The sequence below is a fragment of the uncultured Williamsia sp. genome, from assembly GCF_947494875.1.
Taxonomy (GTDB): Bacteria; Actinomycetota; Actinomycetes; order Mycobacteriales; family Mycobacteriaceae; genus Williamsia_A.
This window is the reverse complement of sequence record NZ_CANLWM010000001.1, coordinates 1029256-1086926: the sequence shown is the minus strand read 5'-3', so window position 1 is coordinate 1086926 and position 57671 is coordinate 1029256. Positions and strand designations below refer to the sequence as shown.

The window sequence follows — 57671 nt, the reverse complement described above, 5'->3', positions numbered from 1 at the left end:
CGATGCACCGTCGCCTGGGCGTCGCCGTCGTCGCAACAGCACTCGTCGTCGGCCTCGGGGCGTGCTCCGCGCCCGACGAGAACACGCAGGGCGGATCGAGCTCCGTCGCCGCCGAGCCCGGCGCGTTCCCGGTGACCATCGACCACGCCTACGGTTCGACGACCATCAACGCCGCGCCCTCCCGGATCGCCACGCTCGGTCCCGGTGACAGCGACATTCTGTTGAAGCTCGGCATCGTGCCGACGACGATGGCGCCGTTCTACGACCCGACGAACCGCTCGGTGATCACACCGTGGAACGCGGACCTGCTGAAGGGCCGGAGCCCCGAGGTGCTGACGAACGCCACCTCCGACCTGGCCGGCGAGGTGACGAAGGTGCTCGCCTCGAACCCCCAGCTGATCGTCGCGGTGAACAACGCCGTGACGCGACCGGTCTACGACAACCTCGCCAAGGTCGCCGGGACCATCGTGCGCGAGAAGCAGTACGCCGACTGGCAGGTGCCGTGGCAGGCCGCGACCGCCGAGGTGGGCAAGGCCGTCGGGAAGCCCACCGAGACCGCGCGGATCATCGCCGAGACCGAGAAGCAGTTCACCGACGCCAAGGCCGCGAACCCGCAGCTCGTGGGCCGCAGCAGCGCCGTGGTGATCGGTTCCGACGCGGGCGGCGTCTACATCTACGGTCCGGGCGACGGTCGCGGGCAGATGCTCACCAACCTCGGCATGACGTTCCCGTCGTCGCTGCAGTCGACGATCACCGACGGCTTCTACGGCTCGATCTCCGACGAGAACCTGAACCTGCTGAACGGGCTCGACAAGCTGGTGGTCGTCGACTATGCCGGGGCCACCGACAAGCTGAAGGCCAACCCGGCGTTTCAGAATCTCGACATCGTCAAGCGCGGCGACGTCGTCTACGTGGACCAGGGCCTCGGGAGCGCGATGTCGGTGCCGACCGTCCTGACCATCCCCTACGTCCTGCAGCGACTGGTACCGCAGCTCGCCCGCTGACCCCGGGTCACACCGCTCACAGGAATTGGCACTTGTCCACGCGGGACGCCTACCGTGGAAGGTCGATCGTGTCGACGCCTCTCCCGGCCGAGAAGAAGGTGCATCAGTCATGAGTACGCAGGACCGCCCGTTGCGGGTCGCCATCGTGGGCGCCGGACCGGCCGGCATCTACGCCGCCGACGCGCTGATGAAGTCGGACACCGCGTCCGAGCGTGGGGTGAGCATCGACCTCTACGAGCGCATGCCTGCGCCGTTCGGCCTGATCCGCTACGGCGTCGCGCCCGACCACCCGCGCATCAAGGGCATCATCACCGCCCTGCACAAGGTCCTCGACAAGCCGCAGGTCCGCCTGCTCGGCAACGTCGACTACGGCACGGACATCACCCTCGACGACCTGCGCACGCTCTACGACGCGGTCGTCTTCTCCACCGGCGCCACCGACGACCGGCTGATGGACCTGCCCGGCATCGACCTCGACGGCTCCTACGGCGCCGCGCAGTTCGTCGCCTGGTACGACGGCCACCCCGACTTCCCGCGCACCTGGCCGCTCGAGGCCGAGAAGGTCGCCGTGATCGGCGTCGGCAACGTCGCCCTCGACGTCGCGCGCGTTCTCGCGAAGACCGGTGACGAGTTGTTGCCGACCGAGATCCCGCCGAACGTCTACGAGGGCCTCAAGGCGAACAAGGCCGTCGAGGTCCACGTCTTCGGTCGCCGCGGACCGGCACAGGCGAAGTTCACGCCTCTCGAGCTCAAGGAGCTCGACCACTCGCCGAACATCGAGGTCATCGTCGACCCGGAGGACATCGACTACGACGAGGGCTCGGCCGTCGCCCGTCGCGGGTCCAAGATCACCGACCAGGTCGCGACGATCATCGAGAACTACGCGATCCGCGAGGTCGGCGACCGCCCGCACAAGCTGTTCCTGCACTTCTTCGAGTCGCCCGTCGAGATCCTCGGCGACGACGGCAAGGTCGTCGGCCTGCGCACCGAGCGCACCCAGCTCGACGGCACCGGCAACGTGAAGCCGACCGGCAAGGTCACCGACTGGGAGGTCGGGGCGGTTTACCGCGCCGTCGGGTACCTGTCGGACAACCTGCCCGCGATCCCCTTCGACGACCAGGCCGGCGTCATCCCGAACGAGGCCGGACGGATCTTCGACGAGGGCGAGCACCTCACCGGCCTGTACACCACCGGCTGGGTGAAGCGCGGGCCGATCGGGCTCATCGGCCACACCAAGGGCGACGCCAACGAGACCGTCGAGTGCATCCTGAACGACATGAAGGACGGGCTCCTCAACGAGCCCGCCTCGCCTGGTGAGGACGACGTGATCGCGCTGCTGGAGAGCCGCGACATCCCCTTCACCACCTGGGACGGCTGGTACCGGCTCGACGAGCACGAGCGCAAGCTCGGCGAGGCCGAGGGCCGTGAGCGGGTGAAGGTCGTCGAGCGCGAGGACATGCTCGCCGCCGCCGAGCCCGACAAGATCCAGCGCTGACCTGACGCGTCACCGCCGAACCACGTCGAGTGGGCGGCTGGAGACGTCGAGTGGGCGGCCGCGCGCACACTCGATGCCCGCAACCGCCCACTCGACGGGGTCAGCGGATCAGAGACGATCCAGCGTGAAGTAGTAGCCGTAGTTGTCCAGCAGGTCCTCGCGGTTGTCGGAGATCGCGTAGCCGCTGATCGACGACGGGAAGCAGCCCGGCTGTGTGGTCCGGATCTGCAACGTCTTGCCCGGGCCGAGGCTGGACGCGAAGCGCTTCTGGCCCTGGATCTCCTGCAGCGTCACGTTGCGCATCGTGAAGGTGTCGCTCGTGTTCGTCACGGTCATCTGTCGGACCAGCGTCGGGATGAAATTGGTCTTGTCGCAGAAGACCACGCCCGTGACGCGCAGGTTCGGGGGCGTGGCGGCGTTGGCCGGTGCGGCGGCTGCGAAACCGGCGGTGGTGGCGACGGCTGCGGCCGCCAGCGTCCCGGCGGCGGCGCGACGGAGTACCTGTGCACGACTCGACATCTCGAACTCACTTCCTCGTGATCGATCGGTGGGGGCGGTGTCGGGGGTCACACCGCACTGACCACTTCATCGCATTTGCGAGTACTTCGTTACCGGATGTCATCGAATCGTGAAGTAAGGGTATCCTTCCCTATCGATGCTCTCGACCACCGAATCGACGCACGCGACCACCGCTGCGCCCGACGTCGACCGCCCGACGCGAGTCCCCGGTCGGCGGCTTCTCGGCCTGGTCGGCGGGGTCGGACTGCTCGCCGTGGCCGCGACCGCCTCGATCGCGATCGGGTCCCGCGCCCTGGGGCTCGGCGAGGTCTGGGACGCGCTGTGGTCGGCGCAGGGCACGGCCGACACGGTCGGCATCGTGCGCGATCTTCGCGTCCCGCGGACGCTCCTCGGTCTGCTGGTCGGACTCGCGATGGGTGCCGCCGGGGCCCTGACCCAGGCGCACACCCGCAACCCGCTCGCCGATCCCGGACTGCTCGGCGTCAACGCCGGCGCAGCCTGCGCGGTGGTCGTCGGCGTGTACACCCTCGGCATCACGACACCCATGCAGTACATGGGATTCGGGCTGCTGGGTGCCGTCCTGGCGGCAGCCGCGGTGTTCGGCGCATCCGCCGCGACGAAGGGCGCGTCCCCGATCACGCTGGTGCTCGCGGGCACCGGTCTCTCGGCGCTGCTGCTGGCGATCACGTCGGGCATCGTGCTCGTCGACACCGCGTCGCTCGACGCCTGGCGCTTCTGGAACGTCGGCTCGATCGTGGGTCGCGGAACCGACGTGATCTGGGCGGCACTGCCGTTCGTCGTCGCCGGCCTCCTCCTCGCGATCGGCAGCGGCTTCTTCCTCAACGTCCTCGGTCTCGGCGACGACATGAGCCGGGCACTCGGGTCCCGGGTGGTCACCGTGCGGATCGTCGGGATCCTCGCGATCACCCTGCTGTCCGGCGCGGCGACCGCCGCGTGCGGCCCGATCGTGTTCCTCGGCCTCGTCGCACCACATCTCGCCCGCGCCGTCGTCGGCGCCGACTACCGCTGGGTGGTGCCGTACTCCGCGCTCATCGGCGCTGTGCTGCTGCTCGGGTCCGACGTGATCGGCCGCGTGATCGCCCGTCCCGGGGAGGTCCAGGTGGGCATCGTCCTCGCCGTCGTCGGTGCGCCGATGCTCATCCATCTGGTCCGCGCGCGACGCCTGGTGTCCGTGTGACCGCCACCGTCGCCGTCGCCGCCCCGACGACCACGCCCCCTCTCCCGCGCCGACGCCACGTCGTGCGCATCGGGCCGGTCGCGCTGCTCGTCCGGCCGCGACTGCTCGTCGCGTCGGTGGTGTCGCTCGCACTCGCACTGGTGCTGCTCGTCGTCGGGCTCGGTGTCGGCGACTTCCCGCTCGGCCCGCTCGACGTCCTGCGCATCCTGTTCGGAGGCGGCACCCGCGTCGAGAACGTCGTCGTCCTCGACGTGGGGCTCCCCCGCGCACTGCTCGCGGTCCTGGTGGGCGCCGGGCTCGGACTCGCGGGCGCTCTCACGCAGACCGTCGCGCGGAACCCCTTGGCCACCCCCGACATCCTCGGCATCACCGCGGGTGCCAGCGCCGCGGCGGTCTCGGCGATCGCCCTCGGATCCGGTGCGGGCGCGTGGCTCTCGGACATCGGGTTGCCGCTCGCCGCGCTGCTCGGTGGTGTCGTCGGCGCGGTGCTGATGTACGCGCTCGCCTGGCGTGGGGGCATCGAACCGTTTCGTCTGGTGCTCGTCGGCGTCGCACTCACCTGGGTGTTCCAGGCAGTGGTGTCCTACGGGCTCACACGCGCCCAGATCAACGACGTCGCCCGGGCGCAACGATGGCTCGTCGGGTCGGTGTCCGCGGCGACGTGGTCGTCGGTGATCACCCTCGCCGTGGTCCTCGCGCTGGGGATCCTCGTCGTCGCGTCCATCGGTCGCGGCCTGTCGATGCTGGCCCTCGGCGACGACCTGTCGCGCGGCCTCGGGGTGCGGGCGGGACGGGTCGGCGTCGTCGCACTGGCTGTGGCGGTGGTGGTCTCGGCCGTCACGGTCGCCGCGGCCGGACCGGTCGCGTTCGTCGCACTGCTCGCGCCGCAGATCGCCCTGCGGTTGGCGCGCACCCCGCAGCCCCCACCCGTGCTGTCCGGGTTGCTGGGCGCGGTGCTCGTCTCCGGGGCGGACCTGATGTGCCGCAGCGTGTTGCCCGGCGGGCTGGCCGTGGGTGTGGTCACCGCCGCCGTGGGTGGACCGTTCCTCGTCTACCTGATGATCGCCGTGTCCCGGAAGGCATCCGCATGAGTCGTCTCACCGCGCAGGGACTGACCGTCGGCTACGACGACCGCGTCGTCATCGACGGACTCACCCTCGACATCCCCGACCACGTCGTCACGACGATCGTCGGCCCGAACGGCTGCGGCAAATCGACACTGCTGCGGTCGATCTCGCGTCTGCTGACACCACGGTCCGGGGTGGTGCGGCTCGACGGTGGCGACATCGCCGACCGTCGGCCCCGCGACCTCGCTCAGGTCCTGGGCCTGCTGCCCCAGGACCCGATCGCCCCGTCGGGGTTGACGGTCGCCGAGCTCGTCGAGCGCGGTCGCCACCCGCACCAGCGCTGGTACCGACAGTCCTCCCCCGACGACGACGCCGCCGTCGCCGAGGCGATGGCGTTGACCGGGGTCTCGGACCTCGCCGACCGTCCGGTCGAGTCGCTCTCGGGCGGGCAACGTCGTCGCGTGTGGATCGCGCTGGTGCTCGCGCAGCAGACCGAGATCCTGCTCCTCGACGAGCCCACCACGTTCCTCGACCTCGCCCACGCAGTCGACGTCCTCGACCTGGTGCGCACGCTGAGCGCCGAGCACGGCAAGACGGTCGTCACCGTCCTGCACGACCTGAATCTCGCTGTGCGCTACAGCGATCACATCGTCGTCATGTGCGACGGCGCCGTGCTCGCACAAGGCGCACCGGCCGACGTCATCACCCCGGAGCTGCTCGAGAAGGCTTTCGGCCTGCGGTCCATGGTCATCCGCGACCCCGTCACCGACGGTCCACTGGTGGTCCCGCTCGGCCGCTGAGCCGGCCCGCCTCGCGCGACCCGAACCAGCTCCCGCGACCGTCGCAACGGTCGCGGAGACCAGAGGTGGTCGCGGGAGGGCGAGGAACGGTCGCGGGACGGCGATCAGAGCGCGACGGCGCCGATCGTCCAGGATCCGGCCGCGAACAGCGACGCGGTGAGTTCGATCCCGATCGCCACGAGGGCGGCGCGAGCTGCGGCGAGCGCACCTCGACCGGCGGCGCGGGGATCACGACGAGTGGCCCACTCCGATGCCGCGGCGCCGAGGAGGAACCCGATCGGCAACCCCACGACCGGCACGACGAAGAACCCGACGATCCCGACGAGGCCACCGACGACGATGGTGCGGTCGGCGACACCGGATCGTCGCATGCTGCGACCCGCCAGCACGTACTTCAGGCCCATCGCACCGATGACCAGCACCGCGGCGACAGCAGCGACGGCCCACGCGGCGCCGCCGGTCACGATGGCCCACACCACGATCGCACCCAGGACCAGCGTCGGTCCGGGCAGCAGCGGCACCACGGTGCCCACGAGTCCGATCGCGATGACCAGGGCGACGAGGAGGTCGCCCCACAGCGGCATCTACTTCTCCACGGTCACGCCGCGACCGGTGTCCGTGCGCTCGGTCTCGGCGCGCTCGGCGTCGGCGCGCGTCGACTCGGCGACGGGGTCGGTGTCGGCGTCCGGCCGAGCTGCGTCGGTCGCGGCCTCGTCGTCGTCCCGGGCGGCGGCCGCGGTGTCGAACACCGCGGTGTGCGGCGGATCCGCCTCCGGGGCAGAGCCGTCGGCGATGGCGTCGTCCGCGGGCACGGCCGACCGACCGTCACCCGCGGGCTCGGGACGCACGCTGCGATCGCGGAACCGATCGGTGCTCGGGCCGGTCGACTCCACCGCAGGCGCCGGTTCGGGTGCCGCGGGCCGATCGCCCGGCACCGCCGGGGCGGTGCTCACCGGGCGGACCGCCGCAGCGCCGTCCCGCGCACGCCGACGTGCCTCCACGACGTCGTCGGCCGTCGCGACGACCACTCCCATGCGACGGCGCACGTAGCTCTCCGGCTTGCCGAACAGGCGGATGTCGGTCTCTGGGACCGCCAGAGCCGCAGCGACGTTCTCGAAGGCGATCGCCTTCTCGTCGCGGCCGCCGTAGATCACGGCCGACGCCCCGGGACTGGCGAGCGTCACGTCCACGGGCAGGCCGAGGATCGCCCGCGCGTGCATCTCGAACTCGGACAACCGCTGCGTCGCCAACGTCACCAGACCGGTGTCGTGCGGGCGGGGACTGACCTCGCTGAAGTAGACGTCGTCGCCCTTGACGAACATCTCGACACCGAACACGCCGCGACCACCGAGCCCCCCGTCACCGAGGGCGGTGACGATGCGTGCCGCGATCGACATGGCCGCGCCGTGGGCCACCGGGCTCATCGCCTGCGGCTGCCAGCTCTCGACGTAGTCACCCCGCTCCTGCCGATGCCCGATCGGAGCGCAGAAGTGCGTGGTGAGCCGGCCCGTCGCGGGGTCGACGGCCCGCACGGTGAGCAACGTGATCTCGTAGTCGAAGTCGACGAAACCCTCGACGATGACCCGCCCGCCCACGACGCGCGCCCCGGATGCGGCCGTCTCCCAGGCGGAACGGATGTCCTCCGGGCCACGCAGCATCGACTGTCCCTTGCCCGACGACGACATGGTCGGCTTGACCAGGCACGGGAACCCGATTCGACGCGTGGCCTCGGTGAGCTGCTCGATGGAGTCGGCGAACGCATAGGCCGACGTCGGCAGCCCCAACTGCTCGTCGGCGAGACGTCGGATGCCCTCCCGGTTCATCGTCAGGGCGGTGGCGCGGGCGGTGGGGATCACCTCGGTGATGCCGCGACGCTCGGCCTCCTCCAGCGCGCTGGTCGCGATCGCCTCGATCTCGGGGACCACGTAGTGCGGCTTCTGGTCGAGGATGAGCGCGAGCAGCGCGTCGGGATCGGTCATGTCCATCACGAAGCCGTGGTGGGCGACCTGATGACCGGGTGCGTTGTGGTAGCGGTCCACGGCGATCACCTCGACGCCGAGGCGCTGGAAGGCGATCACCACCTCCTTGCCCAGCTCTCCCGCTCCCAGGAGCATCACGCGCGTCGCCGACGGCGACAGCGGCGTACCGATCCGCGCCGGCCCGGCGACGGTCCGGCCCGTCGTGATCGGCGGCGGCCCCGGACGACCGGCAGGACGGGGCGGCACGGGACGTGCGCCACGGGGCGGCGGACCGGGCGGGACGGGCGCACCGGGCGGGACGGGTCCACGCGGCGGCACCGGTCGCCCGACGGGCGGGGGCGGCACCGGCCTTCCGGGCCCGTCAGGTCGTCCGACCTCCGGTCGCGGCGGGACCGGGCGTGCCGCGTCGGCCGGTCGGTCCTCGGGTCGCGTCATGGGTTCCTCATCCGATCTGGGCGTCGACGTAACACCAACGCCAGGACTCGCCCGGCTCGGCGGAGCGCATCACCGGGTGGTGCGTCGACATGTGGTGGGCGGTGGCGTGGCGCCGCGGACTCGAGTCACAACAACCGATGTACCCGCAACTCAGGCACTGCCGGAGGTGGGCCCAGTGTTGCTCGCCGTCCTCCGCACAGCCCTGGCAGAGCCGCTCGGACTCGACGTCAGCGTCCGAGACGGCCGCTTCCCGCAGGTGGACGCACTGACCGTCGTCCACCGGATCGGCGGCGACGTCACGGTCGCCGATCAGCCGGTGGCGGACGGATCTCCCGATTGATCGCACCCGCGCATTGTCCCGCATCCGCCGTCGGCGCGGCGAACCACGGCGCCGACCGGCAGGAACACCATTTGTTGCGGCATACATGAGCCGAGTTGCCCAACAGGATCACGCACGCCGTACGCTGGTCTGGATCAGAACAGGTCGATCCCAGCAGAGGGCGATTTGTCCGACCATCCCGATTGTGCCCTGGAGATGCGATGACCGAGACCACTGCCCCCCGCCTCGACGACCAGCTGTGCTTCGCCCTGTACTCGGCGTCGTCCACGCTCGTCCGCGCCTACCGCCCGATGCTCGAGAAGATCGGCCTCACCTACCCGCAGTTCCTCGTCATGATGGTGCTGTGGGAGGACGACGACATCTCCGTCGGCACTCTCGCCGACCGTCTCGACCTCCCGGCCAACGGCCTCGCCCCCGTCCTCGACCGGTTGGTGAAGGCCGGTCTGGTCGAGCGGCAGCGCGACCCGTCCGATCGTCGTGTGCATCGCATGCGTCTGACGGAGGCCGGTCGAGAACTGCAGGACGAGGGCGGCCGGATCGCCGGCGAGGTGCGCTGCCGGACGCGTCTCCCGGAAGGCGACCTGATGAAGCTCCGCGGCGCGCTGATGGAACTCGTCGCCGCGATGCACGACGATTCGTCGGACCAGCAACCCGCGATGAACGGGTCCGTCACCGCATAGCCGTCGGCGCGCTGTCGGCTCGGCGGGGCGGCGATATCCTCGTCCCGCCGCCCACCTCGAGCCGAGAGGTCACCGTTGGACGCCTCCCTCATCGCCGTCGCCGTCATCGCTCTCGGCGTCGCGGCGTTGGCGCGACGGTGGGAACTGCCGTCACCGCTGATCCTGGTGGTCGTCGGACTGGGCGTCGGGTTCATCCCGCACCTCCCGACCGTCGCACTCGACCCGGATGTCGTGTTGTTCGTCATCCTTCCCCCGCTGCTGTACTCCGCGGCGCAGGACAGTTCGTATGTGGCACTGCGCCGCAACGCCCGGGCGATCGGGCTGTTGGCGATCGCGCTGCCGCTGGTCAGCGCGGTGGTCGTCGGTTTCGTGGCGTATTGGTCGCTGCCGCAGCTCCCGCTCGCCGCGGCGTTGGTGCTCGGCGCGGTCGTCGCCCCGCCGGATGCGGTGTCCGCGACGGCGATCGGACGGCGGCTGGGGCTGCCCCGCAAGATCACGACGCTGCTCGGCGGGGAGAGCCTGCTCAACGATGCGACCGCCCTGACGGCGTACCGTCTCGCGCTCGGCGCGGCCGTCGGTGCCACGACGACCGCCTGGGGCGGCATCGCCCTGTTCGCGCTCGCGGCGGTCGGCGGTGTGGTCGTCGGCCTCGTCTTCGGTGTCGTGGTCTCCCGGATCCGGCTGTGGCTCACCGATCCGCCGATGGAGACCGCGGTGGGGATCGTCATCCCGTTCGCCACCTACTTCGTCGCCGAGGAACTCCACGCGTCCGGTGTCATCGCTGTCGTCGTCGTCGGCCTCTACCTCGGTCAGCGTTCGGCGCGCGACGGGTACGCCACCCGACTGCAGGACACCGCGGTGTGGCGTTCGATCGACGTCGTCCTCGAGTCGTTCGTGTTCCTGCTTATCGGGCTTCAGCTGCCCGAGGTGGTGCGCGGGCTGCGCGGTCACTCCCTCGGCGCCATCGTGTGGAGCGCGGTCGCGGTGTTGGCCACCGTCATCGTGGTGCGGATCGCGTGGATGTATCCGGCGACCTATCTGCCCAGGCTGCTGTCACGCACGGTGCGTGGGCGGGAGACCGCCCCGAGCGCGTCGGCGGTGTTCATCGTCGGGTGGTCCGGGATGCGCGGCGTGGTGAGCCTGGCGGCGGCGTTCGGTATCCCGCTGACCACCGACGCCGGCGACGCGTTCCCCGCCCGTGACGAGATCATCTTCCTCACCTTCGTCGTGGTGGTGGGAACGCTGCTGCTGCAGGGACTCTCGCTGCCCTGGCTGATCCGGCGTCTCGGGGTGAGCGGCGACGAACGGCGGTCGGATCTGCTGGCGCTGGCCGCGGCGCAGGATCGCGCCGGTCGCGCGGCCGGGAAACGTCTCGACGAACTCGCCGCCGAACTCCCCTCCACCGAGGCCAACGAGGACCAGGTGCACGTGCTGCGTCGCTGGCTGAAGTCGCGCAAGAACCTCGCGTGGGAGGAGCTCGGGCGCGGCGAGGAGGAGATCGGCGAGAGCCCGTCGATGGTGTTCAGCCGTCTGCGCACCGAGTTGCTGCAGACCCAGCGCGAGGTGTTCATCGCCGAACGCGACGCCGGTCGCATCGACGACGAGGTCCTGCGCCGGGTGTTGCGGCAGCTCGACCTGGCCGAGGGGTTGTCCGACCGCGGCACACGCGGGTCCTGACCGGCGACTAGCGCGCGGCGTAGACCACCGTCTCGGCTGTCCGCCCGCGCAGGGTGACCGTCTCCTGCTCGTCCCAGTGCTGCGCCTCGTCGTGCGCGGCGTCCACGGCGGCGCCGCTGGCCAGCGGGTGCACGGGGTCGCGTTTGGCCAACTCGCTCAGACGCGCCGACTCGTTCACGGCGTCGCCGATGACGGTGTACTCGAACCGCTGGATGGCTCCGACGTTGCCGGCGACGACGGTCCCGTACCCGACGCCGATGCCGGCCGAGAGCTCCGGCACCTCGTCGGCCAGTCGGGCCGAGATCGCGCGTGCCGCGGCGAGCGCCGCACCGGCGGAGTCGTCGAGGTCGATGGGGGCGCCGAACACCGCGAGCACCGCGTCGCCCTCGAACTTGTTGACCAGGCCCTTGCGTTCCTCGACCTCGGTGACGATGACGGCGAAGAAGCGGTTGAGGATTCGGACGACCTCGGCCGGTTCGCGTTCGGAGGCGAGCGTCGTCGACCCGATGACGTCGACGAAGACCACCGCGACGGTGCGTTCGGTGCCGCCGAGCTCGGGGTCGCTGGACAGCGCGGCCTCGGCCACGTCACGGCCGACGTGCCGACCGAACAGGTCCTGCAGTCGCTCCCGCTCGCGCAGGCCCTCGACCATCGAGTTGAACCCGGCCTGCAGCTCACCGAGTTCGGTGTCGTCGAAGATGACCACGGACACGTCGGTGTCGCCCTTGCTCACCTTCGTCATACCCGACGCGACGTTGCGAACCGGCGCGACGACGTGGGTGGTGTTCAGCACGGTCAGCAGGAACCCGGTGAAGAGCGCGGTCGCGACGAGGACGGTGATGCCGACGAAGACGTCGGTCTTGGTGGTCTGGTCGCGGAACAACCCGAAGCCGGCGACGAGGAACATGCCGACGATCGGGATGCCGGACCCCACCGACCACGAGATGAACGCCCTCGTGCGCAGCGCTCCTCGGCGTCGCCGGGCGGAGCGGGGAGCCGCGGCGATGATCTGTGCGGCGATCGGTCGCAGCGAGAACTCGCTGAGCAGATAAGAGATGGCGCAGACGACCGTGCCGGCCAGACCGACGACGAAGAAGATCTTCGGGATGAGGTTGGGATCGAGGACGCCGTAGCAGATCGTGAACATGATGACCGCGACGATCCAGAACGACGCCTGCAGCGCGGTCAGCTTCCACGGGATCCAGCGAGCCTTGCGGGCCTCCTTGCGGGTCGGCTCCTGGTCGCGGATCGCCCACCGCAGCTGCCGGACGATGATCAGCGTCCCGAGCAGGGCGCCGAGTACGAGTGCCGCGCCGACGTACACCGGCAGCGCGATGAAGTTGACCCACCAGAACTTGGCGAAGAAGACGCTCGGCTCGGGGATGCCGACGCTCGCGAGGACGACGGCCATGATGGCGCCGATCGCGTTCGACAGCACGATCGACAGGGTCAGCAGGAGCTGGATGCGGATCCGCTGCCTCCGGCGTCCCTCGTTCACCGATCCCAAGAGGATCGAGCCGTAGTCGTAGTCGCGACGGATCAGCCGCACACGTCACCCACTCCGACTCGTCGCCCGGTCGGTCCCGGGCATGTGTGAGAAACCTACCCGGTCAGAGGATCATTCTCCGGGGATATCCGTCCGGTGCAGCCTCGTCCCCGTCGCGTCGAACAGCGACACCGACATCCGGGATCCGAGGGCGTCGATCTCGACCTCACCGAAGTGTTGGAACTCCGGCGTCGCGGGTCCGACGTTCGGGGTGGTCGGTGCGTGGACGAAGACCTGCTCGATGCCGAAGGTGCGGTCGAGCTCGCCGGCGGGGAACGCACCGGCGTGCAGCGGACCGGAGACGAACTCCCAGAAGGGCCGGAAGTCGCGCACCGCCGCGCGATCGGGGTGGTAGTGGTTGGCGGCGGTGTAGTGCACGTCGGCGGTCAGCCACACCACGTTCCGGACCGACCGGGTGCTGCGCAGGATCCACGCGAGCTCGGTCTCACGACCCAGCGGGGCGCCGTCGTCACCCTGCGCCACCGCCTCCATCGCCGACGTGTCGCCGTAGGTGGTGTCGGGCACGACGATCCCGAGCGGCAGGTCGTTCGCGACGATCTTCCACCGCGCCCGCGAGCGGTTCAGACCGTCGACGAGCCACCGCGCCTGACGGTCGCCGAGGATGTGCCCACCGGACGGGACGCGGGAGTCGGAGTTCGAGTCCTTGTAGCTGCGCATGTCGAGCACGAAGATGTCGAGCAGCGGCCCGTAGGACACCTTCCGGTAGACGCGCCCGTCGACGGCGTCGACCGGTGACACCGGCTGCCACTCGTGGAACGCCTGCAGGGCACGAGCGGACAACACGTCGGCCCGCTTCTCCTGCGTGTACGCGGGATTCGCGGCAATCTCGCCGGGGAACCAGTTGTTGAACGTCTCGTGGTCGTCCCACTGCACGAGCTGCGTGGTCGTCGACGCGAAGCGCCGGTAGTTGTCGTCGGTGAGGTTGTAGGCATGGTTCCCGCGGAACTGGTCCAGAGTCTGTGCGACATCGGATTTCGCAGGGGTGACGCGGTTGCGCCACACCTGTCCGCCGCCGAGGTCGACGGTCTCCTTCATCGGGTTGTCAGCGTAGATCGTGTCACCGGAGTGCAGGAACAGGTCGCTCTGTCGGTCGGCCACGGCCGCGAATCCCCGCATGCCCCCGCGGGACTCGTCGATCCCCCACCCCTGGCCGGCGACGTCACCGGACCATGTCAGGCGGATCGGCGCAGGGAGCACCGGGGCGGTGCGGAAGGTGCCCGTCAGGGGCTGCGACCGGGTCCCGCGGTCGGACTCGAGGGTGAACCGGTAGTGGATGGTCGAGCCGGGCGGCATGCCGGTCACCCGGACTCGGCCGGTGCCGTCGGTGGCCGGGGTGAGCACCGGGCCGATGAACCGCCGCGAGAGGGCCAGGTTCTCCAGCAAGGACGCCTCGACGATCATCCGGGCAGGCGTGTCCGAGCGCGCCCACACCAGCGCACCGTCGGCCCGCGGGTCGCCGGCCGCGATCCCATGGGTCAGCGTCGGGCGGGCACGCAGCAGCCCGGGCGCGGCCGTGGCGCGGGAGGCGAGCAGGCCGGACGCCGGCACCAGGAGACCGGCCGCGGCGGACGAGGCGAGGAAGCGACGACGGGTGAGAGCCATCCCGGCATCGTCGCGCCCGCGGGCGAACGGGAGGTGACGACGAGGCGAACCGCCGCCCTCAGCGCCTCTCGGGGCCCAGCGCCGCCCCGATCGCCGCGAGCGCAGCCAGAGCCGCGGACAACCCACGTCGCGTGTCGGGGTCGCGGAGTCGCTTGGCCAGACCGATCGGGCCCTCCGGACGTCCGGTAGCCGCGGCGGTCGCGTCCGAGCGCGCCTGTCGGATGCCACCGGCCAGTCGTTCCGCGGCATCGGGGTCCAGGTCGGCGAGCCCGCCGGCGACGGCGAGACCGGCGCGCAGTGTGTCGGCGTCGATCGCGTCGAGCAGGGTGTGCAGCAACGTCGGGTAGGCCCGCGCACCGCCGGCGAGGGCCCGGAGCAGTCCGCTCTCGTGCAGTGCGTCGACGAGGTCGTCCAGTTCGTCGCGGGCACCGGTGTCCGGTGGGGTGGGCGGTGTGTAGGCGAGTGAGCGTGCCATGGTCGGGCCTCTCGTCGGGGTGGTTCAGGCTCGGGCGTCGCCCGGTTCGGGTTCCGGGGGCGTCACGTAGTCGGGGCGGTCCCACTTGCGCTGGACCTCCACGCCGGCCTGCGGCGTCGGATGTCCGTAGCGGTGGTGGCCGCGGGGCAGGGGCGGACCGCTCGGATCCGCCCGGAGGTCCCGAGCCCCCTTCCGGCCGCGGTCGGCGCCGCGTCGGGCACCGCCGCGCACCTCCTGAGGACCGTCGGCCCGCTCGAGATACACCGCGATCTCCTTGTAGGCCGGGGTGTGCGAGTCCGGGTCGACCTCGTTCGACGTGAGCGAGTTGATCTCCGCGGCCTGCATCGGCACCCACAGCTGCTCGTCGGCGATCTCCTCCGACAGGAGGACCCGTGCGGTGAGTTCACCGTGGCGCGACACCAGCCGCACCCAATCGCCGGTCGCGAGGCCGCCGTACGCCTCACCGGTCCGCCGGTTCATCTCGACGTAGGTGTCGGGGACGATGTGGGCCAGACCCGTCGACCGCAGGGTGAGGTTGCCCTCGTGGAAGTGCTCGAGCACGCGACCGTTGTTCACGTGCAGCGGGTACTTCGAGTCGGGCTTCTCCGTCGGCTCCCGGAAGTCGAGGGGGTACAACCTCGCTCGGCCGTCGTCGAAGTGGAAGCCGTCGGTGTAGAGCAAGGGCGTGTCGGTGCCGTCCTCCGCGACGGGCCACTGTTGGGAGGCGTAGCCCTCCAGCCGGTCGTACCGGACCCCGGCGAACAGCGGTGTCAACGCCGCGATCTCGTCCATGATCTCGCTCGGGTGTGTGTAGCCCCACTCGTAGCCCATGTGCCGCGCGATGTCCTGGAGGATCTGCCAGTCCGCCTTCGCGTCGCCGATCGGTTCCATCGCCTTGTACAGCCGCTGGACACGGCGCTCGGTGCTGGTGAACGTCCCGTCCTTCTCGAGCGAGGCCGCCGCGGGGAGCACGACGTCGGCGTATTCGCAGGTGCGGGAGAAGTACAACTCGGACACGACGCAGAACTCCAGGTTCTCCATCGCCTCCTGCACGTAGTGGATGTTCGCGTCGACGAGGGCCAGCTCCTCGCCGATGACGACGAGTCCCTTCAACCTCCCCTCGTGCGCGGCGTCGACCATCTCGTGGTTGTCCATCCCCGGTTCGGTGGAGAACTCGCGGCCGTAGGCGCGTTCGAACTTCGCCTTCGCCTCCGGGTCGTCGATCGGCTGGTACCCGGTGTAGAAGGTGTTGATCGTCCCGAAGTCGCTGCAGCCCTGCACGTTGTTGTGCCCTCGCAGCGGGTAGGCGCCCGTCCCCGGACGCCCGTAGTTGCCGGTCACCAGCAGCAGGTTCGAGATCGCCGTCGACGTGTCCGATCCCATGTGGTGCTGGGTGACGCCCATCGCCCACAACGCGACGACGGAGTCCGCGGTGGCCACCCGTCGGGCGACCTCGACGAGGGTGTCGACCGTTATCCCGGTCCGCTCCTGCGCATACGCCAGGGTGAAGGGCGCCAACGAGTCCCGGTACTCGTCGAGACCGTTCACGTGATCGGCGAGGAAGTCCTCGTCCGCCCAGCCCTCGTCGAGGATGTGCCGCGCGACCGCGGACAACCAGATGAGGTCGGTGCCGGGTTCGGGTCGGAGGAACACCTCGGCGCGCTCGGCGAGACCGTGTTCGCGGAGATCGGCGACGATGTGCTGCTGCCCGTTCAGTTTGTGCGCGCGACGCAGGCGCGCGGCGATCACCGGGTGGGAGTCGGAGGTGTTGGACCCGACGACGAGGACCAGCGCAGCACGTTCCATGTCGCTGATCGACCCGGCGTCACCGCCGTATCCGACGGTCCGCCAGAGGCCCTGGGTCGCCGGCGCCTGACAGTAGCGCGAGCAGTTGTCGGTGTTGTGGGTGCCGAACACCTGGCGGGCGAGCTTCTGCGTCAGGTACGACTCCTCGTTCGTCGCCTTCGACGAACCGATCACGGCGACCGCATCCGGTCCGTCCCGATCGATGATCGCGGTCATCCGTTCGGCGATGTGATCGAGCGCCTCGGCCCAGGACACCTCGACGAAGCGGTTGCCGCGTCGCACGATCGGCTGGGTGAGACGGTCGGGGGCGTTGATGTGGTCCCACCCGAACTTGCCCTTCACACAGGTCGAGATCGAGTTGGCCGGCCCCTCGTGCTGCGGTTGGATGCGCAGGATCTCCCGGCCCCGGGTCTCCACGTCGAAGCTGCACCCGACACCGCAGTAGGTGCACACCGTCTTCGTCACGTCCGTGACGGCCTGTCGCGCCGTGGCCTCGGCGTCGCTCAGCGCATAGAGCGGTAGGTACCCGGTGGTGGGCTCGACACCCTTGACGATGTCGATCGCCGGCTCACGGGTCTCCTCGGGCCACGACGTGAACAACCCGTGGCGACCGAGCATCGACTTCTCCATCAGCGCGTTGCACGGGCACACGGTGACGCAGTGACCGCAGGAGACACAGGACGATTCGCCCGCAGGTGATCCTCCGTCCCACAGCACGCGCGGGTTGTCGGACTCCCAGTCGATGGACAGGGTCTCGGTGACCTGCACGTCCTGGCACGCCTCGACGCACCGGCCGCACAGGATGCACTGGTCGGGGTCGTAGCGGTAGAACGGGTGGCTGTCGTCGATCTCGTAGGGCTTCGGTTGGAAAGGGTTGCGCTCGTGGGTGAGTCCCGCGGCCTCCACACCCTTCTTCAGCTCGCAGGCGCCGTCGTTGTGGTCGCAGATGGTGCAGTAGAGGACGTGCTTGCGGATCAGTCGCTGCGCGGCCTCTTCCCGCGCCTCCGCCGACACTCCCTCGGTCCCGATCTCGAGGCCGGCGGTGACGGTGGTCGCGCAGGCACGCACCATCTCGCCGTCGACCTCGACCATGCAGGTGTCGCACGTCTGCAGCGCGCCCAGCGCGGGGTGGTAGCAGACGCGCGGCCACTTCTGGCCCTGGTCGGCGATGAGTGCCTCGATCGCCGGCCGGTCCGCGACCGCCGGGATCACGCGCCCGTCGACGACGATCTCGACGTCGCGCGGAGGATCGGCCGCGGCGTCCTGGCTCAGCGGCCGGAAATCGGGCTGCGGACCGGACTTCTCGGACCGACCGGGCGGATCGGACGCGTCGGGGACGGCGTTCGCATCAGGGACATGGGGCGACGAGCCGGCATCGGGCACAGGGGCTCCCAGCAGCTGAGTGCGGCACACGCCGACACGCACGACGACGGCGCGCGGGCGGGTGTCACGGCGGATGTCCGCGTGGACTCTGCTCGCCACACGGTGCGGTCGACGGTCGCGGAGACGCCAGGGCTGTGGCGAGAGGGCGACCACCCTCACTGTGTCACGCCGACACCGCCACCGCAGGCGTCTGAGCCGGTCCGGTCAGTCTGCGCGGGCGAGGCAGTACGCGATCGGGGTCGGCTGTGCGAACGCGACGACCTGACCGCCCGGGCAGTCCACGGTGGTCGCGGCGGCACGCCGTTCCACCCGGATGACCTGTCCACCCCGGGTCGCGGGCGGCTGTCCGCAGGCGCCGCGACGGAAGTCGGCCAGTGTCCCGGTCTGCGAGGGGATCGAGTAGCAGTCACCCTCGACGAAGTTGGGGACCACGCAGAGTTTTCCGAACCCGGGTTGCGTGATCTGCGAATACGGTCCGTCGCCGCATGGATCCGTCGGGGACGGCAGCGCCGCAGCGACGACGAACGTGAACGCCTGAGCCGAGCAGTCCTGCGTCCGCGGGACGATCCCGGCCGGACGCACGTCGAGCTCCACGCATTGGCCGGGCTGCGCGTACATCGCCTCGGCCGACGGCTGTACCGCACTCGACGTGGCCGTCGAGCCCGACGACGTCGGGGACGAGGCGCGGTCGTCGGAGCCACCGCGCGAGACGATCGACAGGATCAGCGGTACCGCCAGGGCGACGACCACGAGGGCGCCGACCACGACGTAGAGGCGCCGCACGTGATCAGAGGATGTCGCGCCGGACGATGGTCTGGTCGCGACCGGGACCGACGCCGATGCACGAGATGTGGGCGCCGGACAGCTCTTCGAGCCGGAGCACGTAGTCCTGCGCGTTCTTCGGCAGGTCGTCGAACGTGCGGCAGCCGGAGATGTCCTCCCACCAGCCGGGCATCTCCTCGTAGATCGGCGTCGCATGGTGGAAGCCGGTCTGTGTCATCGGCATGTCGTCGACGCGTTCACCGTCGACCTCGTACGCCACGCAGATGGGGATGGTGTCCAGGCTCGACAGCACGTCGAGCTTGGTGAGGAAGTAGTCGGTGATGCCGTTCACGCGGGTCGCGTACCGGGCGATGACCGCGTCGAACCAACCGCAGCGACGGGCGCGGCCGGTGGTCACGCCGACCTCACCGCCGGTCTTCGCGAGGTAGGCGCCCCACTCGTCGAACAGCTCCGTCGGGAACGGACCCGACCCGACACGGGTGGTGTAGGCCTTGAGGATCCCGAGCACGGTGGTGATACGCGTCGGTCCGATGCCCGAACCGACCGCCGCGCCGCCCGACGTCGGATTGGACGACGTGACATACGGATACGTGCCGTGGTCGACGTCGAGCAGGGTGCCCTGCGACCCCTCGAGCAGCACGGTCTCCCCGCGCTCGAGTGCCTGGTTCAGGAGCAGTCGGGTGTCGGCGATGCGGTGCTTGAACCCCTCCGCCTGGCCGAGCACCTCCTCCACGACACGCTCGGACTCCAGCGCGCGGCGGTTGTAGATCTTGGTGAGGATCTGGTTCTTGATCTCGAGGGCCGCCTCGACCTTCTGGGTGAGGATCTTCTCGTCGAGGACGTCGGCCACACGGACACCGACCCGGGCGATCTTGTCCTGGTAGCAGGGCCCGATCCCGCGGCCGGTGGTGCCGATCTTCTTGTTGCCGAGGAAGCGCTCGGTCACCTTGTCGATGGCGACGTGGTACGGCATCAGCAGGTGCGCGTCGGCGGAGAGCAGCAGACCGCTGGTGTCGACGGAACGTTCTTCGAGGCCACCGAGTTCGGTCAGCAGCACACCGGGGTCGACGACGACGCCGTTGCCGATGACGTTCTTGACGCCGGGTGTGAGGATGCCGGACGGGATGAGGTGCAGCGCGAACTGGTCGCCACTCGGGAGGACGACGGTGTGGCCCGCGTTGTTGCCGCCCTGGTAACGGACCACCCACTGCAGCTTCTCGCCGAGGAGGTCGGTGGCCTTGCCTTTGCCCTCGTCCCCCCACTGCGCGCCGATCAGTACGATCGCAGGCACATCGTGCTCCTTCCGGCCCGGGGATCACCCGAACCGTGGGACAACCCTACTGGCTCGGTGCGTCGCCGGTCACACTGACTCGCGTCGACCGCGCACACGAACGAATCGGAGATGCCGGCCATGACTGCGCCGAGCCCGGCCCGGCCGGCCGTGATCGCGGCGTCCGACGCCACCGTCCCCGCCGACTTCGCCGATTTCCCCGTCATCCGGACGTCACTCTCTCGCGACGACATGCGTGCCTCCGTGGCGAAGGCGGCAGCCCCGCTCGACGTGGTCCGGGTGGTGGTCGTGGGCGGCACCGAGACGCCCGACGCGGTGCTCGCCGGCGTCGTCTCCCGGCTGATGATCGCCGAGCGTCTCGACCTCGAGGTCGCGTACGTGGCGCCCGCCGCCACCCCTGCCACCCGCGTCTACGGGCTGCCCCACGGGGACGATGCCGCGAGCCTCGCGCTCGGCGGGACGGCGTCGACGCTGCCGCTGATCCGTGACGACGCCGCGGCGGTCGTCGTCGGCGAGGCGTCGCTCCGCGGCGCCGACGGCGAGTTCACCGGCGAGACCTACGTCGACAACGAGCGCCTGTTCTCCGGGACCTCACGCGAGGTGCGCATCCGCCCAACCGCGCACGAGCCGGGCGTCGAGGGCGCCCTGCCCCGGCGGTTCCGGACCCGCTGGATCGCCGGTCGAGCCGTGCAGACCGGCGGCATCGACATCGTCGTCGAACGCGACGGCGTGCGGGCGCCGCGACCCGTCCCCCGTTCGACGTTCTACCGCCACGCCGACGACTGGAAGCTGGTGCGACCGTGAGCACCGCAACCCAGCTCGCACGGTCGGTCCGTCCCGGGCCGGTGTTCCTCGGCGTGGTCGCGGTGACCGTGGTCGGCGGCGTGGTGCTGGCCAACTCGGATCCCGGCCGCAACACCACCTCCATCGCCGGCGCGCTGATGCTCGTCGTCGGCGGCTGGGTGGTCTCCCTCTGCCTGCACGAGTTCGGCCACGCCGTCACCGCGTTCGCGTTCGGTGACACCAACGCCGAGCTGCGCGGCTACCTCACACTCGACCCCCGCAAATACGCGCACCCGGGTCTGTCGATCACGCTGCCGCTCGTCATCATCCTGCTGGGCGGCATCGGATTCCCCGGCGGCGCGGTGTACGTCAACACCGGGGCGATGCGCAAGGGACAGCGCACGATCGTGTCGCTCGCCGGACCCGCGGCCAACATCGTCATCGCGGTGATCCTGCTGGCCGTGCTGCGGACGCGGATCGACTCGATCGACTTCGCGACGATCAACCTGTGGTCGGCACTCGCGATGCTCGCGTTCCTGCAGATCACGGCCGCGGTGCTGAACCTGCTGCCGGTTCCCGGACTCGACGGGTACGGGGCGATCGAGCCGTACCTCTCGATGCAGACGAGGCGGTCGATGGCACAGATCGGTCAGTACGGATTCCTCATCGTCTTCGTCCTCCTGCTGCTACCCCCGGTCAACAGGGCGTTCTTCGACGTCATCTACTGGATCTTCGACCGCTCCGGCGTTCCCTCGACGTTGGCCTCCCTGGGCTACCAACTCGTCGTCTTCTGGCGCTGAGGAATCGCCGAGAAGCGTCGAGCCGCAAATCATAACCGCGGGCTGTAAATATTCTGCAATTTGTTCGTTCACCACAAAAAATAAGAAAGAAATACTCGGTCCGTACAGACGTATTGGTCGCAACGTCACCCGAACGTCGTACATGCAGGGGCCTGAACAGCAGTTTCGTCCTGTTCGTGATGATCTCGTGATCAAAGAATCTATTCCAAAGTGCCAATTTTTCTTGTTCGTGATCTAGCGGTGTGCTCTACTCCATTACGAGCGTCAAATCGTCTCGAACGACCGATCACCACCACCAGCCGGTGATCCTGGGGCCTGTCACCCCACCCCTTCAGCTCGTGGTCGACCCAGCCCGGGTTCGACCGCCTCGCCCTTCTCGGCGGGGTCCAGTCGAGCCCTCCGTCCGGTCTGTCGTACGACTGATGCTGCTGATCTTGTGCAGAACGTGATCTCCGTCGTGACCGGCGACCCACAGAAAGAGAGAACAATGCGCAAGTCATTCTTCGGCGCGTCGGCTGCGATCCTCGTCGCGGCCGGGGCCGCCATCAGCCTCGGCGCCGGCCCGGCATCTGCCGCGCCGCCCCAGATCTTCGACTACCAGGCTTCGATCGTCGATCCCACCGGCAGCAACCAACCGCTCGACTCGCAGTTCGGCAACAAGTTCGCGGTCAACGTGCTGCTCGCCGGCGGCGACAGCAGGCCGACCTGCTCGTTGACGCTGTACCAGAACGGGAACGACAAGCCCCTCTCGAAGTCGACGCTCTCGTTGCGCGCTGCACGCGGAGACCTGTCCGGTCTCTACGCCGCATTCAAGACGACGAGCGCTCTCAAGCCGGGCTCCTACTACGCCGTGACACGCTGTGAGAACAAGGACGGTTCCGACGTCCGGGACAGCAATTTCACCATCACCGACGCACCTCCGAAGACGCTCTCAGGCGTCGCGCGGTGCTACCTCGCCGACAAGGAGAAGTTCGCGAAGCCGACATCCCTCACCTTCACGGGTGCCGGACAGACGGTCAAGGCTCGCCTGAGCAGTGCGCCGCGGGACACCGAGAACGCCTCCACCACATCGTCGTTCACCGCGTCGGTCTACTCGGCCGCCGAGTTCACCGCGAACCTCGGATGCGGCGGTACGGCCTCGAGGCCCGGCAAGGTGCAGACGTTCGGGCCGTACGCCGCCGGGACCACCGGCATCGCCCTCCAGGGCGACTGAGCACAGCCGCGTCGTGCCGGCACCCACTCGGGTGTCGGCACGACTCTGGGCGCGGTCGTCCCCTCCGACAGTCGGTCTCGACGTCGTCTGCCGGTGACACCCCCGGTGTGCTGATCCGAGAGGTGTCGGATCCCGGAGACGCGTCGTCGGCGGGATGTTCCTGGTAGGGCACTGGACTCGCCTATCGTGGATGCGTGATCACGGATGGCGTAGATGTCGCTGTCCGACTCGTCGGCGAGGTCCGTGTCGTCCACCGCGGCAGGGAGGTCCATCCGCGCGTCGTCGGTGGCCAGCGCTGCGTCGAGGTGTTCGCATACCTCGCGGTGAACCGGCATCGCGACATGCGCCTGGACGATCTGGCAACCGTCGTGTGGCCGTCGGAGCGTCCCCGGTCGTGGAACCCGGCGATGCGCGGGATCCTCTCGCGCGTCCGCGACAGTCTCGAGATCGCGGGCCTCCCGCCGGGCAGCGTGCGGTCCCGCGGTGGCCTCGTACGGCTCACGCTGCCGCCGGACGCGGTCACCGACATCGAGTTCGCCGCCGGACTCCCGCTCACGGGCGCAGACCCCGTCGAGATGGTTCGCCAGGCGCGCACCGTCCTGGGACTGCTCGACGGCCCCGTGCTCCCGGACGTGACGGGTCACTGGGCCGACGACATCCGATCGACCGTCACCCGCCTGCGTCGGCGCGCACTCGAGGTCGACGCCGAGATGTCCTCGCGCATCGCCGACCACGAGCACGCCGTCGCCGCCGCGGAGCGCCTCATCACCGCCGACCCGTTGCGTGAGAGTGCCTATCGGATCGCCATGCGCGGCCACGTCGCGATGGGAGAACGGGGTCGCGCGCTCGACGTCGCGGCCCGCTGCCGTGCCGTCCTCGCCGACGAACTCGGCATCACTCCCTCCTCCGAGACCGAGGAACTGTTCCTGGCCATCCTGCGTGCCGACGAGGAGGCGGAGGTCGCACCGCCGGTCACGCGGGACGAACTGATCGGCCGGACAGCCGAACTCGCGAGGATCGCCGACATCGTCGACCGTGCTGCACGAGGACATGGGCAGACGGTCGTCATCACGGGCGAGGCCGGGTCGGGCAAGAGCACCATCGCGGCCGAGGCGATGCACCGTGCCCGCGCCCGAGGACTCGACGTCCTGCACGGTCGCTGCAGCGAAGAGGCCGTCGTGCCCTTCGAGCCACTGGTGGAGGCGATCTCGGGTGATCTCGACCAGATGACCCCTGCGGACGCCCGCGCCCGCGTCGCGCAGACGCCCGGGGTGGCACGACTACTCCCGCAGACCGTGCGGCGGCTGGGGCTCGACCTCCCCGTCGACGATTCCTCCGATGACCGGTCGGTGGTCATGACGGCCGTGGTCGACTGGTTGACCGGTCCAGGCCGGTCGAACGCCGCGCTGCTCGTCATCGACGACCTCCACTGGGCGACAACCGCGACCCTCGCGGTGCTCCGCTGGATCATCCGCGCATCCGGGTCTCGTCGGCTCTGCGTGATCGTGACCATCCGGGAGGAGTACCTCGACACCCCCGAGATCCGGGCGACGGTCGACGTGGCCGGCAAGCAGGGCGCCGCGCACCGGATCCCGCTCACCGGACTGACAGCGGCGGAGGTCGCGGCCGTCGTCGAGGCGTCCGGCAGCGGACTGGATCCCGCTGTGCTGCACGCGCGTACGCACGGATTGCCGCTGTTCGTCGACTCGCTCATCTCGTCGCATCGAGACGGCGCGGGGGCGGCACTGCCCACCTCGATCGCCGAATCCGTCTCGCGGCAGGAGCGGCAGCTCGGCCCGGCCGCCGCGGACCTCCTCCACGCGTGCGCGGTCGCCGGCATGACGACACGACGTGAGGTGCTCCGCGGCACCACGCCCGACCTCGACGACCCCTCCTTCGCCGACGCGCTCGACGACCTCGTCCGTCACCGACTGGTGATCGAATCCGACACCGGGTCAGAGGTGCAGATGCGCCACCCCCTGGTGCAGGAAGCCGTGTACCACGGGATCGGAGGCAGCCACCGGAGCGCGCTGCACTCGCGGATCGCGCACGTCCTCGAAGACCTCGGTGACCTCGGCGCACCCGACGACTGCGCCCGGCTGGCCTACCACCTCAGCCGAGGCTTCGACGCCGACCGTCGCCGCGCCGCCGACCTGTGGTGGCGCGCAGGCGACGGCGCGGTCGCCGTGGGTGCGTACGAGGACGGTGTCGCCTTCTATCGCAGCGCGGCCGAGCGTCTGCTCCCCCGCGGCGATTCCGCGACCCGCTGCCGACTGCAGGTCGATCTCGGCCGAGCCCTGCGCAAGGCGCGGGACCCCGAGTTCCGGCCGACCCTGCTGGGCGCCGCCGACATGGCCCGCCGACTGGGGGACGTCGACCTCCAGGTCACCGCGACGCTGGCGAACGACCTCCAGGGCATCCTCTACGTCCACATCCACTCCGACGGCGACCGCATCGCGGACCTGTACGACGCCCTCGAGGCGCTGGACGCGTCGGGGCGCGATGACGGTGTGCAGACCGCACATCTGTTGTCGCAGCTGGCGGTCGAGCTGATCTGGGTGTCCGACCACACCACCCGTCGGGACCTTCTCGAGCGCGCGATCCGCGCCGCGCGTGGCGCCGGCGACCGCGGCGCGCTCGTCGCGGCACTGTCCGCGACCGTCATCGCCCTGCGCGTCCCACAGGCCTCGGACCTCCGTCGGTCCGCCTACACCGAGCTCATGGAACTGTCGGCGACCTCGAGCGACCGTCGCGTCGACCCTCTCGTGGCGGTGTGGATCGCCCGGCACCAGATCGAGTACGGCGAGCTGCGGGACGCGACACGGATGACCGCGAATCTCACCCCCGCCCAGGCGTCGCGCGATCCCGAGATGGCGTGGCTCACCCGCAGCATCCACTTCGCCATCGACCTCGCCGCGGGACGGCTCGCGCGCGCCGAGACTCGGCTCGTCGACCTGCGCGACATCCCGTCCTCACCGGTCGAGACCTACTCGTTCGGGCGGCTGCTCGGTCCGACCTTCGCGTTGCGCGCCCTGCGGGGCGACATGAGCGAGGTGGTCGCGGCCCGTGAGGCGATCACCGAGCGGTTCGACATCGTCGACACCTACCGCGCCTGTCTGGCAACCGCATTCGTCGACGTGGGTGAGATCGACGCCGCGCGTCGGCTCGTCGACTGGTACGACCGCGGCCGCCTCGACAAGATCCCCCTCAACAACATGTGGCTCAGCACCATCGCCACGATCGGCCGCGTGGCCGCCCAGGTGGGCCATTCCGAGATCTGCTCGATCGTCTACGAGATGCTCAGCCCCTACGCCGACGAGAACACGATCTCCTTCGCCTCGGTGTACGGGACCGTGCACCACCATCTCGGCGAGCTCGCGGTCGCGACGGGCGAGTTCGACCGCGCCACCGATCACCTCGAGGACGCGCTGGACTCCCATCGCGACAACGGCTTCGAGGGGTGGTACGCCGAGACTCTCTACCTGGCGGCCCTGCTGGAACAGCGCCGTGACGGGCGGGCGACCGCCGAGTCACTCACCCGCGCCCGCCGCGCAGCCGAGGATGTGGGTGCGACCGCGGTCCTGCGGCGGATCGACGCGATCGGGCTCTGACCGGCGGGCGTCGTCACGCTCTTGCTGACGATGTGCACTTCATTTGCACTCGACTGATTCACTCCGCTCGTCCGCGTGCAGCAAGGTGCGCCGACGACTGAATCGGACGCATCAGACGTCCGGCAGCGGGTGAAAGGGCAATTTCCCCATGGTCACATCATCGTCCCGACTCGTGCGGCGCTCGACTGTCGCCGCGTCCGCGGTCGCCTCCCTCGCGACGGTCGCAGCCGTCGCCGCCTCTCCGACGGCAGCGTCGACCGGCGTCCTCGCCGATGCCCCCGTGGCACACCTGGACGGTCTCGTCCTGACATCGCATGCGGTCTCCGTCCTCAGCGCCACCGTCTCCCCGACGACGACCACGTCGTCCGGTCGGAGCGCGTCGACGATCACCTCCTCCACCCCGAAGTCCACTCCTCTGTCGACGGGCACGACGTCGTCCACGACGCTCCCCAGCAGCACCGGAGGCACCAGCACCTCGAGCACTCCGCGCATGTCGGTCTCGAACGCCCTGGCACCGTTCGTGCTCACCTCGTTCGCACAGATCCCGGCGTCGGTCACCTGGACCCCGGTCATCACGTCCGGCGCCTCGGCGGGCGGAGCACGGACGTCGTATGCGTTCCTGACCACGTCCACAGGCGGTTCGACCACCGCGGCAGCACCTGGCACCGACCCGATCTCGCTCCTCATCCGCATCTTCATCGGCAACGGGACCGACGCCGCCGCCGACTGTCTCGCCGCCGCCTGCAACGGCGGCAACGGCGGACTGCTCTTCGGCAACGGCGGCAAGGGCGCCAACGGCGGAACCGGCGGCAACGGCGGACTGCTGTTCGGCAACGGCGGTGCGGGCGGCAACGGCCTCGCCGGCGTCGCGGGTGCGGCCGGTGTCGCCGGCACCGCGGGCGGCGACGGCGGACGGGGCGGCAACGGCGGACTCTTCGGCGGGATCGCCGGCGCAGGCGGCAGCGGCGGTACGGGTGGAGCCGGTGGCGACGGAGTCGCAGGCACCACCGGAGCGGCGGGGACGACGCCCGGTTCCGGCGGCGCGAACGGCGGTGCGGGCCAGTCCGGCGGCGCCGGCGGGAAGGGCGGCAACGCCGGCGCAGGCGGCACGGCAGGGTTCTTCGGGACCGCCGGAGCCGCGGGCGTGAACGGCACCGGTGGGCAGGGCGGCAACGGCGGCATCGGTGGGACGGGCGGCACGGGCGCGAACGGTGCGAACGGCACCGTCGGCGCGACCGCGGGTGCGGACGGTACCGCCGGACAGAACGGCGGCGGTGGTGGTGAGGGCGGCGACGGTGGCAGCGCCGGCGCGGGCGGTGCCGCGGGCACCGGCGGAACAGGCGGCACTGCGGGCGCATCCGGCACCGACGGCATCCGCGGGGTCGGCGGCCAGGGCGGCAACGGAGGAGTCGGCGGCAACGGCGCCGACGGCGCGATCGGGGCCGCGGGTGCGGACGGCGCTACGCCGGGCGCCGACGGCGCGATGGGCGGCGGCGGGACCGGCGCCGGCAGCGGTGGGGTCGGTGGCAACGCCGGCGCGGGCGGTGCGGGGTCGACCAACGGCGCAACCGGCCTCAGCGGCAACGGTGGCAACGGCGGGACCGGCGGTCAGGGCGGCGCAGGCGGCAACGGTGCCGCCGGCGCGAACGGCGCCGCCGGGTCCACTCCTGGAGCCGACGGCGGCGCAGGACAGAACGGTGGCGCCGGAGGTGCCGGCGGCGAGGGCGGCGCCGGTGGTCTCGGCGGAGCAGCCGGGATCGGGACCGGAGGCGCCCAGGGAGGTGCGGGCGCCATGGGCGCTCAGGGTGTCGGCGGCAATGGTGGCGCCGGGGGCATCGGCGGCGCCGGCGCGACGGGCGTGGCCGGTGTGGACGGCGCGAAGGGCGAGAACGCGTCGTACTTCGGCGGAGGTCAGGCGCAGGGCGGTCTGGGGCAGCCCGGCACTGACGGCGGTCGCGGCGGCAACGGTGGCATCGGTGGTTCCGGCGGCGCGGCCGGAAACGGCTCGACGACGGGCCTGGCGGGCGCCAACGGCAACGGTGGCAACGGCGGGGACGGCGGCCGGGCGGGCAACGGCGGCGCAGGCGGCAACGCATCGGTCGTCGACAACACCGTCGGCGCGACCGAGGGCCGTGCGGTCGGCGGCGACGGGAACTACGGCGCGCTGGGTGGGTCCGGTGGTACCGGCGGTGCAGCGGGTACCGGTGGTCAGGCGGGTACCGGCATCGCGGGCACGGACGGTGCGGGTCAGGCCCCGGGCCGTGCGGGAGACGGTGGCTCCGCGTCCTACACGGCCACACCCAGCACCGTCGGCGGTCAGGCGATCGGCGGAGACGGCGGGTCGAGCCGCGGTGGTGTGAGCGGCAACGGCGGTTCTGCGACGGCGATCAACGGCGCCGCGATCGGCGGAGACGGCGGCACCGCCGTCGGCGGTGGATCGACCGGTGGGAACGGAGGCGACGCCAGGTCGACCGCCGGGACCGCGACGGGCGGCCGCGGCGGCGACGTCAGCACCGCCGAGCCGGGTGGCAACGCCGGCAACGGCGGGAACGCGACCGTCGTCGCCGGGGGTTCCGCGACCGGTGGTGCCGGCGGGAACGGGTACGGCGACGGCGCGTCCGGGAACGGTGGCAACGCGACCGGATACGCCCCGACCACCGGTGCAGGCGGCGTCGGCGGCAGCCGAGACGGCTCGCCCGGGACCACCACGAAGACCGGCAACAGCTGACCCACCGGTCGGACCGTCGGTCCGGCCAGGCAGTCTGACGTCCACGTCGGCGGCGACCACCGGTCGTCGCCGACGCGGCGTCTGTCGCGAGATCGAACGAAGGAGCATGCAGGTGCGCGAGAAGAACACGTCGAGGGTCGTCGTCGCCCTCACCGGCGTCGTGGCGGTCACCGCACTGGCGCTGTCGATCTGGGCGCTCACGCGCACTCCGTCCGACGACCCGACGTCCTACAGCAGCGCCCAGCAGTCCGCAGCGCGGACCGCCGTCTGTCAGTCGTTCGACCTCGCGCTCCGCGGGGTGTCGTTGCAGACCAACGCGACCGCGCCGGCCGGGCAGGCGGGTGGGCTCGCCACCGAGGCCAACGCTCGACTGGCATTGGCGGTCGGGAGCATGACGCTCACCGAGGCCGTCGACGAGAATCCGGCCGCGCCGAAGGCAGTGCAGGACGCGGCTCGGAAATTGGCGAAGCAGTACCGACTCGTCTCGGCGGCCTATCTCGCGGGATTCGGTATCGACCAGGGGCCGGTCCCCCAGGCCCTGCGCGACGCCGGGGCCGCCGCGACGGCACTCACCGCGGCCTGCCGCTGACGGGGTTCAGTTCTCCACGAGCCGACGCACCGATCCTGGCGGCGCGTCGCCGGTCGCCGTGACCGGCTCGTCGTAGACGGTCCGGACGGGCACGACGCCGGTCCAGGTCGTCGGGTCCTCCGGTTCACCCGGGGGTCCACTGCGCGCCTTCGCGATCCACTGCCCGTCGACGATCGGCAACACCAGCGTCGCCGTCGCGGCGACCTCCTTGCGGGTGTGACCGCGGACCTCGGCGACGCGCCCCGGGATCAGCTTGTCGCTCAACGCGTCCAGGGCCGATGCGGCGTCGTCGCGGACGGTCTGCAGCGTTCCGCGCACCACCGCGGACCGGTAGTTGGCTGAGTGGTCGAAGAGGACGTCGGCCACGACGATCCCGTCGAGCGCGAACGCGGTGAGTGTCACCGGGGCGCCGTCGGCAACGTGACGCAGCGCCCCGGCGCCGGTGGAGCCGTGCAGGATGATCCGGTCGTCGTGGCGGGCGAACAACATCGGCACCGACCACGGCAGCCCGTCGACGACGGTGCTCAGCGTCCCGACCATGACGGTGTCGAGAACTTCGTCGAGCAGTGCGCGGTCACCGCCACGCTCGGGTTTGCGGTGCAGGCGGTCGAGTTCGGCGGTCACGCCGAGCATCGTGTCGCTGAAGACCGCACGTCAGCAAGCGATTTCCGGTTCTCCGGCTCAGCAGCTTGCCGACTGCAGACCGGCCGCAGCACGCAATCGACCAGCGGATCGACAGCGCATACGCCGAAATGAAGATTCTCCGCGAACGCCATCTGTGTCCACTTCGAGAATTATCATCCGTTCGCAAGTACGACGGAGCAGGAAGATCGGAGCTCGATGACGCAACCACCAGACAACCCCTTCCCGAATCAAGGTGGCCCGTTTCCCTTGCCGCCCCAGAATCAGGGCTATCCGAACCACCCATACGGCACGCCGTATCAGTCAGGCCCCCCTCCAGTGACAAAGCGCAACACGGTCGGCCTCGTCGCACTGATCCTCGCCATCATCGGATTCGTCTTCGCGTGCATCCCCGGGGCCTTGATCATCGGGTGGGTTCTACTGCCCGTGGCCTTCATCCTCGGAATCGTTGGGCTTTTCCAGTCGGGAAAGAAAAAAGGGACCAGTCTCGCGTCGGTGATCGTCGCTGCGATCGGGACGATCGTTGGCTTTGTGGTTTTCGGTTCCCTCGTCTCCGATTCCATCGACGACACTTTCGGCGGGTCCGACCTCACCGCGCAGTCACCTAGCGCCCGAGTCGAAGGACGAACGGATACACGGCCGACCTCCGAGAAGGGGTCGCGGCAAGATCCGCTTCTCATCGGCCAAACTGTGAGCAACAAGGACTGGTCTGTCACGCTGGGCACACCGCGCGAAGCGACCGCGGAGGTCGCGAGCGAGAATCAATTCAATGAATCCCCAAAGCCCGGAACACAGTTCTGGATCGTGCCAGTCACGGCGACATACCTCGGAGAGGGATCTCAATCGCCCTTCTCGGTCCGGGTCGAGTTCGTGGGTTCCGACAACCGCACTTACGACGACTCGTGTGGAGTGATTCCCGACCCGATCAACGATTCCGGCGAGCTTTACAAGGACGGCACCGCGAAGGGGAACGCGTGTGTCGAGGTCCCGACCGGCGCCGACGGCTTGTGGACCGTCACCACTGGTTTTGGTGATCCGATCTTCTTCAAGGTCCCGTAGGTCGTTTACGCGGACCTCGCTAATCCAGGGTCACCACGTCAGATCGCGGTGGCACTTCCCCTGGATCGCGACCGGGTCGATCTGCACGGTCGCGTGGTCGAGACCGTGCTCGTGGAGCACCCCGCGGGCCGCGGTGAGCACCTCGGCGTTGTCGGCGTCGCTGCCGAGGTGGACCGTCACGACGTCCATCCCGGTGGTGAGCGTCCAGATGTGCAGGTCGTGGACGTCGTGCACCTGGGGCAGCGCGGCGAGGTCGGCACGGACCGCGTCCACGTCGACATGTGCGGGCGCACGCTGGCTGAGGATCCGGAGCGCGTCGGCGGCGAGCTTGATGGCCCGCGGCGCGACCCACAACGCGATCAGCACGGCGACGACGATGTCGGCGTATCCCCACCCGGTGGTCACGGCGATCACGCCGGCGACCAACACCCCGATGCTGCCGACCGCGTCGGCCAGGACCTCCATGTAGGCGCCGCGGACGGCGATGCTGCCCTGCGCATCGGCGCGGAGCAACAGCATGACGACGAGATTCGCGGCCAGTCCGACGAGGGCGACGACGATCAGCGTGAGCCCCGGCACCTGCGGGTCGGTCCCCAACCGCTCGATGGCCTCGTAGAGCACGAACACCGCGACCCCGATCAGCAGCAGCGCGTTCGCGACGGCGGTGAACACCTCCGCCCGGTGCCATCCGAAGGTCTTCTCCCCCGTGACACTGCCGTGCCGGGCGAGGAGCAACGCGGTCAGACCCATCGCCATCGCGATCACGTCGGTGGCCATGTGGCCGGCGTCGGCGATCAGCGCCAGCGAGTTCACGACGATCCCGACGGTCAATTCGACGACGAAGAACGTCCCGATGACGGCCATGCCGACGGCCATCGGCCACAGCCGACGCGAGGCGGCCTCGGCCGTCGGGGCGCCGTGCCCGTGGTCGTGTCCGAGTCCCATACGACGAACATATGCGTAGTCACGCATGTATCGCAAGGCCCGGGCGCCGCCTAGGTGATCAGCTTCTCGCTCTTCAACCAGTTGTAGGCCACCACCGACGGGTCCTCACCCTTGATGTCGACCAGCCCGTTCAGGTCCTGCATGATGCTGTCGGTCAGACGGCTCGAGATCTGACCCAGCAACGGGCGCAGCTCGGGATGCGCGTCCAACACCGAACCGCGGACGACGGCAGTACCGCTGTAGGGCAGGAAGAACTTCCGATCGTCGGTCAGCACCGTCAGGTTCAAGTTCTTCACGCGACCGTCGGTGGTGTAGACCTCGCCGAAGTTGCACGGTGACGACCGGTTGGTCGACGTGTAGATGACGCCCGCGTCCATCCGGGTCACGTTGCCGGCCGGCACCCCGTTCGGGGAGTTGTAGGGGATGCCGTACTTCTCGAGCATCGGCAGGAACCCGTCGGAGCGGCTGAAGAACTCGTCGTCGACGCAGAAGGTGCGGTCGCTGACGGGGAGCTTCGCCACCTCCGACAGCGTGGTCACCCCGAGCCGCTTCGCCGTGGCCGCCGACGCGGCGAACGCGTAGGTGTCGTTGAAGTTGGCCGGCGTCAACCAGTCGAGGTCGTGGTCACGCTTCTCGACATCCCGCACCGCCTCCCACAGCTTCTGTGGATCGGTGATCACCTCAGACTCGCCGTGATAGGTGACCCAACCGGTGCCCGTGTACTCCCACAGGATGTCGGCGTCTCCGTTGAGCTGCGCCTGCCGCGACGACGCGGAGCCCGGTGCGCCCGTGAGGTCGCGCACCTTCGCGCCGGCCGACGACAGGTAGGTCGCGGTGATCTTCCCGAGGAGCACACCCTCGGTGAAGCTCTTCGAGGTGACGACGAGATCGGTGCCCTCCAGGGGCTTCTGTCCGTCGGGCAGGTTCGCCGTGCGGAAGGTGCCCGAGGAGCTGACCAGACCGCATCCGGCAAGCATCGAGGTTGCGACGGCGAGCACACCGACAGCCATCAGGACGCGGCGGACAGCGTTCATGCGATACCCCTCGGGGTGGCGAAGTACTCGACCAGACGGCCGAGCCAGTCGATGACGAGCGCGAGCAGGGCGACCAGGACGGCTCCCGACACGAGCAGCTTGGGCAGGAACAGCGTGACACCCGTGGTGATCAGGGTGCCCAGGCTCGTCGCGCCGATGAAGGTGCTCAGCGTGGCCGTGCCCACCAGGATCACCAGCGCGATGCGGACACCGTTGAGGATCACCGGGATCGCGAGCGGCAGCTCCACGCGCAGCAGCGTCCGCGTCGCGGAGTAACCGATGCCGCGCGACGCCTCGATGACCCGTCGATCCACCTGTCGCAGACCGACGATCGTGTTCTGCAGGATCGGGAGGACGGCGTAGACCACCAGGCCCACGACGGCGGTCGTGAAGCCCGTGCCGAGCCAGAACGTGAACAGCACCAGCAGGCCCGCGGCCGGTGCCGCCTGGCCGACGTTGGCGATGTTCACCGCGATCGGGCTGAGCCACTTCGCGGACTCCCGCGTGAGCAGGATCCCCAGCGGGATCGCGATTGCGACGACGATCGCCGCCGCGACGACCGTCAGCTCGATGTGGTCGAGGATGGTCGACCGCAGCGTCGCCCATTCGAGCGCGGCCTGCTCGGTCGGCGTGAAGTCGGTTGTGGTGTACCAGATCACGTAACCCACGGCGACGATCACGACCACCAGCGGTTCGAACCAGACGTCGACCGGGATCGATCGGAAGCGTTTCACGACTGGCCGCCCGTACCGTCCTGGTGCGTCTCGTAGGACGAGTCGCCGTCGGTGTCACGGCTGGCCGCCAGTTGCCCCTGGATGATCTCCATGACCGAGCCGATCGACAGCGATCCCTGCACCACGCCTCGGCCGCTCGTCACGAGGACACCGCCCTGGCTGGCCGCGAGCATCGCGTCGAGCGCGTCGTTCAGCGTCGACGACACCGCGACGGTCGGCAGGCGGCGGTCGACGTAGTCGGTGACGGTCGGCTTCGTGGCCAGCTCGTCCAGCGACGGCCAGGCGCGCGGGACGCCCGACTCGTCGACCACGACGACCCAGGTGTGCCCGGCCTCCCGTGCCCGCCCGATCACCGACTGCGCGTCCTCGCCGACGCGGGCCGTGGTCACCGGGTCGTGCGCGACGTCCCGGACCCGCGACAGCGTCAGCTGGGCCAACGTCGCGCCGGATCCGACGAACTCCTCGACGAACGCGCTCGCCGGATTGGCCAGGATCTCCGCGGGCGTCGCGTACTGCTCGATCTTCCCGCCCTCGGAGAGGATGAGGACCTTGTCGCCGAGCTTCGTCGCCTCCTCGAAGTCGTGGGTGACGATGACGATGGTCTTTCCGACCTCGTGCTGGATGCGGATCAGGCTGTCCTGCAGGCGGACACGGGTGATCGGGTCGACGGCGCCGAACGGCTCGTCCATGAGCAGGACGGGCGGGTCGGCGGCGAGGGCCCGCGCCACACCGACACGCTGCTGCTGACCACCGGACATGTCCTTGGGCAGCCGGTCCGCGTAGGTGGTGGCGTCGAGCCCGACCAGGTCTAGGAGGTAGTCGGTGCGGTCGGCGATCTTCGCCTTGTCCCACCCGAGCACGCGCGGGATGGCCCCGATGTTCTTGCGGACCGACCAGTGCGGGAACAGACCGCCCGACTGGATGACGTAGCCGATCGACTGGCGCAGCGAGTCGGGGTTCTCCTTGGTGACATCCCTGTCACCGATCAGGATGCGACCCTCGGTCGGCTCGATGAGCCGGTTGATCATCTTCAACGTCGTGGTCTTGCCGCAGCCGGACGGCCCGACGAACGCGACGATGTCGCCCGCGTCGATCGTCAGGTCGAGCTTCTGGACCGCGGGGGCGCTCTGGCCGCGGTACCGCTTCACCACCCCGTCGAGAGTGATGGTGGCACCGGTGACGGTCCTCCCCGCGCGGTCGGTCGCGGCGGTGTCGGTGGGGTGCGTGGTCATGACAATCCCTTGGTCGTGGTGAAGCGTCCGAGGACGACGAGCAGTCCGTCGAAGACGAGGGCGATGGCGACGATGAGAACGGTTCCGATGAAGGCCATCTCGAGGGCATTTGTCCCGCCGAGGCGCGACAGCCCGTTGAAGATCAGCGACCCGAGACCGGGTCCGAGGACGTAGGCGACGATCGCGGCGACCCCGACGACCATCTGCGTGGACACGCGGATACCGGTCAGGATCACCGGCCAGGCCAAGGGCAGCTCGACGGTGAGCAGGACACGCCAGCGCGACAACCCGATCCCCCGCGCCGACTCGACCACCGTCTCCGGCACCGACCGGAGTCCGACGATCGCGTTGCCCAGGATCGGCATCGTGGCGAAGAACGCCAACATCACGAACGACGGCGCGACGCCGAGACCCAGCGGCACGATCAGCAGGGCGAGAAGGGCGAGGGACGGGATCGTCAGCGCCACACGGCTCGTCGTCGACGTGAGCGCGGCGAACACCGGTAGCCGGTACACGGCGATGGCCACGACGACCGCCACGACCGTCCCGACGAGCACCGTCTGGAAGGCCAGCGACGCGTGCTGGTAGGTGAGGAAGGCCAGATCACCGATCCGGCCGTTCAGATAGCTCCACAGGTGCACGCGTCACCGTATCGACGAACCAGGGGCGCCGGTCCACAGTAACGATCAGCGTGATCGGAATTCGGACATCGCGAGAGATGCGGTAGCAGTTGTGTATTCGGCCGCCCCGGTCGACGCAGCGGACACTACCGCAACGTCGCGAGTGCGGACTCCCGTTTCAGCCCCGCCACCATCAACAGGTCGACGACGATCGAGCGCACCTGGGCGAGGATCACCGTCTCCGACAACCCGCCGCCGGTGACCAACTCCGGCTTCGCTTTCCGCGCGATCGACCGCAGCACGCGCGCCGCGTCGGCGCCGTCGGGCGACTCACCCGGATCGGCGAGGAGCATGCGTCGCAGCACGTCCAGCGCTCCGACGAGGTCGGCCACCACCTCGACGACCTCGGCGTGGACGGGCTCGTCGGCCTGGATGGCCGACACCGCCCGCCGCGCGAGCACCCGCAGGTTGCGGACGGCGTTGTCGATCGGATCCGCGGTCGCCTCCAGCCGACTCAACCGTCGGCGGGAGTTCCAGTAGAGCGGGGAGATCCGGCTGATCTCACGACCGCCACTCAGGTCCGACCGCATCGTGTCGATGGCTCCCTGCGTGGAGCGGGCCCGTTTCAGAGCGGCGGAGACGATCTCGACGTCGCGCGCACCGAGTCCGTCGACGATGCCGTCGACCACCCCGGCCATGGTGTGCAGCACCGCGGCGGCGTCACGACGGGCACGCAACACCGGATGCGTGGGGATCAGCGCGACGATCACCACCCCGATCAGGCCGCCGACGAGCGCATCGATCATGCGGTTGACCCCCGCGGGGCCACCAGGCGGCAACAGGGTCGCCACGAGCACCGCGGAGCTCCCCGCCTGCAACGGGACGAGCGGCCCACGATCGACGGCGACGGCGACGGTCATCGCCAATCCCACGACGACCGAGATCTGCCATGCACCCGAGCCGATGAGGCTGACGATGAGATCACCGACACCGATGCCGACGGTCACGCCGACGACCATCTCCACCGCGCGGCGCCAGCGCTGCCCCAGGGACACCCCGAGGGAGATCACCGCCGCGATCGGCGCGAAGAACGGCTGCGTGTGACCGATCACGTCGGTCGCCACCGCCCAGGACACGCCGGCGGCGATGGCGCACTGCACCACCGGGATCAGCGAGTACCAGACCCGCCTCGTCCGCGTCCGGATCGGGCCGGGCAGCGCATTCTGCCGACGTCGGACGGATTCGAGGGCGGAGTCCACACGCTGGGCCGGCCGCGGCGCCGACGGCGTCGCGGGATCCGGCTCAGGCGAGTCCGAGCTCGCCGGCCGCGGCCGGGTCACTGTCGTTCAGCAGGTCGAGGCACCGCAGGTACTCGTCCTGCTCGCCGATGGCCTGCGCCGCCCGGGCGAGGACACCGACGCAGCGGAGGAACCCGCGGTTGGGCTCATGGCTCCACGGCACCGGCCCGAAGCCCTTCCATCCGTGGCGGCGGAGCTGGTCGAGCCCGCGGTGATACCCGGTGCGCGCGTACGCGTATGCGGTGATGGTGGCGCCCGACGCGAGGGCGTCCTCCGCGAGCTGCGCCCAGGCGATCGACGCGGTGGGATGCGCCGCGGCGACGGCCTCGGCGGCTGCGCCGTTCAGCAGGTCCGACTCGGCCTCGTCGTCGCCGGTCAGCAGGGTCGGTTGCGGTCCGAGCAGGTCTCCGAATGACGTCACAGGCTCATTGTGCACGCCGCGGACGGCGTCACCGGACTCCCCGGAGCCGTTCGTTAGTCTGATTCCGGCGCTGGGGGGCGCATCCGGGGACCAGCACTGATGAAGGTGAGGCACGATGTCGCATCCTGACGACACCGGCGATTCCGCGCTCGGACGTGTGGCGCGATCGCTGCGACGCCGTCGGACGACACCGTCCGCCCCCGACGAGGGTCGTCCCGCCCAGGACGACGCGACCACACCCTCCGAGGCCTCCGCGCCCACCGAGGATCCCACCCCCACCGGGAACGTCGAGGCGCAGGGTCCCGCGGACGACGCGACCACCTCCGACGACACTCCCGACGCCGACGAGCCCGCCGAGACCGAGCAGCCGGACGAGAAGGCGGACGCAGAGGAATCCGACGCGGACGAGCCCGCCGACGAGGACGCCCCCGACACCGAGACCGACGACGTCCCGGCATCCGCCACCGAGTCCGACGACGCCGCGAGCTCCGACGAGGAGGCTGACACGACGGCTGAGCCGGACGTCGAGGAGAAGACCGCCGCGGCGCAGTCCGCCGACGACGAGTCGGATGCCACGGACACGCCCGCCGCCGAGGCCGCGCCGACCGAGCAGTCCGCCGACCCCGACGCCGCGACCGGTGACACCCCGTCCGAGGACACCCCGCCTGAAGACACGCAGAACGAGGACGGCGAGCCGGCCGAGACGCCGGCAGAGGACGAGTCCGCGACGCCGTCGGAGCAGGAGCCGACCCCGGAACCGGAGCCCCAACCCCGACCCGAGCGCGCGGAGCCGCAGGCCATCGCGCCCGCCGCGGAAGAGAAGGCTGCACCGCAGTACATCCCGCCGGTCACGGCCGGCGCCGCACCACGAACCGACAACGGGCAGAAGCGTCGGAAACTGCTCGTCTGGGCGAGTTCGGTCGCGGCGATCATCGTGGCGGTGGTCGTCGTCGTCGTCGCGGTGCTCGCCTCACGCGGGAGCCCGGCGGTCCCTCAGGCCGACCAGGCCGCCGACGTCGCGCAGAAGTATGCGAGCGCGCTGGCGAAGGGTGATCTGACGACGCTGCGCGAGGTGACCTGCGGCGACCGGAAGCAGTTCTTCGACTCCGCCGATCCTCAGGCGTTCGCGGCGCAGTACCAGGCGCAGAAGGACGCGGGTCGGCTCGTCGAGGTGCGTGGCGTGACGGCGGCCCGCGTCGTCGACCCGAGAAACGCGATCGTCGAGGTGAGCGCAGCGCTCACCGGCGCCCCCGAGAAGACGTCGAACGTCGTGTTGCGCCTCGAGTCGCAGGACGGGTCGTGGAAGGTGTGTTCGTCGTCGGCGGGTTCACAGCCCACCGGGTGACAGCCGTCCCGGCCGACGGTGGGACCGCCGGCCGGGCGGTGACTACTTAGCGATCGACTTGCCGGCCGACTTGAGATCGTTGCAGGCCTCGACGACGCGCTCGCTCATGTTCGCCTCGGCCTTCTTGAGGTAGCTGCGTGGGTCGTAGACCTTCTTGTTGCCGACCTCGCCGTCGATCTTCAGCACGCCGTCGTAGTTGCCGAGCATGTGGCCGGCGATCGGGCGGGTGAACGCGTACTGGGTGTCGGTGTCGACGTTCATCTTGATGACGCCGTAGCCCAGTGCCTCGTCGATCTCGCTCTTCAGCGAGCCCGATCCGCCGTGGAAGACGAAGTCGAACGGCTTGTCGCCGGCGCCGGAGCCCAGCTTCTTCACCGCGACCTCCTGGCCGGTCTTGAGGACCTCGGGCTTCAGCTTCACGTTGCCGGGCTTGTAGACACCGTGCACGTTGCCGAACGTCGCTGCGAGCAGGTAGCGGCTGCCCGCATCGCCCGCGCCGAGCGCGTCGACGGTCTTCTCGAAGTCCTCGGCGGTGGTGAACAGCTTCTCGTTGATCTCGTTCTCGACGCCGTCCTCCTCGCCGCCGACCACGCCGATCTCGATCTCCAGGATGATCTTCGCCGAGGCCGCCTTGGCCAGCAGGTCCTTGGCGATCTCGAGGTTCTCGTCGAGCGGCACGGCGCTGCCGTCCCACATGTGCGACTGGAACAGCGGGTTCTTGCCGGCGTCCACGCGCTCCTGGCTGATGGCGATCAGCGGGCGCACGTAGGTGTCGAGCTTGTCCTTGGGGCAGTGGTCGGTGTGCAGCGCGACGAGGACGTCGTACTTCTCCGCGACCACGTTGGCGAACTCGGCCAGCGCGACCGCGCCGGTGACCATGTCCTTGATGCCCAGACCCGAGCCGAACTCCGCACCACCGGTGGAGAACTGGATGATGCCGTCACTGCCGGCGTCCGCGAAGCCCTTGATCGCCGCGTTGATCGTCTCCGACGACGTGCAGTTGATGGCCGGGAAGGCGTAGCCGCCCTTCTTGGCGGCATCCAGCATCTGCGCGTACTGCTCCGGGGTGGCGATGGGCATGTGACGGTCCTCCAACCGGTCGGTGATGTCCGTGAGCAGCGGGCGGGATCCCCGGGTCCGCGGCTCCTGGGGCCAGTATGTCAACTCGCGGTGGCCCCGGTCACGGCAGTCTGTCAGCTCGCCGCGCGGGCGGCGAGCGCCCGGGCGAGGTCGTCGCGACCCTCGCTGACGTAACGGCGGGCGGTTGCGTCGGCGTCGGTGTCGGACAGCCACGCGTCGACGCGGTCGAGGGTCGCCTGGCTCGGGTTGGCCAGCGGGAACATGCTGATCAGCACGATCCGGCCGATCCACACCCCCATCGTCGGGACGACGGTGGCTGCCAGCTCGAGGTACTTCTCGACGTACGGCTCGAGGACGTCGGCCTGTCCCGCCACCTGGAACCCGCTCGCGTACGCACGCCGGGTCTCGTTCGGCGTCGACGGGTCGAGTGCCGCCTTCTCCCAGGCGTCGGCCTTGGCCTCGGCGGTCGGTCGCATGGCGCGGACCCCGGCGGCGCGTTCGGAACCGGAGTTGGTCGGGTCGCGTTGCAGCTCCTCGTCGAGCTGGTCGTCGGTGAGGTCACCGAGACGGGCCAGCGCGCCGACGAACGTCCAGCGCAGGTCGGGGTCGACGGTGAGGCCCTCCAGACCGCCGTCGAGGAGCGACCGCACCGCCGACGCCTCGGTGGCCGCCGCGGCGAACCCGCGGGCCAGGGCCAGCTGGTGGTCGCTGCGCGGTTCGGCCGCGACGAGCAGGTCGTGGACGCCCTGCGCCCACCGCGCCTGCAGCGCGTCGATCTCGCTCTCGGGTGTGAACAGGCTGACCGCGCTCTGCGCCTGCCGCAGCAGGGACGCGACGGCGGTCAGGTCGGACTCGGACCCGACGCCGGCAAGCACCAGGTCGACGAAACGCGCCGCGGGGAGCTGCGCGTCGCGGGTCATGTCCCATGCGGCGCTCCAGCACAGTGCGCGGGGCAGCGACTCGCCGATGTGGTGGATGTGCTCGAGCAGCGTCGCGAGCGAGCGCTCGTCGAGGCGAATCTTGGCGTAGGTGAGGTCGTCGTCGTTGATCAGCACCAGATCCGGCTGCTTCTTCCCGACGAGCTCGGTGATCTCGGTGGTCTCACCCTCGACGTCGGTCTCGATGCGGTCGGTGCGGACGACCGTCCCGTCGACGATGTCGTACAGGCCGATCGCGATGCGATGGCGCCGCAGCGTCGGGTGGTCGGGGTGCGCCGACTGGTCGACGGCGAACGCCGTGAATGTCCCGTCGCCGTCGACCTCGAAGCGGGCGCGCAGCGTGTTGACGCCGGTGGTCTGCAGCCACTCCGCCGCCCACCCGTCGAGCTCACGCCCCGACGCGGTCTCCAACTCCCGCAACAGATCCGACAGCTCCGTGTTGCCGAACGCGTGGCGGGTGAAGTAGGCGCGCAAGCCGGTGAGGAAGTCGTCGATGCCGACCCAGGCGACGAGCTGCTTCAGCGACGACGCGCCCTTCGCGTAGGTGATGCCGTCGAAGTTGGCCTCGACGGCGTGCAGGTCGTGGTTGTCCGCGGCGATCGGGTGCGTCGACGGCAACTGGTCCTGCCGGTAGGCCCAGTTCTTGCGGTTGTTGGTGAAGCCGGTCCAGGCGTCGGTGAACTCGGTGGCCTCCGCCGACGCGTGGTGAGCCGCCCACTCGGCGAAGGACTCGTTGAGCCACAGGTCATCCCACCACTTCATGGTGACCAGGTCGCCGAACCACATGTGCGCCATCTCGTGCAGGATCGTGTTCGCGCGCTGCTCGTAGGCGGCGCGGGTCTGACGGCTGCGGTAGATCATCTCGTCGCGGAACGTCACCGCGCCGGCGTTCTCCATGGCGCCCATGTTGTATTCGGGCACGAAGAGCTGGTCGTACTTGCCGAACGGGTAGCCCATGGCGAAGGCGTTCTCGAAGAACGCGAAGCCCTGCTTGGTGATCGCGAGGATCGCGTCGGCGTCGAGGTGGTCGGACAGCGACTGCCGGCAGAAGACGCCGAGCGGGATGTCGGCGAACTCGCCGGAGTAGACGTCGCGCACCACGTGGTACTCCCCCGCGACCAACGCGGTGATGTAGGTCGACATCCGCTGCGTCTCGTCGAACCGCCACACAGCGTTGCCGTCGTCGACGACATCCGGTTCGGGCGACGCCGAGTTGCTCACCACCTGCCAGTGCGACGGAGCGGTCACCGTGAACGTGAAGGTGGCCTTCAGGTCGGGCTGCTCGAACGTCGCGTAGACGCGGCGGGCGTCGGGCACCTCGAACTGGGTGTAGAGGTACACGCGGTCGTCGGACGGATCGACGAAGCGATGCAGGCCCTCGCCGGAGTGTGAGTACGCGCAGCGTGCGGCGACGACGAGCTCGTTCTCGTCGGCGAGGTCGCTCAGGGCGATGCGGTTGTCGGTGTAGGCGTCGGCGGGGATGTCGGTGCCGTTGAGCACGATGCTGTCGATCTCGGCGTCGACGAGATCGACGAACGTCGAGGCACCCGGGGTCGCGGCGAAGGTCAGCGTCGTGACCGAGCCGAACCGGTGCGGTCCGTCGTCGGGGGCGTCGAGGGTGAGGTCGAGGTCGACGCGGTACACGGGATCGGAGACGACCTCGGCGCGCTCGCGGGCTTCGTCACGGGTCAGATTGGTGCCGGGCATGACGACCATGCTGGCACGGGTACACACGCCTCGCGCACAGGGTTTCCTCAGGTCGCACCGTCTAGGGTGTGTACCCGTGACTTCGACCGACCTGGCCGACGCGGCCCACGCGACCACCGTGAACCAGGCCCTGCTGCCGGGGTTCCTGGACCCGATCACGTTGCTCGGCTACTTCGGCACCTGGGCGCTGGTCGGGCTGCTGGCCGTGATCCTCATCGAGTCCGGCGTGCTGTTCCCCGTCCTGCCCGGCGACTCGCTGCTGTTCGTCGCGGGCCTGGTCGCTGCGGGCGAGTCGGCCGACGTCAAGCGGTTCGCGTCGCTGTGGCAGCTGCTGATCCTCATCCCGATCGCGGCGATCATCGGCGGGCAGATCGGCTACTGGATCGGTCGCTACGCGGGCACGGCGATGTTCAAGCCGGGCAACCGCGTCCTCAAGGAGCGCTACCTCGCCGAGGCCCACGAGTTCTTCGAGCGACGCGGGCCCGTCACCATCTTCCTGGCGCGCTTCGTCCCGATCGTGCGGACGCTGGCCCCGATCGTCGCCGGCGCCGCGCGCATGAACTTCCTGCTCTTCACCGCGTACAACGTGATCGGCGCGATCGTCTGGGGCTGCGGCATCACGCTGCTCGGCTACTGGCTGGGCCAGTTCGACATCATCCAGAAGCTCATCGAGCCGATCTTCATCGTCATCGTGCTGGTCTCGATCGTCCCGATCTTCTGGGAGTACTACAAGCGTCGTCGCGCCGAGAAGGCGAACGCCGCGGCCGCCGGCGTCCCCGAGGCCGCCGAGCCGGAACTGCCGCGCGACTGACGTCGTCTCCCGCGCCGAGCGCGTGAATCCGCGCCTTCCACGGCGCGGGTTTGCGAGCTCACCGCGGGTTCACAGGTCGGCGCGGGTGGGCGAGATCGGCGCGGGTGGGCGAGATCGGCGCGGGTGGGCTGTTCCCGCGCCGAGCGCGTGGATCCGCGCCGTGCACGGCGCGGGTGGGCGAGGTCAGCGCGGGTTCACCAGGCCTGCCCGAGATCGGCGTGCTGTCGGATCCAGGCATGCATGGCGATCCCCGCCGCGACGCCGGCGTTGATGCTGCGGGTGGAGCCGAACTGCGCGATCGAGACGGTCAGGTCGGCCCGTGCCCGCGCGTCGTCGCTGACGCCGGGGCCTTCCTGACCGAACAGCAGGACGCAGTCGCGGGGCAGGTCCGCCGTCTCGAGGCGGGTCGCGCCGGGCGTGTTGTCGACGGCGACGACGGCGAGGTCGCGGTCACGCGCCCACCGCAGCAGCGCATCGACGTCAGCGTGGTGCTCGATGTGCTGGTAGCGGTCGGTGACCATCGCACCCCGACGGTTCCAGCGGCGTCGGCCCACGATGTGGACCGCGGCGGCGTTGAACGCGTTGGCGGTGCGCACCACGGTCCCGATGTTGGCGTCGTGCGCGAAGTTCTCGATCGCCACGTGAAAGGCGTGGCGACGCGCGCCGAGGTCGGCCACGATCGCCTCGCGCCGCCAGTAGCGATACGGGTCGACGACATTACGACGATCGCCCTCGGCGAGCAGCTCGGTGTCGAGGCGGTCGTCGTCGGGCGGCGGGTCGTCGTGGGTGTCGGACCACGGCCCCACACCGACCGGTTCGGTTGCGCCGGTGACCCATTCGGTCGGGCCGGGGACCTCCGGCCCGTCGGGGTGGTCCGCGCCGGTCAGGCCAGCCCCAGGTCGGCCAGACCCAGTAGGTGGCGGTAGGGGACGCCCTCGGCCGCGATCACCTCGTCGGCTCCGGTGGCGCGGTCGACGATGGTGGCGACGCCGATCACCTCGGCGCCGATGTCCCGTGCGGCGCGGACGGCGGTCAGCGGCGAGTTGCCCGTCGTGGTGGTGTCCTCGACGATCAGGACCTTCTTGCCGACGATGTCGGGGCCCTCGATCTGTCGTTGCATGCCATGGGCTTTCGCGGCCTTGCGGACGACGAAGGAGTCGATCGGCCGACCGTCGGCGTGCATGATCGCGGTGGCCACGGGGTCGGCGCCGAGGGTGAGACCACCGACGGCGTCGAACTCCCAGTCCGTGGTGAGTTCGCGCATCAGCGAGCCGATGAGGCGGGATGCCTCGTGGTGCAGCGTCGCGCGGCGCAGGTCGACGTAGTAGTCGGCCTCCTTGCCCGAGGACAGGGTGACGCGCCCGTGGACGACAGCCAGTTCGGTCACCAACTCGGCCAGTCGTTCTCGGCTCATCCGGTCCTCTCGGGTGGGGCGGGTGTCACTCACCGCGCGAGCGCTCGGCGTCGTCGGGGCGACGGTCGACGCGGCGACGGACGGGCATCGGCTGAACACCCCGACGCGGGGCGCCGTCGGCATCGCGCGCGGGTCGGGGACCGCTGTCCGGTCCCAACGGGCGCGGACCGCTGTCCGGCCCCAAGGGCCGCGGACCGCTGTCCGGCCCCAGCGGGCGAGGACCGCTGTCCGGCCCCAGCGGGCGCGGGCCGCTGTCGGGGCCGGCCGGACGCGGCGTGGGTCGCGGCGCACGCGGCGGTGGGACGTCGGAGACGTCGCGGTCCGGCACAAGGCCGCGAGCCGCGGACGGCTCCGGTGCCGCGCTGCGCGACGACTGCAGCTGGTCGCGGGTGATCGACTCGGTCTTCGGCTCCGCCAGTCCGCGACGCCCCCGACCGCTGGGCGCCGTCGGGTCACGTGGATCTGGTCGGGGACCCAGCTCGGAGGTCGGCGGCAGGACGCGCAGCAGGTCGGTGAACCGTCGGACGGTCTCGAGGGCGGTGTCGAGGCGGTCGGGGTCGTTGGTGAGCGGCATGGACGCCACCGACCAGCTGCCCTCGTTCCACAGCACCTCGATGTAGTCGGGGGCGTTGGTCGCCAGCGCCACCATGCGCCGGTCGCAGACGCGGCGGGCGATGTCGAGGTGGGTGGAGAACATCACGCGGCGGCCCATCGCACCGAGCAGCTCGACGTCCTCCTCGGCCGGGGCGAGCACCTTCTCCTGCCGCAGGTCGATCACGACGGCCGACTCCGACGATCGGCGTACCGCGACGACGGTCGCGACGTCGACGATGTCGAAGACGACGGCCATCTCGCCGTAGTGGCGGCCGAAGGTGAGGTCGCGGATCTCGGCGTCGGCGGCGATGTCCATGGTCGACCGGTGCAGCAGGTCGCGGACCGCCGGCTCGCCCTCGTCGCCCTCGCCTTCGGCGGCGACGTAGCTGAACCCGTGACCGTCACCCCACACCGCGCGTTCGCGTCGGGTCGTCGCGATGCGGCGTCGGTCGAGCCACAGGAGGGCGGCGGCGCCGATCGCGGCGAGGGCCGCGATCACGAAGTAGACGGCAGTCATCGCGCTACAGAGTATCCGCCCGCGTCAGACCGGGTGGTCGCGAGCGCGACCGACACGACGGTCAGGGCGCGGGACAGACCGCGCTCAGGGTGTCGGCGAGGTGACACGGCCGTCGACGACGAGATCGGCGGTCATCCGGTCACCGACCATCAGCACGTGCACGACGACCAGATCACCGACCTTGACCGGAACCGGGGCGTCGGTGTGCGGGGACTCGTAGTGGGTGGTGTCGGTCAGGCCGATGGTGTGGGTGCGACCGTCCTTCATCTGCAGGACGATCTGCGACGACCCGACGGAGTCGACCGTGCCCAGCAGCATCTTCGACCGGGACACCTCGGTGGGCGCCGACGCGACCGGCGCGCCGGGTGCGGCGGTCTGCGCGGGGCTCGCGGTGAGGTATTCGAGCGCTGCCGACGACGTCTCCGAGTCCTCGGAGTCGTCACGCTGAGCACCGAGGTGCACGCAGTACGTGAGGCCTATCCCGGCGACCACCAGTCCGGCCAGGCAGAGCAGTGTCGAGGTCTTCAGGCGCAGGCGTCTGCGCATGTCTCCGACCTCCTCGTTCACGGTTCCCGGCGTCGAGACCCGAGGCTAGGAGCCGAGCCTGAGATACGTCTGTGAACATCTCGGCCGCGACGAGGCGGGCGGTGTCAGTGCACGTAGCCGCGCTGCTTGTCGACGGCGCCGACGAGCTCCTCACCGGCGACGTGGGCGCGCAGCCGGGTGAGGAACTGGTCGGCGAGCTCGTCACGCCAGCCGACGACGTCGCCGCTCATGTGCGGCGAGATCGCGACGTTCTCCATGTCCCACAGGGGGCTGTCGTCGGGCAGTGGCTCGGTCTCGACGACGTCGAGCGACGCCGCGGCGATCGTCCCGTTCCGGAGCGCGGCGACGAGGTCGTCCTCGACCGCGAGCGCACCCCGGCCCACGTTGATCAGGTGGGCCGAGGACTTCATGGCGGCCAGGATCCGCGCGTCGACGAGCCCCGCGGTCTGCTCGGTGAGCGGGGCGATGAGCACGACGTTGTCCGCGTCTCCGACGTGGTCGACGAGGTCGCCGGTGGAGACGACGGTGCCGAAGTCGGGATCGTCGTCGCGAGCCGTGCGTCCGGCGCCCGTCACCTGGAGACCCGCGGCGCGGAGCAGCCGGGCGGTGGCGCGGCCGATGCCCCCGGTCCCGACGACCAGCGCCGTGGAGCCGGCGATGCGTCGGGTCTCGCGCCAGCGCCAGTCGTGCTCGCGCTGCAATGCGCGACTGAGGTGCAGTTGCTTGTCGCGGGCGAGGATCGATGCGAGGACGAACTCCGCGATGGGCCCGTCGAAGACCCCGCGCGCGTTGGTCACGGTCACGTCGGAGGCGCGCAGCTCGTCGAACAGCATGGCGTCCACCCCGGCCGCACACACGTGGACCCACCGCAGGGAGTCCGCCCCCGACCACGCGTCGCGCAACGCGGAGGAGAAGTAGTCCCACAGGAGCAGGACGCCGCTCCCGCGCAGGTCATCGGCCAGCGACGCGGCGGTCGTGAGGCGGATGTCGGCCAGTTCGGCGATCTCGTCGAGATTGTGCGGCGGGTCCAGATCGTCGCGGGTGAGGACGGTCAGGCGCACCGGTCGGGCACTCATGCGCCCACCGTAGTGCGGCCCGTCGTCGGTGGTGATCCGACACCGCGCGGGGTGGATGGTCCAATTGTTGACAATCCGACCATCGGCCCGTCACCCTGTGGCCATGACGTCCACGTTGGCCTCCACGCCCGCCTCGACATCCGCAGCCGCGCCGCGCCCGCGCGCCACGCTGAGCCCGGCGCTCAAACAGGCCACGCCGGTCGTCGTCGACCATGCACAGGGCTCGTGGATCCACGGCACCGACGGACACGCCTACCTCGACTTCACGACCGGCATCGGCGTCACCAGCACCGGCCACTGCCATCCGCGCGTGGTCGCCGCGGCGCAGGAACAGTGCGGGAAGATCATCCACGCGCAATACACGACGGTGATGCACCAGCCGCTGCTCGCGCTCACCGACGCGCTCGGCGAGGTCCTGCCCGAGGGGCTCGACTCCGTCTTCTACGCCAACTCCGGGTCCGAGGCCGTCGAGGCGTCGATTCGCCTGGCGCGCATGGCCACCGGACGCCCGAACATCGTGGTGTTCCAGGGCGGTTTCCATGGACGCACCGTCGCCGCGGCGAGCCTCACCACCGCGGGCACCAAGTTCTCCGCCGGCTTCTCGCCGCTGATGAGCGGCGTCCACATGGCGCCGTTCCCCTACTCCTACCGCTACGGGATGGACGAGGCGTCCGCGGTCGAGTTCGCGCTGCGCGAGCTCGACTACCTCTTCGCCTCGCGCGTCGCGCCGATCGACACCGCGGCCATGCTCATCGAGCCGGTCCTCGGTGACGGCGGATACCTGCCGACGCCGCCCGCGTTCCTGCAGGGACTGCGCGAGCGCGCCGACCGCCACGGCATCGTGCTCATCGTCGACGAGGTGCAGGCGGGGGTCGGCCGCACCGGGAAGTTCTGGGGGCACCAGTTCGCCGAGGGCGTCGTCCCCGACATCCTCATCACCGCGAAGGGCATCGCCTCGGGCTTCCCGATCTCCGCGATCGCCGCGTCGACCGAGCTGATGAGCAAGGCGTGGCCGGGCTCGCAGGGTGGCACCTACGGCGGCAACGCCGTGGCCGCTGCGGCCGGTGTGGAGACCCTCGCCGTCATCCGCGACGAGAACCTGGTCGAGAACGCCCGCGTCCGTGGGGATCAGCTTCTCGACGGCTTGCAGGAGATCAAGGCCCGCAACCCGCGCATCGGCGACGTGCGTGGGCGCGGTCTGATGGCGGGCATCGAGTTCGTCGACCCGTCCGCCCCGGGCGCCGTGCCCGTCGCTGACGCCGCCGCTGCCGCCGCGGTGCAACAGGCGGCGATCGGCCACGAACTGCTCACGCTGACCTGCGGACCGCTCGGCAACGTCGTGCGTCTGATCCCGGCGCTCGTCGTCACCGAGGACGAGATCACCGCAGGCCTGCAACGGTTCTCCGCCGCCGTCGACGACGTGCTGGGCTGACACCTCGCCCATGACCGTCACCTCGTCACGGCCGACGGCGATCGACGCCGCCGCGGCCGGCAGCGCCCTGCGCGAACTGGGCCTGCTCGCCGACGACTCCACGCGCCGTCGGGCCGAGTACTCCTATGACGCCTCGAACTACCGGCTGAGGCCGCTGTGCGTGGTGTTCCCGCGCGACGCCGGCGAGGTCGCCACGGCTGTCGCCTGGTGTCACAGCAATCGTGTTCCCGTCATCCCCCGGGGCGGCGGAACGGGCATGGGCGGCAACGCCATCGGGTCCGGAGTCGTGATCGACCTGTCGCGACACATGACACGCGTGCTCGCCGTCGACACCGACGCAGGCACCGCGTCCGCACAGGCCGGCGTGGTCCTCACCGCGCTGCAGAAGCACGTCCGCGAGGCCAGCGACGGTGCGCTCACCTTCGCCCCCGACCCGTCGAGCCAGTCGCGCGCCTGCCTCGGCGGCGCGATCGGCAACGACGCCTGCGGCAACCACTCCGTCCGGTACGGACGTACCACCGACCACGTCGTCGACGTGACCGTCGTGACCGCGGAGGGTCACCTCCTGGTCGCGACCGCGACAGGCCTGCGCGCCGCCGACCCGTCCGACACCGTCGCGGTACGCCGCGCCGCCGAGATCGAGCAATCGCTGCGGGACCTCGCGACCGAGAACCTCGCACCGCTGCGCGTCGAGCTGGAGCGGATACCCCGCCAGGTGTCGGGCTATCACCTCGCACACCTCCTGCCCGAGCACGGCTTCCACGTCGCCCGCGCGCTGGTGGGCAGCGAGGGGACCTGCGCGATCGTCGTCGCCGCGACCGTGGCGCTGGTCCCCGTCTCCCAGCATCCTCAGCTGCTCTGTGTCGGCTACCGCGACGTGGTCGACGCTGCCCGCGACGTGCCGACGATGCTCGACTTCGCGCCGTCGGCGATCGAGGGCATCGACGAGCGGATCGTCGCCACCATGCGCGCCCGGCGCGGCCGCGCGTCGGTCGACGGCCTCCCCGACGGGAACGCCTGGATCTACATCGAACTCGACGAGCACAGCGTCGGCGGTCGTGTCGACGACATCGCCGCAGCCGTCGCCGATCTCGCCGACAAGCTGCGGTCGAACGGCCGCCTCGTCGACACCCGCACCGTCACCGATCCCGCGGCGCGGTCGATGCTGTGGCGCGTCCGTGAGGACGGCGCCGGACTGTCGTCGCGTCTGGTCGACCTCGACGACCCCGACGCCGGTGCGGGCTACGAGTCGTGGCCCGGCTGGGAGGACTCCGCCGTCGCCCCCGCGCGCCTCCCCGAGTACCTCGAGGGTTTCCGCGACCTGCTGGACCACCACGGCCTCACGGGCGTCATGTACGGCCATTTCGGCGCCGGCTGCATGCACGTCCGGGTCACGTTCGACCAGCGCACGGAGTCCGGCCGCGCGACGATGCTCGCCTTCGTCCGCGACGCCGCCCAGCTCGTCGTGGACCACGGCGGGTCGCTGTCGGGGGAACACGGCGACGGCCGGGCGCGCTCGGAGCTGCTGCCGATCATGTACTCGCCGGAGATGATCCGACTGTTCGAGCGGTTCAAGGGCATCTGGGATCCCGAGGCCCTGCTCAACCCCGGAAGCATCGTGGACCCGGCACCGATCGGCGACGACCTCGCACTCGCCGACATCCCCCGCCGCACCTGGAACACCGTCTTCGATCTCGGCATACCCGGGTCCGCGCACGCCGCGGACACCGACGTCCCCGCGGGCACCGATCTCGACCCGTTCGTCCACGCGACGCAGGCGTGCATCGGCGTGGGACGGTGCCGCTCGCACAGCGGCGGCGTGATGTGCCCGAGCTACCGCGCCACCCGCGACGAGAAGGACTCCACCCGAGCCCGCGCCCGTGTGTTGCAGGAGATGCTCCGCTCGGCGCCCGACGTCGAATCCGGCTGGCGGTCGGAGGATGTCCGCGAGTCGCTCGAGTTGTGCCTGTCGTGCAAGGCGTGTTCGACCGACTGCCCCACGGGCGTCGACATGGCCACCTACAAGGCCGAATTCTTCCACCACCACTACAGGGGTCGGAAGCGTCCCATGTCGCACTACTCGCTGGGGTGGATGCCGGCGTGGTTGAGCATCGCCACTGCGGTGGCCCCGATGATCAACGCGGTGCTCGGAACGCGTCTCGCCGGCCCGGCCGCCCGCGTCGCCGGCCTGGACGCACGGCGGTCGATGCCGAGGTTCGCGCGGCGCAAGCAGGTCCGCGCGGCGCTCCGTTCGCTCGTCCGGCGTGACGACGCGTCGGCCGTGCTGTTCGTCGACTCGTTCACCAAGGCGTTCCGTCCGGAGGTGGCCGAGGCGGCGGCGCGGGTGATGGGCGGCGCGGAGAGCGTCAGCTGCGAGAGGGACAACTGCTGCGGGCTGACGTGGATCTCGACTGGCCAGCTCGACCGCGCCCGGAAGGTGCTCATCCGCACGGCCGATGCGCTCGACGACGGCACCGACCGTCCCATCGTCGTCCCCGAGCCGAGCTGCGCGGCCGCGCTGCGCAAGGACCTGCCCGAGCTCGTCCACACCGACGCCGCGCGGCGGGTCGCCGCACGAGTCCGCAGCTTCGCCACGCACGTCGGCGCGATGCTGGACGACGGCTGGACTCCCCCGCCGGTGCCGCAGGCCGTCACCGTGCAGACCCACTGCCACGAGTACGCGGTGTTCGGCCCGTCGACCCAGGCGTCGGTCTTGCGTCGCCTCGGCGTCGCCGACGTCCGCTCGGCCGACGGGTGTTGCGGCGTGGCGGGCAACTTCGGGTTCGAGCGGGGACACTACGAGGTCGGGATGGCGGTCGGCGAGCAGGCGCTCGCACCGGCACTGCGATCTCGTCGGCCCGACGAACCCGTCCTCACCGACGGTTTCAGCTGCGCGATGGCCGTCGATCACCTCGCCGGGGTCGACGCCGCCATCGACGCGGTGACCGGGACGCACCTCGCCGAACTGATCGACCCCGACCGCCCGACCCCGACCGAGACGAGGGAGACACCGTGAGCGACACCCGATCCGCTGCCGAGACGATCAGAGCGCTCGACACCGGGCTGTTCATCGACGGCAAGTGGGTGCCCGCCGAATCCGGCGCGACGTTCCCCGTGATCAACCCCGCGACCGGCGAGGAGATCGCCACCGTCGCCGACGGTGGTGCCGTGGACGCCCGCCGGGCCATCGAGACCGCCGCCGCCACGCAGGCGTCGTGGGCGGCGACATCGCCGCGGTCGCGCAGCGAGATCCTCTACCGCGCACACCGGCTCATCATGGATCGGGTCGACGAGCTCGCGCTGATCATGACCACCGAGATGGGCAAGCCGTTCGCCGAGGCGAAGGGTGAGGTCGCCTACGGCGCCGAGTTCTTCCGGTGGTTCGCCGAGGAGGCCGTGCGCATCGGCGGTGACCACACCACCACCGGCGACGGGGCCAATCGCGTCATCGTGACCAAGGAGCCCGTCGGGCCGTGCGTGCTCATCACGCCGTGGAACTTCCCGCTGGCCATGGGGACCCGCAAGATCGGCCCGGCAGTCGCCGCCGGCTGCACCATGGTCTTCAAACCCGCCGAGCTGACCCCGCTGACCTCGCTGGCACTCGCCGGCATCCTCACCGAGGCCGGCCTGCCGAACGGTGTGCTGAACATCGTCACGACGAACGACCCCGGCCCCGTGGTCACCGAGTGGATGACGAGCGGACTCGCCCGCAAGCTCAGCTTCACCGGGTCGACGGCCGTGGGGAAGCTGCTGCTCGAGCAGGCCGCCGGCACCGTCATGCGCACGTCGATGGAACTGGGCGGCAACGCGCCGTTCGTCGTCTGCGCCGACGCCGACATCGATCGCGCCGTCGACGGCGCGATGGTCGCGAAGATGCGCAACATGGGCGAGGCCTGCACGGCGGCCAACCGGATCTTCGTGCACCGCAGCGTCGCCGACGAGTTCGGGAGCAAGCTGACGGAGAAGATGAGCGCCCTGCGCGTCGGCGACGGTGCCGTTGACGGCACCCAGGTCGGTCCGCTCGTCGAGGAGAAGGCCCTCACCAAGGTCCGCGAGCTCGTCGACGACGCCGTCGCGCGGGGTGCCACGGTGATGTGCGGTGGAACGGTGCCCGACGGGCCCGGATTCTTCTACCCGCCCACCGTTCTCACCGACGTGAGCGCCGAATCCGATCTCATGGCGACCGAGATCTTCGGTCCCGTCGCGGCTCTCATCCCGTTCGACGACGAGGACGAGGTGATCCGCCTCGCCAACGACACCCCGTGGGGCCTGGTCGGCTACCTCTTCACCCAGGACATCGACCGCGCGCTGCGGCTGTCGTCGAAGCTCGAGGTCGGCATGGTCGGTCTGAACACCGGTCTCGTCTCGAACCCGGCCGCACCCTTCGGCGGCGTCAAGGAGTCGGGGCTCGGCCGTGAGGGCGGCCGCGTCGGGATCGAGGAGTTCCTCGAGACCAAGTACCTCGCGATCCCGCGGACCTAGGGGACCGCCGTGTACCTCGGATCCCAACTCTTCACCGACGAGGAATACGCCCACCGGCTGCTCCGCGTCCGGGAACTCATGGAACGTCAGGGTCTCTCGGCGGTCATCGTCACCGACCCGGCGAACATCTTCTACCTCATCGGCTACAACGCGTGGTCGTTCTACACCCCGCAGATGCTGTTCGTCCCCATCGAGGGCGAGATGGTGTTCTACCTGCGGGAGATGGACGCGAAGGGCGCGCATCGCACAACGTGGCTGCCGGAGGACCAGATCGTCGGCTACCCGGAGAGCTACGTGCACCGTCCGCACGTGCACCCGTTCGACTGGGTCGCCTGGTCGCTGCGCCAGCGGCACCTCATCGCGCCGGCGTCCAAGCAGGGCAGCGTCGGGCTCGAGATGGACTCGCACTTCTTCCCACCCAAGGCGTATCGCGCGCTGTTCAACGCGATCCCCGAGTGGAAGCTGGTCGACTGCTTCGAGATCGTCAACTGGGTGCGGTCGATCAAGTCCGATCCCGAGATCCAGCTGATGCGGCAGGCGGGGATGGTGTGCTCGGAGGCGATGCGCGCCGCGATCGAGATCATCGACGCCGGTGTGCGACAGTGCGATGCGGCCGCGGTGATCTCCCAGGCGCAGATCACCGGGACCGAGCAGTTCGGGGGTGACTACCCCGCTATCGTCCCGATGATGCCGACCGGTGCGGCCGCCGACACCCCGCACCTCACCTGGAACCAGGGCACCTTCGCGAACGACGAGGCCGTCGTCGTCGAACTGTCCGGCGCGCACAACCGCTATCACTGTCCCCTGGCGCGGACGGTGGCGATCGGGACGCCGAACCCGGATGTCGACTACGTCGCCGGTGCCGCCATCGAGGGTCTGAACAACGTGCTCGACACCATCCGGCCCGGCGTCGCGACGCGAGAGCTCGCGTCGACGTGGAACTGGACGCTGGCGAAGTATGGACTCGAGAAGCCCTCGCGTCTGGGCTATTCCATCGGTATCGCCTATCCCCCCGATTGGGGCGAGCGCACCATCAGCATCCGCACCGAGGACGAGGCCGTGCTCGAGGAGAACATGTGCTTCCACGTCATCGGTGGCATGTGGATGGACGGGTACGGCTTCGAGGTGTCGGAGTCGGTGCGGGTCACCGCGTCCGGCGTCGAGACCTTCACCTCCGTCCCGCGCGAACTGATCCGCAAGTGACCACCACCCTGCACGCGACCACGAAGGAGCGACCATGACCGCCACCGAACTGGCGCACCACAGCCCCACCCTGCCGCTGGCCGGTCGGGCGAAGGACCTCGTCGGGTCGATGATCGACTCGTCGACGTCGCTTCTCGCGGCGCAGAAGCACGACATCGTCCGGTTCGCGATGGGCTCGCCGGCCGACGAGGCCGTGCCGTCGGAGGAGTTCCGCGAGATCGCCGGATCCATCCTCGACAGCTCGTCGTTCACCTACGGCGCCACCGAGGGCGAGCCCCGTCTGCTCGAACTGCTGGTGAAGTACCTCGCGGGGACGCCGGACCCGTCGAGCGAGGACCGCCTCGTCATCACCACCGGTGGCATGCAGGGCCTCGACCTGGCGTGCAAGCTCTTCGTCGACCCCGGCGACCTGGTCGTGGTCGAATCCCCCACGTACACCAACGGGAGTGCGACAGCGCTGTCCTACGGGGCGCAGCTGCTGGAGATCCCTGTCGACGACGAGGGCATGCGCGTCGACCTCATGGAAGACCTGGTGGCACACCATCACCGACCCCCGAAGGCGATCTACACCATCCCGACGTTCCAGAACCCGTCCGGCGTCACGCTGTCGCTGGAGCGGCGGAAAGCGTTGCTGGAGCTCGCCCACCGGTGGGGCTCGGTGATCATCGACGACGACCCCTACGGCCTGCTCCGGTTCCACGGCACCGACATCCCGACGTTCCGCACCCTGAGCCCCGAGGACCCGCTGCTGTTCTCGGTGCGCACGTTCTCGAAGATCCTCGCGCCCGGCTGGCGCGTCGGCTGGGTCGACGCCGACCCGTCGCTGCGGCAGTTGCTCATCAACGGCAAGCAGGCCATGGACACGTGCACCAACGTGCCCAACCAGCACATCGTCGCCGAGTACATCGCGCGCGGTGGCCTCGACGCCCACCTCGAGGAGATCCGCGGGCTCTACCGGGAACGCAAGGACGCGATGCTCGACTCGATCGCCCGGCACCTCGGCGACCGCGTCACGACGACGAACCCCGAGGGCGGGTTCTTCCTGTGGCTCACGCTGACCGGCGAGTTCGGCGAGATCGACACGCGCGAGCTGTTCGAACGCGCACTCGCCGACGGCGTCGCCTTCATCCCCGGGCCGGCGCTGTCGCCGGGCGGCCGGTTCCGCAACGCGCTGCGTCTCTGCTTCGCCTCCAGCACGCCCGAGCGCATCGAGGAAGGCATCCGGCGGCTCACGGTGAGCCTTGAGAAGATGGTCGCGTGACCGATGCCGTGACGTCCCCCGTGGCCGCCCCCACCGACCGTGAGCGGTCGGTCTGCGACCGCGTCGACTCCACGGCGATCGTCGCGCTCACCACCGCACTCGTCGAGGCCCCGAGCGTCAATCCCGGTGGGACGGAGGGCGACGCGGTGGCGGTGCTACGTGCCGCGGCAGAACGCGTCGGCGCGACCGTCGAGATCCGAGAGGCCGCCCCGGGGCGCCCCAACCTGGTCGCGACGCTGCCCGGAGGCGACGGTCCCGGCCTGATGTTCCTCGGGCACTCCGACGTCGTCCCGCCCGGACCGGGCTGGACCGGGGACCCCTTCGCCGCGCGCGTCGCCGACGGTCGCATCATCGGCCGCGGCAGCACCGACATGAAAGGCGGCCTGGCGGCGATCGTGGCCGCGATGGACGCCCTCCGCGGTGAGACCCTCTCCGGTCCCCTGCAGCTGGTGTGCACCGTCGACGAGGAGGAGCACGGCATCGGCGTGCGCGACCTCGTCGGGTCGCCGTCGTCGTACCCCCTGCATCCTGGTGGCTACGCGGGGTGCGTCGTCGCGGAACCGACCGCGATGGAGACCGTGATCGCCTGCCGTGGCGCCTCGTACATCGAGATCGAGATCCGCGGGCGCGCAGCGCATTCCGGTCGGCCCGCGGACGGTCGCAACGCCATCGACGCCGCCGCGAAGGTCATCGACATCATCCGGGCCGACCACGGCGCGATGCAGGCCGACCTCGACCCGCTGCTGGGGGCCGGCACGTGGAACGTCGGGACCATCACCGGCGGCCAGGGCATCTCCGCCGTCGCGCCGAACTGCGCCATCGGCATCGACCGTCGGCTCATGCCCGACGAGGACGCCGAGCAGATCGCCGCCGACCTCCGCGCCGAGGTCCGTCGTCGTGGGATCGACACCGACGGCATCGAGGTCGACGTCGCCGTCACGATGTCGATGCCGGGATTCCGCACCGCACCCGACAACGGCTTCGTCCGAGCAGCCGTCGACGCAGTCACCGCCGTCGGCGCCACGACATCCATCGGCGGCTGGACCGCCGCCTGCGACGGCGGGTTCGTCAGCCGCGACCTCGGCGTCGACTGCATCGTCCTGGGGCCCGGTGACATCAACGGCCAGGCCCATCAACCCGACGAATCGGTCGCCGTGGACGATCTCGTCACCGCCGCCCGCGCCTACGCCGTTCTCGCCCTGCGCCTCCTCGGCTGACGCTCGCTCCCGCGACCATTCCTTCCTCCCGCGACCGTCGCACCGGTCGCGACAGGCGGTTCTGGTCGCGGGAACGGGCCACGGGCACACTGGTGCCATGTCCTCCGACCGCATCGTGCACGACCCCGCCGAGGTCGACCCCGGCCGCTTCTACCAACTGCTGACCTCGAGCATCGTTCCTCGGCCCATCGCCTGGGTGTCGAGCCGCAGCTCCGACGGCGTCGACAACCTGTCGCCG

50 protein-coding genes (1 of these 50 running past the window's edge) are annotated in these 57671 nt (G+C 70.2%); 24 read left to right on the top strand and 26 right to left on the bottom strand.

Translation table 11 applies throughout. The features are described 5' to 3' along the window. Positions 1 to 2 precede the first annotated feature (2 nt). Both Q1A98_RS05055 and Q1A98_RS05050 read left to right on the top strand, forming a co-directional pair. On the top strand, positions 3 to 1004 hold the full coding sequence (locus Q1A98_RS05055; protein WP_299570355.1) for an ABC transporter substrate-binding protein: 1002 nt from the start codon (positions 3 to 5) through the stop codon (positions 1002 to 1004). 109 nt (positions 1005 to 1113) lie between these two features. Then, the gene (locus tag Q1A98_RS05050; protein ID WP_299570353.1) at positions 1114 to 2499 is read left to right on the top strand and encodes an FAD-dependent oxidoreductase; all 1386 of its coding nucleotides are present in this window, start codon (positions 1114 to 1116) and stop codon (positions 2497 to 2499) included. A gap of 108 nt (positions 2500 to 2607) precedes the next feature. On the opposite strand, the gene Q1A98_RS05045 is transcribed toward Q1A98_RS05050, so the two are convergent. Continuing rightward, positions 2608 to 3018, bottom strand: a complete 411-nt coding sequence (locus tag Q1A98_RS05045) for a hypothetical protein (RefSeq protein WP_299570351.1) — start codon at positions 3016 to 3018, stop codon at positions 2608 to 2610. A gap of 136 nt (positions 3019 to 3154) precedes the next feature. On the opposite strand from Q1A98_RS05045, the gene Q1A98_RS05040 reads away from it, so the two are divergent. The 3 genes from Q1A98_RS05040 to Q1A98_RS05030 are packed head-to-tail and all read left to right on the top strand — an operon-like array spanning position 3155 to position 6083. Continuing rightward, complete coding sequence (locus tag Q1A98_RS05040) at positions 3155 to 4216, top strand: iron chelate uptake ABC transporter family permease subunit (protein ID WP_299570349.1); 1062 nt, start codon at positions 3155 to 3157, stop codon at positions 4214 to 4216. Continuing rightward, on the top strand, positions 4213 to 5307 hold the full coding sequence (locus tag Q1A98_RS05035; protein ID WP_299570348.1) for an iron ABC transporter permease: 1095 nt from the start codon (positions 4213 to 4215) through the stop codon (positions 5305 to 5307). The genes Q1A98_RS05040 and Q1A98_RS05035 overlap by 4 nt, the downstream gene beginning before the upstream one ends. Continuing rightward, a complete protein-coding gene (locus Q1A98_RS05030) occupies positions 5304 to 6083 on the top strand; it encodes an ABC transporter ATP-binding protein (protein WP_299570347.1) in 780 nt (259 codons plus the stop codon). The genes Q1A98_RS05035 and Q1A98_RS05030 overlap by 4 nt, the downstream gene beginning before the upstream one ends. Positions 6084 to 6187: 104 nt before the next feature. On the opposite strand, the gene Q1A98_RS05025 is transcribed toward Q1A98_RS05030, so the two are convergent. The 3 genes from Q1A98_RS05025 to Q1A98_RS05015 all read right to left on the bottom strand — a co-directional run bounded on the left by Q1A98_RS05025 (position 6188) and on the right by Q1A98_RS05015 (position 8753). After that, positions 6188 to 6667, bottom strand: coding sequence for a DUF456 family protein (locus tag Q1A98_RS05025; protein ID WP_299570346.1), 480 nt, complete (start codon positions 6665 to 6667; stop codon positions 6188 to 6190). Then, positions 6668 to 8197: a formate-dependent phosphoribosylglycinamide formyltransferase gene (purT, locus tag Q1A98_RS05020; protein ID WP_299570587.1), complete on the bottom strand. Its 1530-nt coding sequence runs from the start codon at positions 8195 to 8197 to the stop codon at positions 6668 to 6670. It abuts the gene before it with no gap. Positions 8198 to 8504: 307 nt separating this feature from the next. After that, a complete protein-coding gene (locus tag Q1A98_RS05015) occupies positions 8505 to 8753 on the bottom strand; it encodes a UBP-type zinc finger domain-containing protein (RefSeq protein ID WP_299570586.1) in 249 nt (82 codons plus the stop codon). Here Q1A98_RS05015 and Q1A98_RS05010 point away from each other — a divergent pair. The 3 genes from Q1A98_RS05010 to Q1A98_RS05000 all read left to right on the top strand — a co-directional run bounded on the left by Q1A98_RS05010 (position 8673) and on the right by Q1A98_RS05000 (position 11194). Next, on the top strand, positions 8673 to 8837 hold the full coding sequence (locus Q1A98_RS05010; RefSeq protein ID WP_299570596.1) for a hypothetical protein: 165 nt from the start codon (positions 8673 to 8675) through the stop codon (positions 8835 to 8837). The genes Q1A98_RS05015 and Q1A98_RS05010 overlap by 81 nt on opposite strands. Positions 8838 to 9037: 200 nt before the next feature. Continuing rightward, positions 9038 to 9517 carry a MarR family transcriptional regulator gene (locus Q1A98_RS05005; RefSeq protein ID WP_299570345.1) on the top strand — a complete coding sequence of 160 codons (480 nt, stop codon included), beginning with the start codon at positions 9038 to 9040 and terminating at the stop codon, positions 9515 to 9517. A gap of 75 nt (positions 9518 to 9592) precedes the next feature. Then, positions 9593 to 11194 (top strand): Na+/H+ antiporter, encoded by a 1602-nt coding sequence (locus tag Q1A98_RS05000; protein WP_299570344.1) that lies wholly within the window; start codon positions 9593 to 9595, stop codon positions 11192 to 11194. A gap of 7 nt (positions 11195 to 11201) precedes the next feature. Here Q1A98_RS05000 and Q1A98_RS04995 read toward each other — a convergent pair whose 3' ends face one another. The 6 genes from Q1A98_RS04995 to Q1A98_RS04970 all read right to left on the bottom strand — a co-directional run bounded on the left by Q1A98_RS04995 (position 11202) and on the right by Q1A98_RS04970 (position 20101). Further along, on the bottom strand, positions 11202 to 12743 hold the full coding sequence (locus Q1A98_RS04995; RefSeq protein WP_299570343.1) for an adenylate/guanylate cyclase domain-containing protein: 1542 nt from the start codon (positions 12741 to 12743) through the stop codon (positions 11202 to 11204). 69 nt (positions 12744 to 12812) lie between these two features. Then, the gene (locus tag Q1A98_RS04990) at positions 12813 to 14363 is read right to left on the bottom strand and encodes an alkaline phosphatase D family protein (protein ID WP_299570342.1); all 1551 of its coding nucleotides are present in this window, start codon (positions 14361 to 14363) and stop codon (positions 12813 to 12815) included. 58 nt (positions 14364 to 14421) lie between these two features. Beyond that, positions 14422 to 14838, bottom strand: a complete 417-nt coding sequence (locus Q1A98_RS04985) for a DUF1641 domain-containing protein (RefSeq protein ID WP_299570341.1) — start codon at positions 14836 to 14838, stop codon at positions 14422 to 14424. 24 nt (positions 14839 to 14862) lie between these two features. Then, the gene (gene fdhF / locus Q1A98_RS04980) at positions 14863 to 18027 is read right to left on the bottom strand and encodes a formate dehydrogenase subunit alpha (RefSeq protein ID WP_299570339.1); all 3165 of its coding nucleotides are present in this window, start codon (positions 18025 to 18027) and stop codon (positions 14863 to 14865) included. A gap of 204 nt (positions 18028 to 18231) precedes the next feature. Next, complete coding sequence (locus Q1A98_RS04975; RefSeq protein WP_299570338.1) at positions 18232 to 18810, bottom strand: hypothetical protein; 579 nt, start codon at positions 18808 to 18810, stop codon at positions 18232 to 18234. Positions 18811 to 18814: 4 nt separating this feature from the next. Further along, positions 18815 to 20101, bottom strand: coding sequence for an adenylosuccinate synthase (locus Q1A98_RS04970; RefSeq protein WP_299570337.1), 1287 nt, complete (start codon positions 20099 to 20101; stop codon positions 18815 to 18817). A 120-nt stretch (positions 20102 to 20221) separates the two neighbouring features. On the opposite strand from Q1A98_RS04970, the gene Q1A98_RS04965 reads away from it, so the two are divergent. From Q1A98_RS04965 to Q1A98_RS04950, 4 genes are all read left to right on the top strand, one after another. After that, positions 20222 to 20905, top strand: coding sequence for a hypothetical protein (locus Q1A98_RS04965; protein ID WP_299570336.1), 684 nt, complete (start codon positions 20222 to 20224; stop codon positions 20903 to 20905). Beyond that, positions 20902 to 21684: a site-2 protease family protein gene (locus Q1A98_RS04960; protein WP_299570334.1), complete on the top strand. Its 783-nt coding sequence runs from the start codon at positions 20902 to 20904 to the stop codon at positions 21682 to 21684. Before Q1A98_RS04965 ends, Q1A98_RS04960 begins: the two co-directional genes overlap by 4 nt. Before the next feature lie 487 nt (positions 21685 to 22171). After that, positions 22172 to 22897: a hypothetical protein gene (locus Q1A98_RS04955; RefSeq protein ID WP_299570333.1), complete on the top strand. Its 726-nt coding sequence runs from the start codon at positions 22172 to 22174 to the stop codon at positions 22895 to 22897. Positions 22898 to 23091: 194 nt separating this feature from the next. Beyond that, on the top strand, positions 23092 to 26508 hold the full coding sequence (locus Q1A98_RS04950; protein WP_299570332.1) for an AAA family ATPase: 3417 nt from the start codon (positions 23092 to 23094) through the stop codon (positions 26506 to 26508). Between the two features lie 111 nt (positions 26509 to 26619). On the opposite strand, the gene Q1A98_RS04945 is transcribed toward Q1A98_RS04950, so the two are convergent. Then, complete coding sequence (locus Q1A98_RS04945; RefSeq protein ID WP_299570330.1) at positions 26620 to 27036, bottom strand: hypothetical protein; 417 nt, start codon at positions 27034 to 27036, stop codon at positions 26620 to 26622. Between Q1A98_RS04945 and Q1A98_RS04940 the strand changes: the two genes are divergently transcribed. Both Q1A98_RS04940 and Q1A98_RS04935 read left to right on the top strand, forming a co-directional pair. Next, entirely contained in the window at positions 26999 to 29236 is a 2238-nt protein-coding gene (locus Q1A98_RS04940; RefSeq protein ID WP_299570328.1) for a hypothetical protein, read from the top strand. The genes Q1A98_RS04945 and Q1A98_RS04940 overlap by 38 nt on opposite strands. Before the next feature lie 112 nt (positions 29237 to 29348). Next, a complete protein-coding gene (locus Q1A98_RS04935; protein WP_299570327.1) occupies positions 29349 to 29825 on the top strand; it encodes a hypothetical protein in 477 nt (158 codons plus the stop codon). 6 nt (positions 29826 to 29831) lie between these two features. Here the strand turns inward: Q1A98_RS04935 and Q1A98_RS04930 are convergent, their stop codons facing one another. Further along, positions 29832 to 30458 (bottom strand): pyridoxamine 5'-phosphate oxidase family protein, encoded by a 627-nt coding sequence (locus Q1A98_RS04930; RefSeq protein WP_299570325.1) that lies wholly within the window; start codon positions 30456 to 30458, stop codon positions 29832 to 29834. A gap of 207 nt (positions 30459 to 30665) precedes the next feature. Here Q1A98_RS04930 and Q1A98_RS04925 point away from each other — a divergent pair, with 207 nt between their 5' ends. Then, on the top strand, positions 30666 to 31526 hold the full coding sequence (locus Q1A98_RS04925; RefSeq protein ID WP_299570323.1) for a hypothetical protein: 861 nt from the start codon (positions 30666 to 30668) through the stop codon (positions 31524 to 31526). Positions 31527 to 31556: 30 nt separating this feature from the next. Here the strand turns inward: Q1A98_RS04925 and Q1A98_RS04920 are convergent, their stop codons facing one another. The 7 genes from Q1A98_RS04920 to Q1A98_RS04890 form a co-directional block, all read right to left on the bottom strand. Continuing rightward, complete coding sequence (locus Q1A98_RS04920) at positions 31557 to 32471, bottom strand: cation diffusion facilitator family transporter (protein ID WP_299570321.1); 915 nt, start codon at positions 32469 to 32471, stop codon at positions 31557 to 31559. Positions 32472 to 32521: 50 nt separating this feature from the next. Then, complete coding sequence (locus Q1A98_RS04915; protein WP_299570320.1) at positions 32522 to 33505, bottom strand: glycine betaine ABC transporter substrate-binding protein; 984 nt, start codon at positions 33503 to 33505, stop codon at positions 32522 to 32524. Continuing rightward, positions 33502 to 34239: an ABC transporter permease gene (locus Q1A98_RS04910; RefSeq protein WP_299570319.1), complete on the bottom strand. Its 738-nt coding sequence runs from the start codon at positions 34237 to 34239 to the stop codon at positions 33502 to 33504. Before Q1A98_RS04910 ends, Q1A98_RS04915 begins: the two co-directional genes overlap by 4 nt. Beyond that, on the bottom strand, positions 34236 to 35471 hold the full coding sequence (locus Q1A98_RS04905; RefSeq protein WP_299570318.1) for an ATP-binding cassette domain-containing protein: 1236 nt from the start codon (positions 35469 to 35471) through the stop codon (positions 34236 to 34238). Before Q1A98_RS04905 ends, Q1A98_RS04910 begins: the two co-directional genes overlap by 4 nt. Further along, entirely contained in the window at positions 35468 to 36112 is a 645-nt protein-coding gene (locus Q1A98_RS04900) for an ABC transporter permease (RefSeq protein ID WP_299570317.1), read from the bottom strand. The genes Q1A98_RS04905 and Q1A98_RS04900 overlap by 4 nt, the downstream gene beginning before the upstream one ends. Before the next feature lie 125 nt (positions 36113 to 36237). After that, positions 36238 to 37350: an FUSC family protein gene (locus tag Q1A98_RS04895; protein ID WP_299570316.1), complete on the bottom strand. Its 1113-nt coding sequence runs from the start codon at positions 37348 to 37350 to the stop codon at positions 36238 to 36240. A 43-nt stretch (positions 37351 to 37393) separates the two neighbouring features. After that, positions 37394 to 37810 carry a DUF3151 domain-containing protein gene (locus Q1A98_RS04890; RefSeq protein ID WP_299570315.1) on the bottom strand — a complete coding sequence of 139 codons (417 nt, stop codon included), beginning with the start codon at positions 37808 to 37810 and terminating at the stop codon, positions 37394 to 37396. A 115-nt stretch (positions 37811 to 37925) separates the two neighbouring features. On the opposite strand from Q1A98_RS04890, the gene Q1A98_RS04885 reads away from it, so the two are divergent. Next, positions 37926 to 39155 (top strand): hypothetical protein, encoded by a 1230-nt coding sequence (locus Q1A98_RS04885; protein WP_299570314.1) that lies wholly within the window; start codon positions 37926 to 37928, stop codon positions 39153 to 39155. A gap of 42 nt (positions 39156 to 39197) precedes the next feature. Here the strand turns inward: Q1A98_RS04885 and fbaA are convergent, their stop codons facing one another. Both fbaA and pepN read right to left on the bottom strand, forming a co-directional pair. Further along, positions 39198 to 40235 carry a class II fructose-bisphosphate aldolase gene (fbaA, locus tag Q1A98_RS04880; RefSeq protein WP_299570313.1) on the bottom strand — a complete coding sequence of 346 codons (1038 nt, stop codon included), beginning with the start codon at positions 40233 to 40235 and terminating at the stop codon, positions 39198 to 39200. Between the two features lie 113 nt (positions 40236 to 40348). Continuing rightward, the gene (pepN, locus tag Q1A98_RS04875; protein ID WP_299570312.1) at positions 40349 to 42880 is read right to left on the bottom strand and encodes an aminopeptidase N; all 2532 of its coding nucleotides are present in this window, start codon (positions 42878 to 42880) and stop codon (positions 40349 to 40351) included. A gap of 76 nt (positions 42881 to 42956) precedes the next feature. Here pepN and Q1A98_RS04870 point away from each other — a divergent pair, with 76 nt between their 5' ends. Then, positions 42957 to 43691, top strand: a complete 735-nt coding sequence (locus tag Q1A98_RS04870; protein WP_299570311.1) for a VTT domain-containing protein — start codon at positions 42957 to 42959, stop codon at positions 43689 to 43691. A gap of 194 nt (positions 43692 to 43885) precedes the next feature. Here the strand turns inward: Q1A98_RS04870 and Q1A98_RS04865 are convergent, their stop codons facing one another. From Q1A98_RS04865 to Q1A98_RS04845, 5 genes are all read right to left on the bottom strand, one after another. After that, a complete protein-coding gene (locus Q1A98_RS04865; RefSeq protein WP_299570584.1) occupies positions 43886 to 44578 on the bottom strand; it encodes an RNA methyltransferase in 693 nt (230 codons plus the stop codon). Next, positions 44575 to 45105, bottom strand: a complete 531-nt coding sequence (pyrE, locus tag Q1A98_RS04860; protein ID WP_299570310.1) for an orotate phosphoribosyltransferase — start codon at positions 45103 to 45105, stop codon at positions 44575 to 44577. Before pyrE ends, Q1A98_RS04865 begins: the two co-directional genes overlap by 4 nt. 25 nt (positions 45106 to 45130) lie before the next feature. Continuing rightward, positions 45131 to 46216, bottom strand: a complete 1086-nt coding sequence (locus tag Q1A98_RS04855) for a hypothetical protein (protein ID WP_299570309.1) — start codon at positions 46214 to 46216, stop codon at positions 45131 to 45133. A gap of 84 nt (positions 46217 to 46300) precedes the next feature. Further along, positions 46301 to 46762 carry a hypothetical protein gene (locus Q1A98_RS04850; protein ID WP_299570308.1) on the bottom strand — a complete coding sequence of 154 codons (462 nt, stop codon included), beginning with the start codon at positions 46760 to 46762 and terminating at the stop codon, positions 46301 to 46303. A 104-nt stretch (positions 46763 to 46866) separates the two neighbouring features. Further along, positions 46867 to 47838 carry a D-2-hydroxyacid dehydrogenase gene (locus tag Q1A98_RS04845; RefSeq protein ID WP_299570306.1) on the bottom strand — a complete coding sequence of 324 codons (972 nt, stop codon included), beginning with the start codon at positions 47836 to 47838 and terminating at the stop codon, positions 46867 to 46869. Positions 47839 to 47941: 103 nt separating this feature from the next. On the opposite strand from Q1A98_RS04845, the gene Q1A98_RS04840 reads away from it, so the two are divergent. The 7 genes from Q1A98_RS04840 to Q1A98_RS04810 form a co-directional block, all read left to right on the top strand. Next, the gene (locus Q1A98_RS04840; RefSeq protein WP_299570304.1) at positions 47942 to 49270 is read left to right on the top strand and encodes an aminotransferase class III-fold pyridoxal phosphate-dependent enzyme; all 1329 of its coding nucleotides are present in this window, start codon (positions 47942 to 47944) and stop codon (positions 49268 to 49270) included. 10 nt (positions 49271 to 49280) lie between these two features. Further along, a complete protein-coding gene (locus tag Q1A98_RS04835; RefSeq protein ID WP_299570303.1) occupies positions 49281 to 52286 on the top strand; it encodes an FAD-binding and (Fe-S)-binding domain-containing protein in 3006 nt (1001 codons plus the stop codon). Continuing rightward, the gene (locus Q1A98_RS04830) at positions 52283 to 53752 is read left to right on the top strand and encodes an NAD-dependent succinate-semialdehyde dehydrogenase (RefSeq protein WP_299570301.1); all 1470 of its coding nucleotides are present in this window, start codon (positions 52283 to 52285) and stop codon (positions 53750 to 53752) included. The genes Q1A98_RS04835 and Q1A98_RS04830 overlap by 4 nt, the downstream gene beginning before the upstream one ends. A 9-nt stretch (positions 53753 to 53761) precedes the next feature. Then, positions 53762 to 54955, top strand: coding sequence for a M24 family metallopeptidase (locus Q1A98_RS04825; RefSeq protein ID WP_299570300.1), 1194 nt, complete (start codon positions 53762 to 53764; stop codon positions 54953 to 54955). Between the two features lie 34 nt (positions 54956 to 54989). Then, positions 54990 to 56216 carry a PLP-dependent aminotransferase family protein gene (locus Q1A98_RS04820; RefSeq protein ID WP_299570298.1) on the top strand — a complete coding sequence of 409 codons (1227 nt, stop codon included), beginning with the start codon at positions 54990 to 54992 and terminating at the stop codon, positions 56214 to 56216. 20 nt (positions 56217 to 56236) lie between these two features. Further along, complete coding sequence (locus tag Q1A98_RS04815) at positions 56237 to 57433, top strand: M20 family metallopeptidase (protein WP_299570582.1); 1197 nt, start codon at positions 56237 to 56239, stop codon at positions 57431 to 57433. Between the two features lie 97 nt (positions 57434 to 57530). Then, a protein-coding gene (locus Q1A98_RS04810) for a flavin reductase family protein (RefSeq protein ID WP_299570297.1) crosses the window boundary here: on the top strand, positions 57531 to 57671 show its start. The gene runs 459 nt beyond the window's last position; only the first 141 of its 600 coding nucleotides appear in the window; its start codon is at positions 57531 to 57533; its stop codon lies beyond the right edge, outside the window.

What these genes read in the sequence shown, in the direction of transcription:
- Q1A98_RS05025 (WP_299570346.1), bottom strand. Translation starts at nt 6,667, where the DNA reads ATGCCGCTGTGGGGCGACCTCCTCGTCGCCCTGGTCATCGCGATCGGA.
- Q1A98_RS04915 (WP_299570320.1), bottom strand. Translation starts at nt 33,505, where the DNA reads ATGAACGCTGTCCGCCGCGTCCTGATGGCTGTCGGTGTGCTCGCCGTC.
- Q1A98_RS04835 (WP_299570303.1), top strand. Translation starts at nt 49,281, where the DNA reads ATGACCGTCACCTCGTCACGGCCGACGGCGATCGACGCCGCCGCGGCC.
- Q1A98_RS04840 (WP_299570304.1), top strand. Translation starts at nt 47,942, where the DNA reads ATGACGTCCACGTTGGCCTCCACGCCCGCCTCGACATCCGCAGCCGCG.
- Q1A98_RS05045 (WP_299570351.1), bottom strand. Translation starts at nt 3,018, where the DNA reads ATGTCGAGTCGTGCACAGGTACTCCGTCGCGCCGCCGCCGGGACGCTG.
- Q1A98_RS04855 (WP_299570309.1), bottom strand. Translation starts at nt 46,216, where the DNA reads ATGACTGCCGTCTACTTCGTGATCGCGGCCCTCGCCGCGATCGGCGCC.
- Q1A98_RS04965 (WP_299570336.1), top strand. Translation starts at nt 20,222, where the DNA reads ATGACTGCGCCGAGCCCGGCCCGGCCGGCCGTGATCGCGGCGTCCGAC.
- Q1A98_RS05050 (WP_299570353.1), top strand. Translation starts at nt 1,114, where the DNA reads ATGAGTACGCAGGACCGCCCGTTGCGGGTCGCCATCGTGGGCGCCGGA.
- Q1A98_RS04930 (WP_299570325.1), bottom strand. Translation starts at nt 30,458, where the DNA reads ATGCTCGGCGTGACCGCCGAACTCGACCGCCTGCACCGCAAACCCGAG.
- Q1A98_RS04940 (WP_299570328.1), top strand. Translation starts at nt 26,999, where the DNA reads ATGTCGGTCTCGAACGCCCTGGCACCGTTCGTGCTCACCTCGTTCGCA.
- Q1A98_RS04985 (WP_299570341.1), bottom strand. Translation starts at nt 14,838, where the DNA reads ATGGCACGCTCACTCGCCTACACACCGCCCACCCCACCGGACACCGGT.
- pepN (WP_299570312.1), bottom strand. Translation starts at nt 42,880, where the DNA reads ATGCCCGGCACCAATCTGACCCGTGACGAAGCCCGCGAGCGCGCCGAG.
- Q1A98_RS04925 (WP_299570323.1), top strand. Translation starts at nt 30,666, where the DNA reads ATGACGCAACCACCAGACAACCCCTTCCCGAATCAAGGTGGCCCGTTT.
- Q1A98_RS04920 (WP_299570321.1), bottom strand. Translation starts at nt 32,471, where the DNA reads ATGGGACTCGGACACGACCACGGGCACGGCGCCCCGACGGCCGAGGCC.
- Q1A98_RS04885 (WP_299570314.1), top strand. Translation starts at nt 37,926, where the DNA reads ATGTCGCATCCTGACGACACCGGCGATTCCGCGCTCGGACGTGTGGCG.
- Q1A98_RS04820 (WP_299570298.1), top strand. Translation starts at nt 54,990, where the DNA reads ATGACCGCCACCGAACTGGCGCACCACAGCCCCACCCTGCCGCTGGCC.
- Q1A98_RS05005 (WP_299570345.1), top strand. Translation starts at nt 9,038, where the DNA reads ATGACCGAGACCACTGCCCCCCGCCTCGACGACCAGCTGTGCTTCGCC.
- pyrE (WP_299570310.1), bottom strand. Translation starts at nt 45,105, where the DNA reads ATGAGCCGAGAACGACTGGCCGAGTTGGTGACCGAACTGGCTGTCGTC.
- Q1A98_RS04850 (WP_299570308.1), bottom strand. Translation starts at nt 46,762, where the DNA reads ATGCGCAGACGCCTGCGCCTGAAGACCTCGACACTGCTCTGCCTGGCC.
- Q1A98_RS04845 (WP_299570306.1), bottom strand. Translation starts at nt 47,838, where the DNA reads ATGAGTGCCCGACCGGTGCGCCTGACCGTCCTCACCCGCGACGATCTG.
- Q1A98_RS05030 (WP_299570347.1), top strand. Translation starts at nt 5,304, where the DNA reads ATGAGTCGTCTCACCGCGCAGGGACTGACCGTCGGCTACGACGACCGC.
- Q1A98_RS05055 (WP_299570355.1), top strand. Translation starts at nt 3, where the DNA reads ATGCACCGTCGCCTGGGCGTCGCCGTCGTCGCAACAGCACTCGTCGTC.
- purT (WP_299570587.1), bottom strand. Translation starts at nt 8,197, where the DNA reads ATGCTCCTGGGAGCGGGAGAGCTGGGCAAGGAGGTGGTGATCGCCTTC.
- Q1A98_RS04990 (WP_299570342.1), bottom strand. Translation starts at nt 14,363, where the DNA reads ATGGCTCTCACCCGTCGTCGCTTCCTCGCCTCGTCCGCCGCGGCCGGT.
- Q1A98_RS04905 (WP_299570318.1), bottom strand. Translation starts at nt 35,471, where the DNA reads ATGACCACGCACCCCACCGACACCGCCGCGACCGACCGCGCGGGGAGG.
- Q1A98_RS05040 (WP_299570349.1), top strand. Translation starts at nt 3,155, where the DNA reads ATGCTCTCGACCACCGAATCGACGCACGCGACCACCGCTGCGCCCGAC.
- Q1A98_RS04955 (WP_299570333.1), top strand. Translation starts at nt 22,172, where the DNA reads ATGCGCAAGTCATTCTTCGGCGCGTCGGCTGCGATCCTCGTCGCGGCC.
- fbaA (WP_299570313.1), bottom strand. Translation starts at nt 40,235, where the DNA reads ATGCCCATCGCCACCCCGGAGCAGTACGCGCAGATGCTGGATGCCGCC.